The organism is Labrys sp. WJW, from assembly GCF_001676615.1.
In the GTDB taxonomy this organism is placed as follows: domain Bacteria; phylum Pseudomonadota; class Alphaproteobacteria; order Rhizobiales; family Labraceae; genus Labrys; species Labrys sedimenti.
In genome coordinates this window covers 113743-169574 of the sequence record NZ_LYXZ01000035.1, presented here as the reverse complement: position 1 = coordinate 169574, position 55832 = coordinate 113743, and the positions used below count along the sequence as shown (strand labels likewise).

Sequence of the window (55832 nt, the reverse complement as noted above, 5' to 3'; positions counted from 1 at the left end):
TTGATGCCGGGCCCCGCGGCAAAGGCCGAAAGATTGGTGAGGCTGACATCCTGGCCGTCGCCGGAACTTGCCTTGGAGAAGGACTTGGCCTTGGAGAATTGGGGAACGGCGTCACTCACGGCGATGTCCTCAGCTTGCGGCTACGGCGCTTCGCAGCGGCGCCTGCATCTGGCTGGTGCGGCCGCCGACGATGTCCAGCTTGATGGCGTTCTGCAGGTCGAAGACGTCCTTGGTGGCCATGATTTCCAGGGAACGCGGGCGCGCGAACGGCACCTCATATTCTTTCGCCACCCGCCCGGGCCTGGCACTCATCACGATCACCCTGTCCGACAGGAAGATGGCTTCCTCGATGCTGTGGGTGATGAAGACGATGGTGGTCGGCCGATCGAGCCAGATCTCCTCGACCAGCCGGTTCATCTCCTCGCGGGTGAAGCTGTCGAGCGCACCGAAAGGCTCGTCCATCAGCAAAACCGAGGGCTTGAGCGATAGAGCGCGCACGATGGAGGCCCGCTGCTGCATGCCGCCGGAAAGCTCGCGCGGAAACTTGCCGCCAAAACCGGCGAGGCCGACGCGCTGCAGGAGGTGGTCGATCCAGGCCCGGTCGGGACGGGTACCCTTGATCTCGAAGGGAAAGGCGATGTTGGCGTCGAGATTGCGCCAGGGCAGCAGGTTGGCCTCCTGGAAGACGAGGCCGATATCGGGATGCGGACCGGTGATCGCCTTGCCGTCCAGCCTGATCTCGCCACTTGAGAGGCGGTGAAGGCCGGACATCGACCACAGCAAAGTGGTCTTGCCACAGCCCGAGGGCCCGACGATGGAGACGATCTGATTGGCTTGGATATCGATGCTGCAACGGTCCAGCGCGACGAGATTGCCCGAAGCGGTGTGATAGGCCTTGCTTGCCTCCCGCACGGCAAGCTTCGGGTGTGATGCCAGCCCCGTTTTCATTCCATCCCTCGGAGAATGCGCCGTGGCCCTCAAGGGCCATCTCATCGCACGGGCACTGTGTAACTATCCTACTTGAGTGTCAAGCATATGGTAGGACCATTACAAGACCAGTCCACCGAAACACCTTCTATCTATCGGAATTTTCTTATGTTATTCCAACATGAAGGTTGTGTTACTTTCCTACATGGGCCGCGCTGCCTCGTGCCTGCGCGGCTTTGAATCCCAGGGAGAAACGCCTGATGAGCCAGGACAGGAAGCGAGCACCCCGGCGCGACAAGGCGAGCGAGCCGGTCAATGCCGCCTCCGAGCGCGTGACCCATATCCCCGACATCATTTCCCTGGTGAAGGACGCCTATGGCGATTTGCGCCCAGCCGAGCGGCGTGTCGCCGACGTGGTCCTCGAGGATGTCGAGGCCGCCGTCGCCGCCTCCAATGGCGAACTCGCCAGGCGCGCCGGAGTGAGCGAACCGACCGTCACCCGCTTCTGCCGTGCCATCGGTTGCGAGGGCGTCAGGGACTTCAAGCTGCGCCTCGCCCAGAGCCTGGTGGTCGGCACGCTCTATCTCGGCAAATCGGGCGCTCATGCCGATAACGGCCTGCCGTTCTGGAACGCCGTGTTCGGCGAGGCCCATCGCGCGATCGAGGCGACCGAGCGCCAGCTCGATCCAGCAGAACTGCAGAAAGCGGCCGACCTGATCGCCGGCGCTCGCCAGATCGCCGTTTTCGGCCTCGGCGGCAGCGCTTCCGCCCTGGCGCAGGAGACGCAATATCGCCTCTTTCGCTATGGCATCGCGGTATCAGCCCATATCGATCCCTATGTGATGCGCATGACGGCCTCGACCCTGAAGCCGAAAGACGTGGTGATCGCGATCTCGGCAACCGGGCGCACGCGCGAGGTGGTGGAGGCGGTCGAGATCGCCCGCCAATACCGGGCCACCATCATCTGCGTCACCGCCCCCGACACCGACCTCGCCCGCGCCTGCGACGTCAGGTTGACCGTGGCCGTGCCCGAATATGCCGACACGCTCAAGCCCACGGCCCTGCGCTTCGCCTTCCTGACCCTGATCGACCTGATGGCGACGGCCACCGGCTACAAGCTCGGCGGTTCGGCCCGCGAGACGCTGCGCCGCGTCAAATACAATGTGCAGATCCGGCGGGCGGGTAGGGAGATGGAGCCGTTAGGGGATTAGCAAATATTTGCAGAGAGACACGTTGTATCTCGTTTCCTCACTATTGCTTTGCGCTGTGCCATTTCGGTTTTTGACCGTAAACAGGCTCCTAGCTCAGGATATTTCTTAGCGAAATTCTACAGCGCAATGATAATATTTATCCGTGCTCAAATGGATACAGAGGAGTCGATGACAAATGTGACGGAGATCAATCATTCTCCGTTCGGCCATCTTCGTTATGGGAAGGAATACGGCGTCGAGTATTGGCGAGGCAGCATCACACTCTCATGCTTTGAGCAACCTTTCGCCCTCATCGTCCGAGCCGGGCGAGGAGGCCCGTCACAACAGCAAGCAGCGGCGCTGACTGCCGTGGTTAAGAGCGCGTCGATGATCCAACAGCAAGCGACCACGCCGATGGTGAAAGGTCATCGAGAGGCTGGAATATCCTTCGAAACCAGGAACACCGAGAACGGTGATGTGTGGTCAATTCTACAGCCGGAGGAGATCGAGGTGTCGGATGAGAGCTACTATCGGGACGGCCGCATTTTCGTAGCACTTATTTTTGGCTCGACGCAGGAACCGAGCTTTGCACCTGCCATCGAAACAGCTGATGGCATTTTTGTACGGGTACTTTCCGGAACCTAGTTGTTTCGAAACTCCAGCTCTTCCCTGCAAACGCCACTTCCGCTGCCGAGCGTCAAGAAACGCCCCCTACACCAGTGGCTGCATCTCGCCGATCATGGTCGGCACGAGCTCCGAGACGGTCGGATGGATGTGCACGGCGCGCTGGATGGTAGCGTAGGGTGCCTTGGCATACATGCCGTCGAGCAGGCCGTGCACGACCTCGTCGCCGCCGACACCGAGGATGGCGGCGCCGAGAATGGCGTGGCTGTCGGCATCGACGATCACCTTCATGAAGCCCTGAGTCTCGCCCTTCTCGACCGCCCGGCCGACCCGCGTCATCGGCCGCTTGCCGATCAGGGCCTTGCGCCCGGAGCGGCGCACCTCCTCCTCGGTCTGTCCGATGCGCCCGAGGGGCGGATCGATGTAAAGGGCATAGGCGGTGATGCGGTCGCTGACCCGGCGGGGATCGGCGTCGAACAGATTGGCGGCGACGATCTCGTAGTCATTGTAGGAAGTGTGGGTGAAGGCGCCCTTGCCGTTGCAATCGCCGAGCGCCCAGATGCCCTCGACATTGCTGCGCAGTTGATCGTCAACCGTGACATATCCGCGGGCATCGGTGTGCACGCCTGCTCTGTCCAGGCCGAGGTCGTCGGTATTGGGCACCCGGCCGACGGCGATCAGCACATGCGAGCCCGATATCCGCGCGGGGCTTTGCCCCTCCCCCGCCACGGTGACGGCAACGCCGCGGTCCTCGCGGGCAAAGGAGAGGTTCGTCGCTCCGAGGTGGATATCGATGCCCTCCTTGATCAGGATGTCGCGAATGGCGTCGGAAATATCGGGGTCTTCCCGCGAGGTCAGGCGCGGACCACGCTCGATCACCGTGACCTCAGAGCCGAAGCGGCGATACATCTGCGCGAATTCGAGCGCGATATAGCTGCCACCGACCACGATGAGATGCTCCGGCAGCGTATCGAGTTCGACGATCGAGGTGTTGGTGAGGTAGTCGATGTCGGCAAGCCCCGGCATGTCGGGCACCAGGGCACGCCCACCGACATTGAGGAAGATCTTCGGCGCGCTCAGGCGCTCACCATCGACCTCGATCTCATGGGGGCCGGTGAAGCGGGCATGGCCCCGGACCAGCCGGCAGCCCGCCATGCCGCCGAGCCAGCCCTCCAGCCCGGTGCGGGCGTTCATGGTCACCGCCTGCTTGCGGGTCCAGACCTTCTTCATGTCGACGCCGACGCCGCTTCCCAGCACCACGCCGTACTCGTCGGCCCGGCGCGCGAGATGGGCGGCGTAGGCGCTGGCCACCAGGGTCTTGGTCGGCATGCAGCCGGTGTTGACGCAGGTCCCGCCGACATGCTTGCGCTCGATCACGGCAACACGCTGCCCCGCCGCACTGAAGCGGCCCGCCAGGGAAGGGCCGGCCTGGCCGGCGCCGATGATGATGGCGTCGAATTCGCTGCTCATAGCAGCGCCCTGACGATCAGGAGTGCCCCGAGGACCGCCACGGCGTCCTCGACAAGGGCGGCCGGCAGGTCCCGTCGGAAGGCAAGCGCCAGCCGCCGGCGGAACTCATGGCCGCCCAGCGTGCCGACAATGGCACCCACCACGCCCGCGACGAGCCCGACCAGCCAGGATCCGCTGGCAAATCCGATCGCAGCCCCGCTAAACGCGCCGCTCACGAGGCGGGCACCGAATTGCATCGGCACCTTGCGGCTGGGTGTCGAGGGCAGTTGATCGCCTACGAACTCCAAAAGGGCCAGCGCTGTGAAGACATAGGGCGTGACGGGATGGCCGAGGAAGGCCAGCGGCGTGCCATCGAGCGGCAGCCAGCCCAGATAGGCCGCCCAACTCACAGCGGCAGGAGCGGTGAAGGTGCGCAGCCCCGCGACCACGCCGATCAGAAAAGCGCCGAGCAACGACATGCAGCTCCCCTATGCCGGTGAGACCCCATGCTGGAGGTAGGATGGTATAAAGGCAAGAGTCATTCGCCGGAGGGCGCGGCGTTCCCACTACAGCTCCTCAAGCGCATCACCGAAGGTTTCGATGTCGCGCAGGCGCCTGCGCCCGGCGGCACCGGCCTTCTCGATGGCACGGGTGGTGATGAGATGGCAGAGCGCCATCACCGACGTGTGGTTGAACAAGGGGCCGGGCGCCAGGGTCTGGCAATGAAAATGCCATTGTGCCGAGGATCGCAGAGGCGCACCCTCATCGGTGATGTAGAGCAGCTTGGCGCCCCGCCTCTCGATGGCCGCCAGGATATCGTCCAGCTTGGCGATGCGGCGACGCAGGGCGAAAACCACCACCATGTCTTCAGCGGCGATGCTCGCCAGATATTCGCCGAGCGTCTGGCCCGGGCCGGGAATGGCGACGATATTGTCGATGACCTGCAGCATCTGCCATTGCAGATAGGCGGCGAAGGGCTGGCTGGAGCGAAAGCCCACGACCCAGGTCCTGCCCGTGCCGAGCATGGCATCCACCACCGCATCGATCTGGGCTTCGCGGATCGACAGAAAGGTCTGCTCCAGATTGGCGATGGCCTGGCCGACATGGCTGGAAAGCGACTGGCCGGCAGCAGGGTCCGCCGCACTGGAAAGAAACAGCCGCGACCCGGTCTGCCTTTCCTGGCGGACATGGCGGCGCGATTCCTCGTAGGTCTCATAGCCCAAACGCCGCACGAAGCGCGTCACCGTGGCATTGGAGACATGGGCCAGGGCCGCCAGTTCCGATGCCGAGTAGCTCGCCAGTTCACCGGGAAAATCACAGACGAATTCCCCGAGCCGCCGTTCGGCTGGCGGAAGCTCGTCGAGGATGTCCCGCACGCGGGTCAGGAATGATCTCTCGGTGGACTGCATGGCCAAGAAAGTTGAAATCTCATTTTCAGGATATTCCGAGCAGTAAGAGATTTTGACCATATGTACAATCATATCATCCAAAATCCTCGTCAATCGGCCCCACAAGCAAGAAACGAAAATACCAATTGCAAAAATATTTTCTTTGAGTTTAACTATGAAAAAATAATTTCATAAACATCATCCAGAGGATTTAATCGCCATGGCAGGGGAACAGATGATCCCGTCCGGCGCATCGTCGCCGGTACAAAAGCAGATGGAACAGGCGCTGGGGACGATCGGCGTCACCACCGCCCACAAGCAGATTCTCGCACTCATCCTGATCGGGTGTCTCTTCGACGCGTTCGAGCAGAACACCATCGGGCTGATTGCGCCGATGCTGAAGGCGCAATGGGGCCTGACCGGCGCCGACATCGGTTTCCTGAACACCATCACCTTCGCGAGCGCGGCTGCGGGCCGCCTCCTCTCCGGCATCCTCGGCGATCGCTACGGCCGCCGCGTCATGCTGACCATCAATCTGCTGCTGTTCACGCTGGGGTCGGCGCTCTGTGCGCTTGCGCCGAGCTTCGGCGTGCTTTGCATGGCGCGCGCCATCGTCGGATTCGGCGTCGGCGGCGAAATCTCCACGGCCGTCACCATGCTTGCCGAGTTCTGCTCGCCGAAATTCCGAGGCACCGCAGCTGGCCTGGTCAATGTCGGCGCCGGCGGCTTTGGTAACTTCCTCGCCCCCGCCTTCGGGCTTGTGGTCTTCACCCTGTTCGCGGGGGACGATGCCTGGCGCTGGCTCTTCGGCGTGCTGGCGATCCCGGCCTTCCTCGTCGTGTTCTTCCGCCGCTACGTGCCGGAAACACCGCGCTTCCTGGCCTCGCAGGGCAAGATCGACGAAGCCAACAAGGTGCTATCCATCCTGGCCTCGGGCTCGCTGCGCCCGAAGGATCTGCGGGTCAGGGCCTATCTGTCGACCCCCGAGGACGACACGGTCCAGCCCACGAAAAGCAGCTGGAGAGAGCTCTTCCAGGCCCCCTATCTCGGCCGCACCATTCCCGTGGCGATCGCGATCCTGATGAGCTATGGGGCACAGCTTTCCGTACTCACCCTCATGCCGATGATCTTCATGTCGATGGGCCATACGCTCTCCGGCAGCCTGCTCTACTCGATGATCATCCAGAGCGGCAGCGTGCTGGGGGCGATCGCCGCCTCGATGTTCGGCTATTATTTCCCGCGAAAGAGGGTCCTGAGCATCGGCTCCGTCTGTGCCTGCGTGGCAGCCCTGGCCATCGTCTGCCTGGGGAACAGCCTCTACCTGGTGCTGTTCTTCGGAGCGCTCTTCCAGTTCTTCGTGCTGCTGCTCAACACCTCGATCTGGATCTATGCGCCCGAGCTCTATCCGACCCGCATTCGCGGCTTCGGCGTGGCCCTGATCCTGGCGAGCGGCTCGGCCGCGGGCTCCATCGTGCCGACCTTGGCCGGCTTCCTGTTCGACAATCTCGGCATGCTCGGCGTTTTCGGCCTCGCCGCCTCGATGTATGCGGTCTTCGCCTTCTGCATCCAGCTCGGGCCCGAGACCTATGGCCGATCCATGGAAGACCTCACCCAGCCGGCCGAATCCGATCCCCCGACCATCCATTTTACCAAAACTGCCAGAGAACAGGCCTGACAATGCAAGCATCGTCCCCCCAAGCATCGCCTCCTCATGTCCTATTGATCAATCCCAACAGCTCGGAAGCAACCACGGGGATGATGCTGGCCATTGCCCGCCGCAAGGCCGATGGGCGGCTTCGGCTGGAAGCCGCCACGGCAACCCGCAGCCCCTCGATGATCGTCAACGAGACCCAGCTTACCGCCTCGGCAAGCCAGGTCATCGAGATCGGCCGGGCGCAGGATGCGGGCTGTATCGGCATCATCGTCAGCGCCTATGGCGATCCCGGCGTCGTCCACCTGCAGGAAAGCCTGCGGGTGCCGGTCATGGGCATCTGCGAAGCGTCCATGATCGACGCCTCGCAGGGCGGGCGGAAATTCGGCGTCGCCACCGTCACGCCGGATCTCGCCGACGCCATCGCGGCGCGTGCCGCAAGCCTCGGGCTACAGCACCTCTATACGGGCATACGCTGCACGCCGGGCGATCCGGTCAAGCTTGCCGATGATGCAGAACGCCTGCGCAACGAACTGGCAGCCATGGTGAGGTTGTGCATCGAGGACGGGGCGGAAGCGGTGATCATCGGCGGCGGGCCGCTGGGCGAGGCGGCGGAATATCTGCGCACGCAATTCGACATCCCCATCATCGCGCCCATCGGCTCGGCGGTGGACCTGATGATCGCTGCGCTCGCAAACGGCAACGGGCATCGGAACTGAGCGGCGCCCACGGCAAGGAAGACGCGCGAACGGCCGCCCGCTCGCGCCTCTCTTAATTTCCCCGCGCCAGCGCCGCGATCTTGCGCATCACGGTGGGCAGGGCCTCGCCGTCGAGGTCATCAAGGCGAACCCAGCGGCAATCCGGTGGAGCCTTGGTGCTCAGCAAGGCATCGGCGGCATAGACGCTGACGACAAGCTCGAAATGGGTGAAGCCATGGCTTACCTCGCCCGGCAGCTTGCGCCATTTCGCCTTGAGCGGCGCGTGGTTGACGGCCGCGCTTGAATCGAAATCTTCGCTCCAGACGCTGGACGGAATCTCGGTCATGCCACCGAGCAACCCCTTGTCGGGGCGCTTGCGCACCAGCACCCAGCCGTCCGGCCTGACGATCCAGAACGCCGCGCCCCTGCGCAATGGGCGCTTGGCCTTGGGGGCCTTGCGCGGAAATGTCTCCTGCGTACCTTCCCGGCGGGCCCTGCAGAAGGGCAGATAGGGGCACAGGCCGCAAGCCGGGCGTTTCGGGGTGCAGATCGTTGCCCCGAGATCCATCATGCCTTGCGCAAAATCGCCGGGCCTGTCGGCCGGGGTCATGCCATCGACGATCTCGGCGATCCGGGGCTTGGCCTGCGGGAGCGGGGTTTCCAGCGCTTCGAGCCGCGTCACCACCCGCTCGACATTGCCGTCGACCACGGCCGCACGCCGGTCGAAGGCGATCGCGGCCACGGCCGCCGCCGTATAGGCGCCGATCCCCGGCAACTGCCTGAGGCCCTCGACCGTGTCGGGAAAACGACCGCCCAGCCTGGCGCTGACAAAGCGGGCGCAGGCGTACAGGTTGCGGGCGCGCGAATAATAGCCAAGCCCGGCCCAGGCCTTGAGGATGTCCTCCTCATCGCTCTTGGCCATGGCGTCGACCGTGGGCCAGCGCGCCAGAAAAGCCTGGAAATAGGGGCCGACGGTCTTCACCGTGGTCTGCTGCAGCATGATCTCGGAGAGCCAGACACGGTAGGGATTCGGCGTCTCGCCAGGCAGCGCCCGCCAGGGCAGCCGCCTTCGGTGCCTGTCATACCAGACGAGCAGGGCTTCTGCATGCAGGCCTTCTGGAGACTTGACCTCGGGAGCGACACTATTAAGCATGGCCTCTCATTCCACAGATCGGTCATGATCAACAAGCCCAAGTCTCAGCCTAAGGCTCCTCAGCCCCAGGCGTCTCCACAGCAGGCTCCCTTCAAGCGAAGGTCGGCCCGCCCCTTCGCGGATCTCGTCGGTCCGGCGCTGGCCGACGCCCTCAAGGCGCGCGGCTTCGCCACGGCCGACATCATCGGGCACTGGCCGGATATCGTCGGCGCCCGGCTCTCGGCCCATTCCCTGCCGGTGAAGATGCAATGGCCGCCTCGCCCCAAGGGCGAAGCCTCCGATGCGGCTCCTGCCGCAGCGACCCTGATCCTGCGGGTCGAGAGCGCCTTCGCGCTCGAGGTCGAGATGTCGGCCAGCCAGATCATCGAGCGCATCAACGCGGTCTTCGGCTGGCGCTGCGTCGGCAAGCTGCGCCTCAAGCAGGGGCCGGTGGATCATCCGGCGCCGAGGCAGAGGCCCGGGATTCCCGACCTGCCCCCCGAGGCCTCCCGCCGATTGGCCGACGATCTCAGCGGCATCGAGAACCCCGGCCTGCGCGAAGCGCTCGAACGGCTGGGGCGGCAGGTTCGCGGCTCCACCCGCACCACCAAGCCGGTCCCGAACAAACCGGTCACACCTACGTGAAGGCGGCTGGTCAGCCTGTTGCCATAATTGCAAGGCTCAAGTACCGCACACATAGAGTGCGCCGATACGCGCAATGACAAAGGACATGAGTCGCCGATGAGCCCGATGCTTTCCCGCCGTACCCTGATCGCAGCCCTTGCGGCGAGTCCGGCGCTTGCGGCCCTGCCCGCCCTCGCGGCCGACGACAAGGTCAGCCTGCTCGAACTGGCCGTGCCCGGCCCCATCCCCGATATCGCGCTCGGCAAGCCGGATGCGCCGGTCAAGGTCTATGAATATGCCTCGATGACCTGCCCCCATTGCGCGCGCTTTGCCAAGGACGTGTTCCCGGCGATCAAGCAAAAATACATCGATACCGGCAAGGTGCTGTGGACCATGCGCGAGTTCCCGCTCGATCCGCGTGCCACGGCCGCCTTCATGCTGGCGCGCTGCATTGCCAAGGACGCGCCGCCCGAGAAATATTACACCATGCTCGACGTGCTGTTCTCGCAGCAGGAGAGCTGGGCGTTCGTCAGCGACGCCAAGCAGGTGCTTCCGGCCCTGTTCGGCATCGCCAAGCAGTCCGGTTTTACACAGGAACAGTTCCAGGCCTGCTTGAAAGACCAGACGCTCTATGCTGGCGTGAATGCCGTGAAGGAGCGTGGTTCTTCGGCTTTCGGTATCGACGGCACGCCGACCTTCTTCATCAACGGTATCAGGAAGGGCGGCGAGATCACGATCGACGAGTTCTCCCAAGTCGTCGATCCGTTCCTCAAATCCTGAAAGCAGTCCCGGCCCCGCCGGACTGCGGGGTGATGGATGAAACTAACCAAGCTCAGGCTTCTCGGCTTCAAGTCCTTCGTCGAACCGACGGATTTCCTGATCGAACCCGGTTTGACCGGCGTCGTCGGGCCGAACGGGTGCGGCAAGTCGAACTTGGTCGAAGCCCTGCGCTGGGTGATGGGCGAGAGCAGCCACAAAAACCTGCGCGCCGCCGAGATGGACGACGTCATCTTCGGCGGCTCGGGGAACCGGCCGCCACGCAACATGGCCGAGGTGATGCTGACGGTCGAGAACAAGGACCGCACCGCCCCGGCTGCCTTCAACGACGCCGACATCCTGGAAATCTCCCGCCGCATCGAGCGTGACCGCGGCTCCAATTACCGCATCAACGGCCGCGAAGTGCGCGCCCGCGACGTGCAGCTCATCTTCGCCGACGCCTCCACCGGCGCGCGCTCGCCCGCCATGGTGCGCCAGGGCCAGATCGCCGAACTCATCGCCGCAAAGCCGCAATCGCGCCGCCGCATCCTCGAGGAAGCAGCCGGCATCTCCGGCCTGCATACGCGCCGCCATGAGGCGGAGCTGAGGCTGAAGGCGGCCGAGAGCAATCTGGAGCGGCTCGAGGACGTGCTGACCCAGATCGAGTCCCAGCTCGACAGCCTCAAGCGCCAGTCACGCCAGGCCTTCCGCTATCGCGGCCTTTCCAACGAGATCCGGCAGGCCGAGGCTCTGCTCTTCCACATCGCCTTCGAGGAGGCGGGGCGGCTGGTGATCGAGGCGGAAAAGCGGCTCGACCTCGACACCCGCACCGTGGCCGAGCGCACGCGGGCGCAGGCCGAGACGGCCCGCCTGGCCGCCATCGCCGCCCATGAGATGCCGCCCTTGCGCGAGGCCGAGCATGCCGCCGGTACCGCCCTGCATCGCCTGGTGCTGGCACGCGAGCAACTGGACCAGGAGGAGCGGCGCGCCGGCGAGCGGCGCATTGAGCTCGACCACCGTATTCGCCAAGCCGGCGCCGACATCACGCGCGAGAAGTCGATGATATCGGATGCAGGCACCATGCTGCAGCGTCTGACGGCCGAGGAATCCTCCCTCAAGGCCGAGCAGGACGGCAGCAAGGAGCGTGCCGCCGAGGCGGGCGGCTTGCTGCGGGAGGCCGAGATCGCCTTGGCCGGACAGGAGAGGGCGATGGGCGAGGCCCAGGGCGCCCTGGCCGAACTCCAGGCGTCGCGCGCCCAGGCCGAACGCAGCGAGCGCGAGGCCGCCGAGCGAGTGGTTCGGCTGGAACGCCAGCTCGCCGAGATCCGGCGTGAGGGCGAGGCCCTCCGCGCCGGCTCCAATGCCGCGGCTCTCGCCGAGCAGCTCCAGGAACAGCTGGCCGAGTTGCAGGAACGGCGCAGTCAGGCCGAGCAGGCCGCCATGGAAGCTGAAGCCGTCCACGCCGAGGCGCGCGATGCCGAAGCCGCCACGCGAAGCCCCCTTCAGGAGGCCGAGCGCACGGCCAATCGCCTGGAAACCGAGGCGCGTACCCTCGCCAAGCTGGTATTGACGCCGGCCGGCGCCAAATACCCCCCGATCGCCGACGCCCTTCAGGTCGCCAAGGGCTATGAGGTCGCGCTCGGCGCCGCACTTGGCGAGGATATCGACGCCCCCACCGACCGCGACGCGCCGGCCCATTGGTCGGGCGCCACCGTCGCAGACGGCGACCCGCCTTTGCCCGCAGGCGTGGAGGCCCTGGCGAATTTCGTCCGGGCTCCTGAAGGCCTGGCGCGTCGACTGGCCCAGATCGGCATCGTGGACAGGGCCGACGGCCCCCGCCTCAAGGCCCTGCTCGTCCCCGGCCAGAGGCTGGTGAGCCGCGAGGGCGATCTCTGGCGCTGGGACGGTTTCGTCGCCGCCGCGGAAGCCCCCTCTCCTGCCGCCCGGCGCCTGGCCGAACGCAACCGCCTGGCGGAGTTGGAGGAACAGGCCCGGGAGGCCCGGGACGCCGTCGCTCCCCGTCGCCGTGAGGCGGATATGGCGCAGGCCGCCCTGCGCCAGGCCGCTGAGCGCGAGCGCACCACACGCGACGCCTGGCGCAATCTCAGCCGCGAGGCCGACCAGCTGCGCGAGCGGGCGGTCGCGGCCGAGCGCCAGGCGGCACAGCTCGCCAGCCGCCTCTCAGCCCTGGACGAGACCGGCAACCGCCTTGGCAGCGATCTTGCCGAGGCGCGCGAGGCCTGCGAACGAACAAGACACACTCTGTCGGCGCTGCCCGACGGCAGCGCCCTCAATGCCCGCTTGCAGGAATTGCGCCAGGCCGTGGCGGAAGGCCGCGCCGAGGTCGCCGAAACACGCGCTCAGGCCCAGACGCTGGCGCGCGAGGACGAATTGCGCCTGAGGCGCCTTGCCGCCATTGGTGAGGAGAGCCAGTCCTGGAGAGACCGCCAGGAGAATGGCGCGGCCCAGATCGAGACATTGACCAGCCGCTTGACGGAACTGGAGATCGAACGGGCGGAGTTTGACGATGCGCCGGTCGTCTTCGCGGCACGGCGGCGGGGCCTGATCGCCGAAACCGAAACGGCGGAAGAGGCGCGCAAGATCGCCGCCGACCGCTTGGCCGAGGCCGAGACCCGCCTGGCCCAGACCGATCGCCAGGGCCGCGAGGCGCTGGTCGCCTTGAGCCAGGCCCGCGAGGAGCAGGTGCGCTCGGAGGAAAAGCTCGACGCCCTGCGCGCGCGCCGGTCCCAGATCGTCGCCGAGATCGAGGAGGCCCTCAACGTCGCCCCGACGGGTCTCCTGAAGCTCGCCAATCTCGCCGCCGATGCGCCGATCCCCGATCGGCGTGCGGTCGAGCGCACGCTCGAGGACGCCAAGCGCGAGCGCGAGCGTCTCGGTGCGGTCAATCTCAGGGCCGAGGACGAGCAGAAGGACGTGCAGACCCAGCTCGATGGCCTCGTCAGCGAGCGGGACGATCTGGTCGAGGCGATCAAGCGCCTGCGCCAGGCGATCGCCGGCCTCAACCGCGAGGGGCGCGAGAGGCTGCTCGCTGCCTTCGACGTGGTCAACGGCCACTTCCAGCGCCTGTTCCAGACCCTGTTCGGCGGCGGCACGGCGGAACTGCAGCTCACCGAGTCGGACGACCCGCTCGAAGCCGGCCTCGAAATGCTGGCCCGCCCGCCGGGCAAGAAGCCGCAGACCCTGTCCCTGCTCTCGGGTGGCGAACAGGCCCTGACCGCGATGGCGCTGATCTTTGCGGTGTTCCTCACCAATCCGGCGCCGATCTGCGTGCTCGACGAAGTCGACGCGCCGCTTGATGACGCGAATGTCGAGCGCTTCTGCGATCTCCTCGATGCGATGATTCGCGAGACCGAGACGCGTTTCGTCACCATCACCCACAACCCGATCACCATGTCGCGCCAGAACCGCCTGTTCGGCGTCACCATGGCCGAACGCGGCGTCAGCCAGCTGGTCTCGGTCAATCTGAGCGAAGCCGAGAAGTTCCTGGAAGCGGTGTAATCCTGTTGTGACGGTCTTGAGACCGGCATGGAAATGCGCCCCGTGTCCCCCTCCTCAGCTCTATCGAGAGATGGAGCGGGACCGGCACAACTTTCTACCCAAATATCGTACTGCCCTGCCGGTCGGAAGACCGGCCCACCGAACCCACAATCTTCCCTTGCCGAATCCATAAGTAAATGCTTATGTGTTTTGCATGATGCAGACGAACCTCTTCCGCGCCCTCGCCGATCCCACCCGCCGCGCCGTGTTCGAACGGCTGGCGGGCGGCGAGATGAGCGTTTCACAGATCAAGGCCGGCTTCGACGTTTCCCAGCCGGCGATCTCGCAGCATCTGGCCGTGCTGCGCGAGGCAGGCCTGGTGGCCGAACGGCGCGAGGGGCGCCTGGTGCATTACCGTGCCGCTCCCCAGGCCCTCGCCCCTCTGGCCGAATGGGTCGACCGCTATGCCAGCTTCTGGCCGGCGCGTATCGACAGACTCAAGGCCGTGCTGAAGGAGATGGACCAATGACGATCCTGAGCGACGCGACGACCAGGGGCGCGGAGGACAAGGCGGCGCCGGACGATCTCCATTTCGAGAGCGTGCTGGAAGCCCCGCCTGCCAAGGTCTGGCGCGCCCTCACCGTTCCCGACTATGTCGCCGCTTGGCTGGTGCCGGCCGAGAACGGCACCGATGCCGCCCATTCGCCGCGGCGGGATTCCTGCGAGCCGGAGCTGGTCGATTGCCGCCTGCTCGCCGCTGAGGCTCCGCAAATGCTGCGCTATGCCTGGAGTGAGAAGCTGGAAGGCCGCGTCCTCGACAGCGTCGTCACCTTCGAACTCGCGCCGCATGGCGAGGGCTCCACGCTGCTTCGCATTACCCAGGGCAGCTTCGTCCTGCGGCCCGTCGCCGCCAATCTCAACCAGCCGACCCTATTGCTGGCGGCCTGAGGATCCTGCAATGAACGCCCTCATCCCCATGGTGGTCGAGCAGTCCACCCGCGGCGAACGCTCCTTCGACATCTTCTCGCGCCTCCTGCGCGAGCGCATCATCTTCATCAACGGCCCGGTCGACGACAACACCTCCGCCCTGGTCTGCGCGCAGCTCCTGTTCCTGGAGGCAGAGAACTCGAAGAAGGAGATCTCGCTCTACATCAATTCCCCCGGCGGATCGGTGACCAGCGGCTTTGCCATCTACGACACCATGCAGTTCATCAAGAGCCCTATCTCGACGCTATGCATGGGATCGGCCTTCTCCCTCGGCTCTTTCATCCTGATGGCCGGCACGGCCGGCCGCCGCTTCGCCTTGCCCAATGCCTCGATCATGGTGCATCAGCCCTCGGGGGGCTATCAGGGGCAGGCCAGCGACATGCTCATCCACGCCAACAACATCATCAAGTCGCGGGCCCGGCTCAACGGCCTGTACGCCCATCATTGCGGCCGGACCGTTGCGGAAGTCGAGGCCGCCATGGACCGCGACAACTTCATGTCGGCGGACGAGGCCCAGGCCTGGGGCCTGGTGGACCATGTCGCCCCGGAGCGTCTGGAGGCGGCCTAGGTCCGATGCGCCTCGCTTCAGGGGGAGAGGCGCTTGCCTTCGCCATGGCCGGACCTGACCCGGCCATCCGGAAGCCCTCGGTGCAAAACCGGGCCAGGGGGCTGGATGCCGGGCGAGGCCCGGCAATGACAAAGCGCACACACGCCCGAATGACGTTTTGAGCGCACCGCATCGCGCTCGTTCATGCCTGATTCTCGCATCGTTTTTGCCACCGCATCCCATCTGTGGCGGCTTTGGGACGGCTTCAAGGCGGGCCCGGACAGGCCTGCACGAGCAAATGTGACGTCGCAACCATGCCTTGTCCCGTGCAGAAAAGCCGCGGGCCTATGCCCATTCTTCCCTTTTTTTATTTGTTCTCAAAGACTTGGCATAATTTCGCCTCGCCTTGACACCGCAAGGGGGCGTGGGTATGGTCCCGCCGTTTTCAAGGGGGCGTCCGGCACTGTTTTGGCCGGCCAGGGAGCGTGTTGCCGCAATGGCGAGCGACGAAGCGGACCAGGCCGGCAAATCCGGCAAAGACGAATCCCGCGATCGTGAATTAAACGAACGCTTGCGCCGTCTCGACGAGCGCCTCGGCTCCATCAAGGCCGGGGAAGTAGCCGAAGCGGCCAAGGCGCGCAAGCAGGAGGGCGATCCTTCTGCGATCGGCAAGGCCATGCGCCTCTCGTCCGAGTTCGTCGGTGGCATCGTCGCCGGCGGATTGCTGGGATGGGTCGTGGATCGGTTTGTCGGTACTTCGCCGTGGGGGCTCATCATCTTTTTGATGCTTGGCTTTGCGGCAGGTGTCCGGAACTTGTTGCGTGCCTCGAATATGTTGGGCAAAACGCCCGACAAACAGGAATGAACCGGCGCCTCGCGCCACAATAGAAGACAGGGCCTCGCTGGCGATGCATAGTCCGATTACGCAGTTCGAGATCAAGCCGCTCTTCCATATCGGCAGCATCGCGTTCACCAATTCGGCTCTCTTCATGTTCCTGGCGGTGATCCTCATCGCGCTGGTGATGATCGCGACGACTTCTTCCCGCGCCACCGTGCCGGGCCGCTGGCAGTCCCTCGCCGAGACCTTTTACGAATTCGTGGCCGGCACCGTGCGTTCTTCGGCCGGGAACGAGGGCATGCGCTTCATGCCGCTGGTGTTCTCGCTCTTCATGTTCGTGCTGTTCTGCAACGTGCTCGGCCTGATTCCCGGCTTCTTCACCGTCACCAGCCACATCATCGTCACCTTCGCGCTGGCGGCCCTGGTGATCACGACGGTGATCCTCTACGGTTTCTACAAGAACGGCGCCCACTTCCTGAAGCTGTTCGTGCCCTCCGGCGTGCCGGCCGTGCTGCTGCCGCTGTTGGTGGCGATCGAGATCATCTCCTTCGTCTCCCGTCCGATCAGCCTCTCCGTCCGTCTCTTCGCCAACATGCTCGCCGGCCACATCGCCCTGAAGATCTTCGCCGGCTTCATCGTCATGCTCGCCAGTGCCGGCGTGGCGACGGCGATCCTCTCGCCCCTGCCCCTGCTTCTCGTGATCGCCCTGGTGGCGCTCGAAGTGCTGGTTGCCGTGCTGCAAGCCTATGTCTTCGCCACGCTGACCTGCATCTACCTCAATGACGCCCTTCACCCCGGCCATTGATCCCGTCTAAATCCAACAAAACCTACACCAACAGGAGTTCTCCATGGATCCCGTCGCAGCTAAGTATATCGGCGCTGGTCTCGCTTGCATCGGCATGGCCGGCGCTGGTATCGGCCTCGGCAACCTGTTCGGCCAGTTCCTCTCGGGCGCCCTGCGCAACCCGTCGGCTGCCGACGGCCAGCGCGGCACGCTGCTCCTCGGCTTCGCTCTGACCGAAGCTCTCGGCATCTTCTCGCTGCTCGTCGCTCTGCTGCTCCTCTTCGCAGTCTGATCCGCGCCAGCCATGCCAACGAGGACGGCTTTCGCGATCAAAATTCGCGAGGCCGTTCATCGTTTGATTGGCTGGAATGCAGCAATTCCATCTGTTTGTGGCTCCTATTTGTAGCTTGGCCTGCAAAGACGTGAGTGCACATCCGTTGAAGGTGTTTCATGGCTGAAAGTCACGCAGGAACCGAGGTTCCCGGCGATGCACATGGGGCCAAGGGCGCATTTCCGCCCTTCGACAGCTCGTCCTTTGCCTCACAGCTCGTGTGGCTGGTCATCGCTTTCGGGCTTCTCTACATCCTGATGTCGAAGATCGCGCTGCCGCGCATCGCCGGCATCCTCTCCGAGCGGTCGGCTAAGATCGCGGCGGACCTTGCGGCTGCCCAGAAGGCCAAGGCGGACAGTGACGAGGCCGTGGCCTCCTATCAGACCGCGCTGATCAAGGCCCGCGCCAAGGCGCAAAGCATCGCAGCCGAGACCCGTGCTGCCGTGACCGCCGAAACGGATACCACCCGCAAGTCGCTCGAAGCCGATCTCTCGGCCAAGCTGGCGGCGGCGGAAGCCAAGATCCTGGCGACCAAGCAGGCTGCTCTCGGCAACGTCAACGGCATCGCTGTCGACGCCACCAACGCGATCGTCGAGCAGCTGCTCGGCAAGGCACCCGAGCCGCAGACGGTTCAGTCCGCCGTCGACGCCGCCATGGCCAAGTAAGGAGGCGGGCGTGATCGAATATTTCGCCGAGATGATCCATGAACTCTTCAACCCTGCCGGGCCGGAGTTCTACATCCTCATCGCCACGCTGATCTTCCTGGCCATTGCCTGGAAGCTCGGCGCCTTCGGGCAGATCGGCAAGGGCCTCGATGCCCGCGGCAACGCTGTGCGTGCCGAACTCGAGCAGGCCCGCGCCTTGCGCGAGGAAGCCCAGAAGCTGCTGGCCGACTATCAGAAGAAGCAGAAGGAAGCGGAAGCCGAGGCTGCTGCGATGATCGAGGCTGCCAAGGCCGAGGCCGAGCGCTTCAAAGCCGAGCAGATCGCCAAGATCGAAGACTTCGTCGCCCGCCGCACCAAGCTGGCCGATCAGAAGATCGCCCAGGCCGAAACCTCTGCCGTCGCCGAGGTCAAGGCTGCTGCTGCCGATGCCGCCGTCCAGGCCGCTACGACAATCCTTGCCGACCAGCCCGCGGCCAGTGCCGGCAATCTGATGTCGGCCGCCCTCAACGAAGTGCGCGCTAAGCTCAACTGAGCAAGATCGACACGACATCCTGAAAAGCCGCCCGCCGAAAGGTTGGGCGGCTTTTTCTTTTGCAGAAAGCGCGCAGAATCGGATCCCTTCTCCCCTTGCGGGAGAAGGTGGCGGCAGCCGGATGAGGGGTGTTCGCGCCTCCCCTTTGACAGGCTGAGTTTCTTCCCTCATCCCCCTGCCAGGACCTTCTCCCGCAAGGGGAGAAGGGACTTTATCTTGATAGGCAACGACCACGTCACGGCTGCTGCGGAAGGCCCTTCGCCGTCTTGGCCGCGCGTACCAGATTGACGAACTCGGCACGGTAGCCATAGGGGTCTTCACCCCTGGCACCGCTCGCCAGCGCAATGATGTCGTCCGGCTTGAGCGCACCGACATATTTGCCGCCGCGCAGCCATTCGCCGAAACCGGCCACGGCCACGGCAAAGCGCGCATCGGCAGGCGCCTGCGCCAGCGTGGCGGCTTCCCCGGCATGGTTCACCGGGGTGGTGATCAGCCGGCTCGTCTCGGATTTCGGCAGCTTGTAGCGGATCTTCACGAAGGCATATTCGTCAGGCTTGTCTGCCGGCGCCACCGACTGGGCTGCCTGATAACGGCTCTCGTCGACCGGGCGCGTCGCGCCGGCCGGCACGATGTCGTAGATCGCCGTCACGCTCGCCCCCGAGCCGACATCGCCGGCATCGACCTTGTCGTTGTTGAAGTCCTCGGTCCTGAGCATGCGGGTCTCGTAGCCGATCAGGCGATAGTCACTCACCGCCGCCGGATTGAACTCGACCTGGATCTTCACGTCCTTGGCGATGGGAAACAGGCTGGAGGTCGCCTCCTCGACCAGCACCTTGCGGGCCTCGTTCAGCGTGTCGATATAGGCGGCAACGCCGTTCCCGTTCTGCGCCAGCTCCTGCATCATGGCATCGTTCAGATTGCCCATGCCGAAGCCGAGCACGGACAGGAAGATGCCCTTGCCGCGCTCGCGCTCGACGAAGCCGCGCAATTCACCGGCATCGGTGATGCCGACATTGAAGTCGCCATCGGTGGCCAGCAGCACGCGATTGACCGCCTTGGCGTCGAAATTGGCCTCGGCCTGCTGATAGGCGAGACGGATCCCCTCCCCGCCGGCCGTCGAGCCGCCGGCCTGCAGCCTGTCGAGGGCCGCAAGAATCGAGGCCTTGTCGGACGCCTTGGTCGGCGGCAGCACCACGCCGGCCGAACCGGCATAGGTGACGATCGAGACCTTGTCCTCCGGCCGCAGCGTGTCGACCAGCATGCCAAGCGACTTGACCAGCAAAGGCAGCTTGTTGGCTTCGTTCATCGAACCCGACGTGTCGACGAGAAAGACGAGATTGGCGGCCGGCCGTTCCTGGGACTGCAGGCTGTAGCCCTTGACGCCGATGCGCAGGAGCTTGTGCCCCGGCTGCCAGGGATTGGGCATCACCGTGGCGGCCGTCGAGAAGGGCTCCTCGGCTCTGACGGGGGCGGCATAATCATAGGGGAAATAATTGATCATCTCCTCGACGCGCACCGCCTCGGGCCTGGGCAGCAGGTTCTGGTTGAGCGCGGCGCGCACATAGGAATAGGAGGCGGTATCGACATCGAGCGAGAAGGTCGAGACGGGCTCCTGCGCCACGGCCTTGAAGGCGTTCTGCGGCGCGTTGGAAAATTTGTCGCGGCCGATGACTTGGCCTCTCTGTGCCCCCACCTCTTCCGATTTTTCTGCAACCCTACCTTGGAGATAGAAGCCACTCCCCTGTTGCCCAAAGTCCGTGCCGGTTCTTGCGTCAAACCAGATTCGAGATTGAGCAACAGGTTTGGCGCTTGGCGAAACGGTTGCGGGAGGGGTGCCACCGATGAAGCCCTGCTCCATTGCATCCTTCGGCAAAGCTGGAGCCGGCGGCGGGTTCGGCAATGCTCGATAATCCGCACGGACTTCGCCACCGATCTTCACGCAAGTATCTTCGACATAGAAGAAGCCCGGCCCCATGCCCGAACAGGCCTTCACATATTCTACCGCCTCGTCCCTTGTCATTGGGAGTTTTGAGCCATGCTGCTGCGGTGATGTCGAAGCGCCGCTCTGAGCGGCCTCTTTGCCGGCCGCAATTGGAGCAGGCGGCATTTTGCCGACGGGTGCATCGCCGCTCGTGTTGGCATTCGGCGGAGACTGCGGCGGGGCTTTTGCGATCGTCCGTTGTTTCGGGTCCGCTATCGCGGGGGTCTTGGGCTCAATCCCTTGATTGCCTGCCTTCGCAGCCTCGTTCACGTGCGGAGCATCGACCGGTTGGACCCTCTTCACGATATTCGCGCCCATCGGTATGGCAACCAGCAATGCCGCGCTCGTCATCAGTGCCAGCCGCAGGCCTGGGCGCCGGAACAGCATCCGAAAGTAAGAGCCTCCGGAAGCAGTCGGTGCTTTGCTCTGCCGGCGCTGTCCGCCCTCGAAATGTGCCATGGCCCGCGCTATCGCCTTCTCGCGCGCCGCCTCGGAGGCGATGGCATCCGGCAGTTCGATCTTGTGGTCTTCGTGATCAACGCTCATCGCGGATCTCCTTGCGGCCGGTGGCCGCCGGTTCGCGTCCAGCTCTCTCGGCGAGTTGCTTGCGCACTTGGTGCATGCGCCAGGACACGGTGTTTTCGGATAGGCCCAGTTCGGCGGCGGCCTCGCGATGGCTGAGGCCTTCGCCCGCCACCAGCACGACCGTGGCGCGCAGTTCCGGCGACAGACCGGACAGCGCGCTCTTCAGCCAGCTCTGCCGGACGAGATCGCCGTCATCGCTCGCCGCTCCGCCGAGGAGGGCAAAGTTCGAGAAGGCCTGCCGCATGCGTCCGAAGCTGGACTTGCGCCGGCGATGATCGTGGCAGGCATTGATGGTGATGCCGATCAGCCAGGTGGTGAAGCGCGCCTGGCCGCGATAGCTCGCCAGCTTCTCCACCAATTGCATCAGCACGGTCTGCACGATGTCCTCGGCTTCCTGCGCCAGGCCGGTCTGGCGCCAGGCTACCCGATGGATCATGGCGTGATGGCGCCGGATCAGTTTCTCGAAGGCGCGGCCGTCACCCTTGCAGGCACGGGCGACGAGGTCGGCATCACCATCATCGGCCTGTTCCCCGATGGCGGCCAGGGGCACCACGCCGGCGCCCTCGTCCGAAGCCCATGTCAGGGATGGCAGCCAGAGCCAGGCCAGGCGCAGCGGTGAAAACCCAAGGTCGAAGCCTCCTGTATCAAAGCTTGCTGCCACGGCCATTGCGGCGCTCCCTCCTGCCACGGGCATAAGACGAACCGGCCCCATCAGGCTGATATGATCGCATTCCAATCTCCTGGTCTGTTTGTTGACCGTTCCATCAGACGCAGGGCGAGGAGATTTCCTTGGCGGGTGTTGGAGAAAAATATCATAGCCATCCGCGCCGCCAGCCCGCGATGCGGCATTGCATCAGGATAGCTGCGCGGAGGCCGTGCGTGAACGCACGGTTAGCTCCGGGATGAACTTACGATTTGATCACAGAATGAGGCACGACCAGCCTTCCCCACTGCGTGGCTACCGCATTCACACATCTACGCGATTTCAGTATAGAGCGCGGATATCCTTCCCCGGCTTCGGGGAAGGTGTCGCCGCGTAGCGGCGACGGAAGGGGGAGAGTGGCGCCAGGAGGCCAGAAAATGGCGAGACTGCGCCACCCTACCCCACCCGAGCCGGCTTTGCCGGCCCACCCTCCCCGAAGTCGGGGAGGGATTCCCGCGCTTTACTTGTCTCCGTCGAGATGTCCGAATGCGATAGCCACTGCGTGGAGAAGGTAGTCGCGCCTTATGTTGCCCGCATAACCTACAGGCTCACCAAAGTCGCCTTCAATCTCTCGATCAGCAGGGCCGCATTCTCATGCGAGAACACCATGGGCGGGCGGATCTTCAGGCTGTGGCCATGCAAGCCGGTCGCGCTGATCAGCACCTGGCGCTCGCGCAGGCCGTTGACGATGGCGGCGGCCGCCACGGCATCGGGAGCGCCCTTGGCATCGACGATATCGGCGCCGATGAACAGGCCGGCCCCGCGGACTTCGCCGATGCGGCCATCGCGTGCGGCGAGATCTTCCAGGCCGCTCTTGAGCCCCGCGCCGACATCGCGGGCATTGGCGATCAGGCTTTCGTTCTCGATGACATCGAGCACGGCCATGCCCACCGCGCAGGAGACCGGATTGCCGCCGAAGGTGTTGAAATAGCGCACCTCGCGGCCGAAGGCTTCCAGGTGCTCGGGCCGGGCCGCCATAGCCGCCATCGGATGGCCATCGCCCATCGGCTTGCCCATGGTGACGAGATCGGGAACGAGATCATGCCGGGCAAAGCCCCACATGCCGGCGCCGGTGCGGCCGAAGCCGGGCTGGACCTCGTCGGCGATGAACAGGCCGCCGGCGGCGCGGATGGCCTCAACGGCCGGGCGCAGGAAGCCGGGCGGATCGGTGAAGACGCCGTCGCTGGAGAAGATGGTGTCGACGAGCAGCGCCGAGGGCCGGATGCTATGCGTGGCCATGTCGGCGATCGCGGCCTTCACGCCCTGCGCGAAGGCTTCGCCGCTCGTATCGGCGGATGTGGGCGCAGGCACCACCCGCACCGTTTCGCCGATCGGGGCCCCCGCGCCGAGCGAGGGCGACATGTGGGCGAGCACGTCGGTCACGCCGTGATAGGCATTCTGCGTGACGATGACGCCCGTGCCGCCGGTTGCCGCCTTGGCGACGCGCAGGGCCAGGTCGTTGGCCTCGCTGCCGGTGCAGGTGAACATGATGTTGGCGATCTCGGCCGGCATGGTGGCGACCAGCCGCTCGGCATAATCGAGAATGCCGTCGGTGACGTAGCGCGTGTGGGTGTTGAGCGTCCCGGCCTGGCGCGCCAGCGCCGCCACCACGTGCGGATGGCAATGGCCGACGCTGGCGACATTGTTGTAGGCGTCGAGATAGGCGGTGTCGTCGGGCCCGTAGAGCCAGACGCCCTCGCCCCGGACCACATGCACGGGATGGGCGTAGAACAGGCGATAGGCCGGGCCGAGCACGCGCCGGCGGCGCTCGATCAGGGCCGCTTCCTCGGCGGCGAAACCGGCCGTGTTGCTGGGATCGAAGGCATTGACCATCGTCATGAGGAGCGATCCTTGCTCAGGTAAAGGTGGAATTCGTCCGCCGCCTGGCTTGGCGAAAGCGAGCGTGCCGCTGCCAGCCCCGCCCAGGCCCGGCCGGCATTGCGCAAGATGTAGTCGCGGTTCTCCGGCTCCAGTGTGCAGCGCCAGGCCGTGATAATGGCCGTCAGCGTCATGCGTCCCCGGATGAGATCGAACAGGCAGGCGATCTCCTCATCCGCGAGGGGCAGGACGCTGTCATAGCCGGCCACGAACTGCTTGACCGGCTCCAGGAAGCCCGCTCCCTCGCCGATGTGATAGGAGGCCGATACGCCCACTTCATTGACGAGGGGCGCCCGCACCATGTCGCCGAAATCGATGATGCCGGCGAGCTGGTCCAGCGCTCCAGCGCTTCCCGGCCCGACCAGGATGTTGGAGGGATTGAAGTCGTTGTGGATGACCTGTGTCCGAAGCCCGGCCGTCAGGGGCAGCGTATGGGCCTCGAGCCGGTCCAGCACGGCGGTGACGAGGGCGCGACGCTCCTCGTCCTCGATATGGACGACCAGCGGCCGCAGGCTGGGGGCGTGGGTGAGGTCCCACAACAGATCGGTCGGGCTGCCGGCATGCTCAAAGCCGTTCAAGGCAAGGTCGAGGCGGGCAAGGCCGGCACCGAGATTGCGGCGAAGCGCCGGGCCGCGTTCGAGCTTGGCCAGCGGCGTGCCCGGCAGATAGGTCAGCACGCGCACCAGGCGCGGCTGCTGGTCCGGTTCGCGCAGCCAGAAATAGGCCTCGCCAGCCTGCGTACGCATGACCCGCGGCACCGGTAGATCGGCATCATGCCCGGCGATATGCAGTAGAGCCTCGGTCTGGAAGTCGGTCACCGACACGTCTTCAGCCGGGTTGACGATCTTCAGGAGAAATTCGTGGCCATCGCGCGCCAGGAGCCGGAAATTGCTGTCGCGCTCGCCGATCAGCGGGAAAGCCTCGGCGTCGAGGCCGTAGTGATCGCGGATGAGGGCCTCGGCACGCGCCTTGGAAACAGGCGGAGCCGGCGTGGAGAGAACGGTCGATGTCTGCTGAGGCGCCATGGCACCCTCCCTCTCCCATCCCTCAGGCGGCAACGCAACCCCGGGCAGCGCGGGACGCCACGGAATGGTCGGTAAATCGACCAAGGCGCTTCTTGTCTAATAGGTCGGCGGCGTGATCGCGCTGACGATCTCGCTGCGTCCCTCCGAGAGGTTGCGGAAACGGTGCGGCAGCCGGCTGTCGAAATAATAGCCGTCGCCCGGCCCCAGCACCTCGACCTTGCCGTCGACGGTGATCTCGATGGCACCGCTCAGCACCATGCCGCCCTCCTGCGCCGAATGGGCATAGGCCTCGCCTGAATCGGCACCGGGTGCGTAGGTCTCGTGCAGCAGCAGCATGGACTTGTTGGGATAATCCAGGCCGATGACGCGGTGGGAAATCGCATCCGGCTGCCCGATCTCGGTCAGGTCGGCAGCCCGATAGAAGGGGCTCTGCGGCAAGGCACTCTTCAGATCGATGAAGAAGCCCGGCAGCGTCGTGCCGAGCGCATCGAGAACCGCCCTCAGTGTGTCCAGCGAAGGGCTGATCAGGTCCCGCTCGATCAGCGATACCGAGGAATGCGACACGCCCGAGCGCAGGGCGACCTCCCTGACACTGAGCTTGCGCCGATGGCGCAATTCGCGCAGCTTGTCTCCGATCTTCATCGTCCCTCCCCCGGCCTCGCAGCGTTCGTGTGGTGAATATATTGAACAAGCCCGTCGGGGGCAATTGCGCCAGGAGCGTATGACGGCAAGTCTTTCGGCATCTCGCTTTCCAAAGCATTTTCCAGAGAAGTCGATCGACTTCTCGATTCAGGAAATGCGTCAAAACAAAGAATTAGAGAAAAGGCCTGCAATGCTTGACCCCGCCATCCAAGCCCGCATCACCCGCATCAAGGCACCGGGACGCAGCGCCCTGACCGACAATGCCCCCGTCGAAGCCACCGTGAAGCAGGTCATCGACGATGTGCGCAAACGCGGCGACGCGGCGCTGCACGACTATTCGCGCGAGTTCGACAAGGTCGATGTCGAACACTTCGAGGTAAGTGCCGCCGAGCGCCAGGCGGCCGTGGATGCCCTCGACCCGCAAACCCGCGCCGATACCGAATTCGCCATCGAGCGGGTGCGTGCTTTTGCGCAGGCGCAGCGCGCCACGCTGCTGCCTTTGGAGATCGAGGCCCTGCCCGGCCTGCATCTTGGCCATCGCATCATCCCGATCGCCCGTGTCGGTGCCTATGTGCCCGGCGGGCGCTATCCACTGCTGTCGGCGCCGGTGATGACCATCGTGCCCGCCAAGGTCGCCGGCTGCGACGAGGTGATCGCCTGCCTGCCGCCAAGCGCCCACCAAGCCATGATCGCCGGCTGCCACCTCTCCGGCGCCGATCGCATCTTCCGGGTCGGCGGGGCCCAGGCCATCGCCGCCATGGCCTATGGGACGCAGAGCATCCCGGCCGTCGACAAGATCTTCGGCCCCGGCAATGCCTTCGTCAACGAGGCCAAGCGCCAGGTCTTCGGCCAGGTCGGCATCGACCAGCTCGCCGGCCCCAGCGAGATCTTCGTGGTGGCCGACGAGACGGGGGACGCGGTCACCATCGCCGTCGACCTGCTGGCCCAGGCGGAACACGACGTGCGCACCCGCGTCGGCCTGATCACCACGCACAGGGCCTTGGCCGAAGCAACCCTGGCCGAGGTCGAGCGCCAGCTCGCCAACCTGCCCACCGCGGGTGTCGCCGGCCCAGCCTGGCGCGACTATGGCGAGATCGTCGTGTGCGAGGACGAAGCGGCCATGCTGGCTTATTCCGACTTCATCGCCGCCGAGCACCTGCAGGTGCATACGCGCGATGCCCACGCCACCGCGGCCAGGCTGCGCAACTACGGTTCGCTGTTCATCGGCGTCTCGGCCAGCGTGGTCTATTCGGACAAGTGCTGCGGCACCAACCACACCTTGCCGACCATGGGCGCGGGGCGCTACACAGGAGGCCTGTGGGTCGGATCCTACCTCAAGACCTGCACCCATCAGTGGCTGGACGATCGCGGTGTCGCCGCAGTCGGCCCGCCGGCCATCCGGCAGAGTGCCAGCGAGGGGCTGGAGGGCCATCGTCGGGCGGCAGCATTGCGCCTCGCTCCCAAGCAATTGCTTGCGGAGATCGGCGTCTAATTTTTTCACCGGACGCGGGCGCCGCCATTGCCATCGGCGGCCTCGCGGGTTCCGATGTGACAATTCCATGCGGTGGTGAGCCGCGTGCAACAGACGAAGCGGGTCCTTTCCCTAAGAAAGAGACACCGCGACGCAAACCAGACCAGAGACCGAACCAGTGGGGAAGACCGCAATGCGCTTCAGACATCTCCTTCTTGCCTCAGGCATCGCCTTGGGTACCGTCCTTGCCGGCGTCGCCAGCGCCTCGGCGCGCGACCTCACCGTCGTATCCTGGGGCGGAAACTACCAGGACGCCCAGCGCAAGATCTATTTCAAGCCCTTCTCCGAGAAGACCGGCAAGCCGGTGCTCGACGAGGCCTGGGACGGCGGCATCGGCGTGCTGCAGGCCAAGGTCAAGGCCGGCACGCCCAATTGGGACGCCGTGCAGGTCGAAGCCGAGGAACTGGCGATCGGCTGCGCCGACGGCATCTACGAGCCGCTCGACTGGAACAAGCTCGGCGGCAAGGACAAGTTCATCGACAGCGCCGTCAGCGATTGCGGCGTGGGCGCCATCGTCTGGTCGACGCAGCTCGCCTATGACAGCGACAAATTGAAGGAAGCCCCGAAATCCTGGGCCGATTTCTGGGACACCAAGAAGTTCCCGGGCAAGCGCGCTCTGCGCCGCGGCCCGAAATATGCCCTCGAATTCGCGCTGATGGCCGATGGCGTCGCCCCCAAGGACGTCTACACGGTGCTGCGCACACCCGAGGGCGTCGACCGCGCCTTCAAGAAGCTCAGCGAGATCAAGGGTGACATGGTCTGGTGGGAATCAGGCGCCCAGCCGCTCCAGCTCCTGAAGTCGGGCCAGGTGGTGATGACCTCGGCCTATAATGGCCGCATCACCGGCATCAACAAGACCGAGGGCACGCATTTCAAGGGCGTGTGGCCGGGCTCGATCTTCGCCGTCGACAGCTGGGTCATCCTCAAGGGCAGCCCGAACAAGGATGCCGCGATGGATTTCATCGCCTTCGCCAGCCAGCCGGAGAACCAGTCCAAACTGCCGCAGGACATCGCCTACGGCCTGCCGAGCAAGGCAGCCGCCGCTGCGGTGCCGGCCGACCTTGCCGTCGACCTGCCGACCTCGCCGGCCAACATGACGGATTCGGTCTCCATCGACACCGAGTTCTGGAACGACAACATCGAGGATCTGACCAAGCGCTTCAACGCCTGGCTGGGGCAGTAAAGCCGTCCTTTCCCCGGCATGCACCTGCTCCCGGGCACCAATCTTTGTCATTGCCGGGCTTGACCCGGCAATCCAGGACCGCTTTCAAGGCTGAGACACTGGATGCCCGGGTCAAGCCCGGGCATGACAAGACTGCGCTCATGTCGGCAGGGCCGTTCTCGATGTCCCTGCGGACATCGCTCATTCAACTTCCCAAAGGCCGCCGCGCCTGGAAGGAGCTTTTCGGATCCGATGGACTCGTTCATTCACTTTGACGGTGTCAGCAAATCCTTCGGCACGATGAAGGTCGTCGACAATCTCGACTTCCATGTCGGGCAAGGCGAGTTCGTCAGCCTGCTCGGCCCCTCCGGGTCGGGCAAAACAACGCTCCTGATGATGCTGGCCGGCTTCGAGGCGCCCAGCAGCGGCGCCCTGCTCGTCGACGGCACGCGCGTGGAGACCCTGCCCTCCTACAAGCGCAACATGGGGGTGGTCTTCCAGAACTACGCCCTGTTCCCGCATATGACCATCGCCGAAAACGTCGCCTTCCCGCTCAAGATGCGCGGCATCAGCCGGGCGGAACGCGATGCAAGGGTGACAAAGGCGCTCGACCTCGTTCGCCTCGGCCACCTCAAGGACCGCAAGCCCTCCCAGCTCTCGGGCGGCCAGCAGCAGCGCATCGCCCTGTCGCGCGCGCTCGTCTACGAGCCCAAGGTGGTGCTGATGGACGAGCCGCTCAGCGCGCTCGACAAGCAGCTGCGCGAGCACATGCAGCTCGAGATCCGCGAGCTCCATCGCAAGCTCGGCCTCACCGTGATCTTCGTCACCCATGATCAGGGCGAGGCCCTGACCATGTCGGACCGGGTTGCCGTGCTCAATCTCGGCAAGATCGAGCAGCTCGACACGCCGTCCGGGCTCTATGACCGTCCGCGCACGCGCTTCGTCGCCGAGTTCATCGGCGAGACCAATCTGCTCGACGGCACCCTGAAATCCTGCTCGGACGGCATGGCGACCGTCGAGCTCGCCTTGGGACCGACCGTTTCCTGCCGCACCGAGCTGTCGCCCCAGCCGAGCGCGCCGGTGCTGGTTTCCGTGCGGCCCGAAAGGCTGCATCTGAGCGATGCACCGGCCCAGGCCAACACGCTGCCTGTTCGCGTCGAGGACGACGTCTATCACGGCGATCACGTCCGCCTGCACCTCAAGAGCGGCGAACGCCGCCTGGTGGCCAAGGCCGACAGGCGCGAGGCAAGCCGCCCCATCGGCTCCGACGCCCATGTCGGCTTCGCACCCGACGACTGTACGCTGGTCCTGCCATGACGGCGGCGCCGCGGCTCAAGGCCGCTCTCCTGGTGCTGCCCCTGATCGCCTTTCTCGGCATCTTCTTCCTGTGGCCGCTCGGCATGATGATCGTCACCTCCGTACAGGGCGGCACCGTGCGCCACGCCTTCCCGCTCACGGCCGAGGCGATCTCCGGCTGGAAGGGCGAAGGCCTGCCGCCCGACGAGGTCCAGACGGCGCTCGCCAAGGACCTTCGGACGGTGATCCCGCAGGAGCAGTTCGGCGATGCCGTGCGCGCCCTCAACAGCCAGCAGGCGGGCTTCCGCACCCTGCTGCCCAAGACGGCGACGGCCGTGCGCAACGCGCCGGAGAACAGCCCGCCGCCCCTCGCCGGCATCGATCCGCGCTGGCAGCAGCCCGCCTTCTGGCTGGCGCTGAAACGCTCGATGCCGGCCTATACTGACGCGAACCTCCTGGCGGCGGTCGATCTCAAGCGCGCCGATGACGGCAGCATCGCCAATGTGCCGGCTGATATGGCGGTGAACCGCATGATCATGCTGCGTACCTTCATGATCGCCCTGCAGGTCACGCTGCTCTGCGTCGCCATCGGCCTGCCCTTCGCCATGCTGGCGGCCAGCGTCACCGGCTGGAAGCGCAATCTCCTGCTGCTCGCCGTGCTGCTGCCGCTGTGGACCTCGCTGCTGGTGCGCACCGCCGCCTGGATGATCCTCCTGCAGGAGAACGGCCTGATCAACCAGACGCTGAAGGCACTCGGCCTGATCGATGCCTCGCTGCCGCTGATCTACAACCGCACCGGCATTCTCATCGCCATGACGCATGTGCTGCTGCCCTTCATGGTGCTGCCTATTTATGCCAGCCTCGTCGCCATTCCGCGCAACCTGATGCCGGCCGCTGCCTCTCTCGGCGCCCCGCCGCTGCGAGCCTTCAGCCACGTCCTCCTGCCGCTGGCCATGCCGGGCGTGCTCTCGGGCTCGCTCCTCGTCTTCATGGTGGCGCTCGGCTACTACATTACGCCAGCCCTGGTCGGCGGCCCGAACGAGCAGATGATCTCCTCGGTGATCGCCTTCTATGCCACCGGCACCGCCAATTGGGGCATGGCCGGCGCGCTCGGCATCTTCCTCCTGGTACCGACCACGGTGCTCTACCTCATCTATGGGCGGCTCTCGCGCACGCCGATGGTGCAGCCATGATGGGTTTGAGCAAGAACTCCTTCAACGCCCTGCGCCTTGCCTTCGGCGCACTGGTCGTGGCGTTCCTGGTCATCCCGCTGGCGGCGATCCTGCCGCTGGCCTTCACCGATAGCGTGTTCCTGACCTATCCGATGACGGGCCCCTCGACGCGCTGGTTCGACACCCTCGCCACCAGCGACGCCTGGCAGCGCTCGATCGTCAATTCGATGATCGTAGGCACCGGCGCGACCGTGCTGTCCACCGTGGTCGGCACGCTCGCCGCCCTGGGCCTGCGGCGCAATTTGGTGCCGTTCTCCGGCGTGCTGCGCTCGATCTTCCTGCTTCCCATGGTGGTGCCGGCCGTGGTGCTCGGCGTCGGCATGCAGATCCTCTATGCAAGGCTCGGCCTCGCCTCCTCCTATGCCGGCGTGATCATCGCCCATGCCGTCTTGTGCGTGCCCTTCGTGCTGGTCAACGTCTCCGGTTCGCTCGCCAGCATCGATCCGGCGCTGGAGCGGGCCGCGGCGAGCCTCGGGGCTTCGCCCGGCACCGTCTTCAAGGCCGTGACCTTCCCGCTCGCTCTGCCTGGCATCCTCACCGGTGCGGCCTTCGCCTTCGCCACCTCGCTCGACGAGGTGGTGATCACCCTCTTCGTCGCCGGCCCCAACCAGACCACGCTGGCACGGCAGATGTTTTCTTCCTTGCGAGAGAACATCAGCCCGGCCATCGCCGCGGCCGCCTTCCTGATCATCGTGATCACGCTGGTGCTGGCGCTCGCCGTGAAGGGAGCCGCGATCCTCGCTCTGCTCGGCAAGCGCAAGCAGGTGCTGCCGGCGGAGGAGTGATACCGGGGGGCGGATCTGAGGCCCCCCATTCAAGGTCTTTCGAACAAACCGGGAAAAGGCTGGGATAGAGCGGTGCCACCCCTCATCCGCCTACCGGCACCTTCTCCCGCAAGGGGAGAAGGGAATCATTTTGGAAGGCGCCGCGCCCGTCAATCGCCTTCTCCCCCTGCGGGTGTCGTCAACTCTCTTGAGTTGACTAGAGGTGCCCCGAAGGGGCGGATGAGGGGTCGCACCACGCTATCCGGACTTCAGACCTCAACACCTTGAAAAGGGCGAGTCTGAAGACCCGCTCCCCAATACCGCCACCGGCCTCTGCCCGGCGCGTGCGCCATGTCACGGCGGCATAGCGGCATTTGGGCAAAGATATCGGCAAGTCAGTCGCGTAGGAGCCTTTGCTCCACTGAAAAGCGTGAGAGTACCATGCCGAGTACCGCCATCGACATCTTGCCCAATCCGACGCGCCGTCAGGTGGCTGCCTTGCCGCTTCGCGAAAAGGACGGCCGCATCGAGGTCTGCCTGGTGACCACCCGCACCACCCACCGCTGGACCGTGCCGAAGGGCTGGCCCATCAAGGGGCGTAAGGATCATGTCGCCGCGCGCATCGAGGCCGAGCAGGAAGCCGGGGTAACAGGCAAGCCGCGCAAGAAGGCGCTCGGCTCCTTCGTCTACTGGAAACGCCTGACCGATCGCTTCGAGCTGATCAAGGTCAATGTCTATCCCCTGCGTGTCACCGGCATGCTGCCGGCCTGGAAGGAACAGGCCGAGCGCCGCGTGCAATGGATGGGCCTCGGCGATGCTTCCATCATCGTCGACGATCCCGGCCTGGCCAAGCTGCTGTCCGGGCTGAAACCGGCCATGGCGCCCTAGGATATACCCCCTCCTGGGACCGCGGACCGACCTAAGCGGCCAGTTGCTCGATGCAGACCTTGCGGACGCAGTCCCTCAGCCAGCGATGGGCCGGGTCGGCGTCGAGCCGCGGGTGCCAGAGCAGCGAGATTGTGATCTCCGCCAGGGGAAACGGCAACGGGAAGCTGAACATGCCGGCGCGCAGGCGGCCGGTGGAACGCTCCGGCACGGTGGCGACCAAATCGGTCGCACGGGCCAGGGCCAGGGCTTCGGCAAAACCGCCGACGATCGTCGCGATGTCTGGCTCGAGCCCGAGCGCTTCGAGCCTGCCGTCGGCTGGGACCCGATAGAGGGCCCGGCGAGAAATCAGAATATGGCTTGCCTGCGCATAGCGGGCCGGCGTGATCGACCCCTCGCTCAGGGGATGGCCCATCCTGACCACGCCGACGAAACGATCGCGGAACAGGGCCTGCGCGCGCACTTCCGGCCCCATCGAATCGCCGACGACACCCGTCTCCAGATCCACGCTGCCGTCCCGCAGGGGCGTACTCTCCTTGTCGATTTTCGGCACGAAGCGCAGCGTGACCCCCGGCGCCTGTTCGCGGACATGGGCAATGAGATCAGGTCCGAAATTCTCGACGAAACCGTCCCTGTTGCGAAGAGTGAAAGTTCTCGTGAGCTTTTTCAGGTCGAGCGCTTCCACGGGACGAAGAACGCTTTCGACGGCCTGGACGAGCGGGCCGACGCGTTCGCGCAGTTCCAGGGCTCGCGGCGTCGCCACGAGGCCGCGGCCGGCCCGCACGAGCAGAGGATCGCCGGTCGTCTCGCGCAAGCGGGCCAGGGCGCGGCTCATCGCCGAGGGGCTGAGCCGCAGCCGACGGGCGGCCCGGGCGACGCTGCCTTCGGCCAGCAGGGCGTCGAGGGTGATGAGGAGATTGAAATCGGGCAGCGACATGGGCCGATCATAGCATCCGCCGGCGGTCTTGGTATGGCGTATCATGCACGAATGAAGTGCAAATGGTGCGTGTTCCGCCATCTTGGGCGCGGGCCTATCTTCCCTGGGTTCCCCCTTTGAATTGACGGAAAAACGCACCCCATGCCGAAATCAGCCACACGGGACGATGGTCGGATGCACGAACGGGCCATACCCGCGGTCCACGGCGCCCTCGCCTGCCTTGCCCTCAGCATCCTGCTGTCGTCCCTGGGTACAAGCATCGCCAATGTCGCCCTGCCGACCTTGGCCTCGGCCTTCTCGGCTTCATTCGAACAGGTGCAGTGGATCGTTCTGGCCTATCTGCTGGCCATGACCACTTTGGTCGTCAGCGCCGGGCGCCTGGGAGACATCATCGGCCGGCGCAGGCTGCTGCTGGCAGGGCTCGTCCTGTTCACATTGGCTTCCGCCTGCTGCGCGATCGCACCGACATTCGTGCTGCTGGTGGCGGCTCGCGCCGCCCAGGGCCTCGGCGCCGCCATCATGGCGGCACTCGGCATGGCCATCGTCGGCGAGGCGATTCCGAGGGAAAGGACCGGCAGCGCCATGGGGCTGCTCGGCACGATGTCTGCTGTCGGCACCGCCCTGGGGCCATCGCTCGGCGGCTTCATGATTTCCGCCTTCGGCTGGCGAAGCATCTTCCTCCTCAACATCCCCTTAGGCCTGCTGGCCTTCTATCTCGCCAGCCGTTTTCTTCCGGTCGACGGCGCGAAGTCCCGGAATGGGCGCGCGGGCTTCGACAGCGTCGGCACGCTGCTGCTGGCCGCAACGCTCGCCGCCTATGCCCTGGCCATGACCATGGGGCGCGGCGCTCCCGGCTGGATCGGCACGGGCCTCATCCTGGCCACCTTCATCGGAGGCAGCCTCTTCCTGCTGGTGAAGGCACGCATCCGCTCGCCCCTGATCCAGCTGGCAGCCTTTCGTGGTGAGGGGCTGAGCGTCAACCTGGCCACGAGCGCCCTCGTCGCGACGGTGATGATGACGACCTTCGTCGTCGGGCCGTTTTATCTCGCCCGCGTCTTCGCACTCGACGAGGCTGTGATCGGCATGGTGATGGCGGTCGGGCCTGCAATTTCCATCGTGAGCGGGGTCTTTGCCGGCCGTATCGTCGACCGCCTGGGCGCACCGCGCCTGATCCTGATCGGTCTCACCGAGATGGCGATCGGAGCCGTCCTCCTGTCCACGGCAGGCCCGGCATTCGGCGTCGCCGGCTACATTGCCGGCATCGTCGTGCTGACCCCAGGCTACCAGCTCTTCCAGGCCGCCAACAATACCGCGGTGATGGCCAGCATCCCGGCAGACCGGCGGGGCGTGACATCGGGCCTCGTCAACCTGTCGCGCAATCTGGGCCTGATAACGGGAGCCTCGGCCATGGGCGCCATCTTCCGCTTCGCCTCGGGAACGGGCGATATCGCCAAAGCTGCCCCGGAGGCCGTCACCTTCGGCATGCAGGCGACCTTCGGCACCGCGGCGTTCCTGATCGTGGTCGCGATCATCCTCGCAACCGGAACGCGCCTTCTGGCAGGCCGAGCCGGGCAGGCCCAGGACGCGCCCTGAATTATCGGCGCGCCTTGGGTCCAGCTGTTCTCCGAACGGAGAACAGCTCTGTCTTGTCGGAGCCGGGCTTGACCCGGCTATCCAGAAACCGCCTGCGTAACCCGTCCCGGGCTGGATTGCCGGGTCGAAGCCGGCAACGACAAGGTTCCTCCAGGCTCGGCGATGCCGGAATGCACCGCGTGGGCCTCAGCCCTGCTGCGCCATCGCCGCGGGGTCCATCCACACGATCTCCCAGACATTGCCGTCGGGATCCTCGACGCTGCGGCTGACCATGAAGCCGTGATCCTGCGCCGGGTTGGGATCGGCCTTTCCGCCCGCCTGCGTGGTGCGGGCCAGCGTGGCGTCCACCGCATCGCGGGTATCGACATTGAGCGCAATCAGCGCCTGGCTCCATTGGCGCGCATCGCCGATCGGGCGCTTGGTGAACTGGCCATAGCGCTCATGGGTAAGCAGCATCACCACGATCGCATCGGAGAGCATCACCGACTTGGTCTGCTCGTCGGAAAATTGCGGGTTCACCTCGCCGCCCAGGGCGACATAGAACGCAGTCGCGGCGGCAAGATCGCGCACCGGCAGATTCAAGAAAATCATCTTGGCCATCACTTCCTCCTTCACCGAATGGGCGAGTTGCCTTATTGTCTCGCTATAATGTTAGTAGACATAAAGTATCTTAATGTCAAGATACTTTATGTCGAGAGAGTCTGCCGATGGACCGTGCCGATACCGCCGTCGAACAATGGGCCCGCGAGCGACCCGACCTCCCCTCTTTGCCGATGGCGGTGTTCGGCCGCCTGTCCGACGCGTCCGAGCGTGTGCTGCGCGACCATATGAACCCGCTCTTCGCCGCCGCAGGCCTGCAGCCGGGTGAGTTCGACGTGCTGGCCACGCTGAGGCGTTCGGGCGAGCCTTACATGCTTTCGCCGACGCGGCTCTACGAAGCGGCGATGATATCCTCGGGCGGCATGACCAATCGCCTCGACAGGTTGGAGCACGCCGGCCTGGTCGAACGGCGTCCCGATCCCAACGACCGCCGCGGCAAGCTGATCGCCCTCACCGAGGCAGGCAAGGCCGTGATCGACGAGACCATCGCCCGCCATGTCGCCAATGAGGAACGGCTGCTGTCGGTGCTGACGCAGGCGGAGCAGGAGAGCCTCAATGGCTTGCTCCGGAAGTTGATCACGGCACTTTGACGAAGAGTTTTGGCGGCTCCGGAGCCTGCCGCCTCTGCTTCAACCAGGCAGCCGCAGCATCGGCGGCTGTGGTTGTGGCTGCGCCTCCGCCATCAGATTGACGCCGGCTTCATATTGATGAAAGCCGTCGAAATCGCCCTTGCCGATCGGGCAGCCGGCGAGGCGCAGCAGCGAATAGGCCATGCCGAGATGAAAGAAGAAGTTCGGCAGGGCATATTGGGTGACGAAGTCCATGGCTTTGGCTTCGAACACGGCCTGGCCGGCCTTTTCGCGCACCAGCCTGGCTTCCCCGCCGGCAAAATCACGCCGCGAGACGCTCTTGAGCCGGGTAATGGTGTTTCCCAGCAGGAGCCGAATGTCGTCGATCGATTCGATCGGGCCGTCATCGAGCATGATCGGCTGCTGCAGAACCGGATTGATGGCCCGGATGGAGAAGCCGAGCGCGATGCGAACCTGCCACTTCAAGGGAAACATGTTCGGCTGCAGAGCGAGGTTGAGGACCTCCGCCTGCTCCATGCCCTGGAGCTGGAGATGCTCGGCCGTCTTGTCGAGGATCGCGTCGAGATTGGTGAGATAGCGCAGGAAAACTGGTACGGAAACGTCGAAGAGGTCAGCCATCGGCTTGCTTCCCTGGACGGCCTCGGACCGTCCGCCTAGATACGCCTGTGGGGCTCCGCATTTGGTCGGAAAGGGGCCGGCCAGCGCTCAGTGAGCACGGCCGATACAGAACTCCACCACCTCCACGAGGGCTGATTTCATCGGGCTGTCGGCAAACAGCGCCAGGGCATCCTTGGCCATGGCGCCATAGTGACGGGCGCGCTCGATGGTATCCTCCAGCGTCTTGTGGCGGCGCATCAGGCCGATGGCGTGCTCGAGATCGGCCTCCGCGATCTCGCCGCGTTCCAGCGTCCGGCGCCAGAAATCGCGCTCGGCCTCATTGCCACGCCGGAAGGCCAGCACCACCGGCAGGGTGATCTTGCCCTCGCGGAAGTCGTCGCCGACATTCTTGCCGAGCTTGGCGTCCGAGCCACCATAATCCAGCGCATCGTCGACGAGCTGGAAGGCGATGCCGAGATTCATGCCGAAGGACCGGCAGGCGGCCTGCTCATCCTTGGGCCGCTCGGCCAGGACCGGGCCGACTTCGCAGGCGGCCGCAAAGAGCTCCGCGGTCTTGCCGCGAATCACCGCCAGATACTCGTCCTCGGTGGTCGCGGTGTTCTTGGCGGCGGCGAGCTGGGCCACTTCGCCTTCGGCGATGACGGTCGCAGCGGTCGAGAGGATATCGAGCGCCTTGAGCGAGCCGACTTCCACCATCATCTTGAAAGCCTGGCCGAGCAGGAAATCGCCGACCAGCACGCTCGCCTCATTGCCCCACAGCATGCGGGCGGCCGGCTTGCCACGCCGCATGTCGCTCTCGTCGACGACGTCGTCGTGCAAAAGCGTGGCCGTGTGCATGAACTCCACCGAGGCCGCAAGCTTGACATGGCCATCGCCCTGGTAGCGCGCGAGCTGAGCAGTCGCCAGGGTCAGGATTGGGCGCAGGCGCTTGCCTCCGGAGGAGATCAGATGGTTGGCGACTTCCGGAATCATCGTCACCTCCGATCCCGTCCGCGACAGGATGGTGGTGTTGACCCGGGCCATATCCGCCTTGGTCAGGTCGACGATCGGCTGAAGCGAGCCTTGCGACCCGGATTTGTCCTCGAATGCGACAACGACGCCCAATACATGCACTCCGTTTTGCCGGCACCATAGAAATGCGCAGCCCCGCATACAAGCTTGCTGTTGTCGCGCCAACAAGCTCGTTGCAATTGTTGCGATAATCGCAACGATTGCGGCATGGAAGAAATCGTTCGTACCAATGATCCCGTGCTGATCTCCTATATCGAGGCCTTGCTGACCGAGGCGGGCGTCGTCCATCTCGTGCTCGACACCCATATGAGCGTGCTGGAAGGCTCGCTCGGCATGATCCAGCGCCGCATCCTGGTCGACACCGACCAGAGCGTGCTGGCACGCCGACGGCTGATCGAGGCCGGCCTCGGCAAGGAGCTGCGCACGCCGTGACCGGGATCGAGAACGGCACCACGCTCTCGGCTTTTCTCGACGGCCGGCTGCAGCTCTCCCAGCCCGCCAAAGGGCACCGGGTCGGAACCGATGCCGCCTTACTGTCGGCCTGCCTCGCGCCGGCTGCCGGCGAGGTGGTCTACGACCTCGGTGCGGGTATCGGTGCCGCCGGGCTCGGCCTGGCCGTCCGCTGCCCGCAATGCCGCGTCGCCCTGGTGGAGATCGACCCCGCCATCGCCGGCCTCGCAGCCACCAATGCGGCGCGCAACGGCCTTGGCGAACGGGTGAATACGATCGAAGCCGACGTCACCCAGCGGCCTGCCAAGGGCCAGCTCTTGGTCCCCGGCACGGCAGACCATGTGATGATGAACCCGCCCTTTCATCTCCCCGGTACGGTGCGCCCAGCGCCCGATGCCTACCGCGCCGGCGCCCATGTCCATGGCGAGGACACGGAAGAGGCCTGGATCCTCTGCGCTCTCGGCCTGCTGCGTGCCAGGGGAACGCTCGCCCTCATCCACCGCGTGGATGCCCTGCCCAGGCTGCTGGCAAGCCTCGACCGGCGTTTCGGCGACATCCGGGTCAAGCCCGTGCAGCCCCGGGCCGGAACGCCGGCGACCCGCCTGCTCATCCGCGCCGTCAAGGGATCGCGCGCGCCCTTCCTCCTGCTGCCCCCCTTGATCCTGCATGGCGACGATGCAGGTTTCACCCCCGAGGCGGACGCCCTGCATCGCGGCGAAACACCGATCGATTGGCAGGACCACCCTCCTCCACGCTGACTCACTCGGGGAGCGCCTCCCCCTTCGGATGGCGGCGCTTTAGCCCGTCTCGTTCAGGAGCGCGAGGAAACGGGCGAACAGGCCGGCCTGGGAATGGATGCCGAGCTTGTGGCGGATGTTGCGGCGATGCACCTTCACCGTGCCCGTCGAGATATGCAGCAGGCGGCTGATCGAATCCGACGAATGTCCCTGCAGCACCAGATTGACGATTTCCCCCTCCCGCGCCGTCAGCGACTGGCTGGCCCAGAGCCGGGCCCGGTCGAGGTCGCTGCCCGGCAGCGGCAATGTCGTCACCCGGCTGCCGGCCTCGCCGAACTCCGGCAGGTCGCGCCAATGCTGGGCGCAGAGCGCGAGGACGATCGGGGCCAGGTCGCGCAAGCCGCGCACCTCCGCAGTGCCGAACGGTCCGGAGGCGGCCAGGCGCATCAGGGACCAGACCACCGAGGTCTGCTCGGGGAGCTGCACGAAGAAACCGACCTCCTCGGCCAACCCTGTCTGGCTGTAATAAGAGCGGAAATACTCGCTGGTATAGAAGCGGTCGGGCGCCAGCTCGCGCATGCGGCGGAAGCCCTCGCATCCCCCGATCGCGGCCCGGTGGAAGGGATCGAGCAGATAGGCGCCGTCCTGGTAGAGGGCGACGAAGACGTGGCTCTCGGCAGGCGAGAAGGTCTCGTACAGCATCGGCGGCCGCGCCGACCCGCGATAGGCGAACACCACGCTGTGATCGAAGCGCGCATGCAGACCGAGCCAGGCCAGCAGGGCGCGCTCAAAGTCCCCCGAACCGCTGCGGCCAGCCGCTTTCATCACCTCTGCCAGCGCCATGGATGCCGTCAAATTATGCCTGGAGCTGTCGATTTCTACCTCCTGTGCTGAACAAACATGCAGCATATACCCCCTGGTAGGTATATACGAGATGAAATAGGCTCTGCTAGCTTTCCTTTCGCACAAGAGCCGAAAAGCAAGAACGAAACGGCCAGAACGAAACGGCTTGCATCGACCGAGGGGACCAGCGCGGATGAACGATACGACCTCGCCCGATATCGAGTTTCGCGCCGTTGCCAAGCGCTATGGCGACGTCACGGCGGTGCATGGCATCGATCTTTCCATTCCCAGCGGCGCCTTCGTCGCGTTGCTCGGCCCCTCTGGCTGCGGCAAGACCACCTGCCTGCGCATGATCGGCGGCTTCGAACAGCCGAGCGGCGGCCAGGTGATGATCCGCGGCCAGGACATGGCCGGCACGCCGCCTTATCGCCGCCCGGTCAACATGGTCTTCCAGCAATATGCGCTGTTTCCGCATCTGAGCGTCGGCGACAACATCGCCTACGGCCTGCGACAGGCCCGCCCGCGCCTGGCTGGCTCGGAGATCGCCCGGCGTGTCGACGAGGCGCTCGCCATGGTGCGCCTCTCCGGCTATGGCCGCCGGCGCATCCACGAGCTTTCCGGCGGCCAGCAGCAGCGCGTCGCCCTGGCGCGGGCCCTGGTCAACAAGCCCGCCGTGCTGCTGCTCGACGAACCGCTGGCCGCGCTCGACAAGAAGCTGCGCACCGAGATGCAGCTCGAACTGCAGAACCTGCAGAGGTCCCTCGGCATCACCTTCGTGCTGGTCACCCACGACCAGGAAGAGGCGCTCTCGATGAGCGATCTCGTCTGCGTGATGAACAAGGGCCATATCGTCCAGACCGGCGCGCCCAGCCAGATCTATGACGATCCGGCCGATCTCTTCGTCGCCGATTTCGTCGGAAAATCCAATTTCCTCGACGGCAAGGTCACTGCGGCCGATGGCAAGGCCGCCAGCATCGTGCTGGCAGACGGCACCACGCTCCAGGCCCGCAGCCATGTCCCGCTCCGGCCCGGCCAGGCCGCACGCGTCAGCATCCGCCCCGAAGCCATGCGCCTGGAAGTCGGTGAGGGGCCGAGCCTGCGGGGCACCGTACACAACCGCATCTTTCTCGGTTCGACCGCCGAATATGCCATCGACATCAAGGACGTCGGCACGGTCCTGGTCGCCGCCGACCACCTGGCGCACGGTCCGGGCCTCAAAGGGCCCGGCGACAGCGTCTCGATCGGTTTCGCACCGGGAGCACCACTCGCCTTCGCCGCCTGAACCATCCGAAAAACCGCGCAAAGCGGCACCATCAGAGGGAAATGAGTCATGTCGAAATCCTATCGCGACGGCCTGCCGATCTCGGCCCAAGGCTTCGTTGACCACCTCCTGCGCTACCGCAAGGGCTCGATCAGCCGCCGCCACTTCCTCGGCGCGACGGGCCTGGGCTTGGCGATGGCCGTCCTCGGCCGCGAGAACGGCCTACTGCCTGCCCCCGCTTATGCCGCCGGCGAGCTCGGCGACAAGATGTCGATCGCCACCTGGCCCAATTATCACGACCCGCAGACCTTCGTGAACTTCACCAAGGCGACGGGCGTCGCCGTCGAGGTCAACGTCTTCGGCTCCAACGAGGAGATGCTGGCCAAGCTGCAGGCCGGCGCCACCGGCTGGAGCCTGTTCGTGCCGACCAACTACACCATTTCGACCTACAGGAAGCTCGGGCTGATCGACGCCATCGATCTTGCCAAGCTGCCGGCCTATAGCGCCCCGACCGAGGATGCCCGCTTCACCGCCGAAGGCACCATCGACGGCACGGTCTTTGCCGTGCCGAAGAATTGGGGCACCACCGGCTTTGCCGTGAACACCCAGAAACTCACCAAGCCGCTGGCGAGCTGGAAGGATTTCTGGGACACCGCCATGGCCGAGGGCTCCAACCGCACCATGGTGCATGACTACCAGCTCACCACCATCGGCAACGCCCTGAAATATTTCGGCTATTCCTTCAATTCGCTGAAGCAGGACGAACTCGCCAAAGCCGAGGAGCTGCTGATCAAGGCCAAGCCGCATCTCTATGCAGTGTCCTCGGACTATCAGCCGCCCATGCGCGCCAACGATGCCTGGATGACGATGTGCTGGACCAATGACGGCGCGCAGCTCAACCGCGACCTGCCCCACATCAAATACATCCTCGGCAAGGAAGGCGGCGAAATCTGGACCGATTTCTACGCCATCCCCAAGGATGCGCCCAACAAGCCAGCCGGCTATGCCCTGCTCAACTATCTGATGACGCCGGAAAATGCCGTAAAGGAGCACATCGCCAATGGCGCGCCCTGCACGGATTCGCGCGTCAACGCCCTGCTGCCCAAGGAGTTTCTCTCCAATCCCATCCTCTATCCGGCGGCCGACCTGCTGAAACCCCTGGAATTCGGGGCCGCGGCGACGCTGACCGACCCAGGGCGCGCGGAGCTGATGGCCCGCTTCAAATCGGCCTGACCGGCCTTCCCGGGCGGCCGCGTCGCGCTGCCGCCCGCCTTTCCACCGGAACCTCATCAGTGGTGTCTTCCCGCGCCCGCCGCACGCTTGTGACCACCCTGCTGCTGGCTCCGGCCAGCGCCTGGCTCGTGGTCTTCCTGGTGCTGCCCTTCGTCGCCGTCCTCGTCTTCAGCGTCGGGGAGCGGGCGCCGGAAGGCGGTTACCAGGCCGCGCTCTCCTTGGCGCAATATGCCAATCTCGGCGCGCGCTCCACTGCCTTCTGGAACACCGCGATCCTGGCGCCGGCCGGCGCCTTCGCCTGCCTGCTGGTCGCCTATCCGGTCGCCTATCACCTCGCCATCAAGGCTCCGCCGCGCTGGCGGCTGATCCTCCTGGCGCTGGTGGTCATCCCGTTCTGGACCAGCCTTTTGATGCGCTCCTATGCCTGGATGTACATCCTCGGCTCGCGCGGCATCCCGGCCCTGCTCGACCTCGTTGGCATTGCCGATGTCAGGCTGCTCAATACGCCAGGCTCGGTGCTGGTCGGCATCGTCTATGGCTATCTGCCGCTGATGATCCTGCCGATCTATGTCAGCCTCGAACGGCTCGACCGTCGCCTGCTGGAAGCCTCGGCCGACCTCGGTGCCACCCCCGTCTCGACCTTCTTCGGCGTCACGCTGCCACTGTCCCTGCCCGGCGTGATGACGGGCTTCAGCCTGGTGATGATCCTGCTGCTCGGCGAATATCTGATCCCGACCCTGCTCGGCGGCGGCAAGGTGTTCTTCATCGGCAACGCTCTGGTCGACCTCTTCCTGCAGTCACGCAACTGGCCGTTCGGCTCGGCCATCGCCGTGACGCTGGTCGTCGCTTCCGTCGTGGTGCTGCTGATCGCCAACCGCATCACCGCACGCGTCTCGGGCGCCCGGCAGGTGGACCTGATCTGATGAGAGCCTTCGTCGCCGCCGTCTTCGCCTTCCTCTATCTGCCCATCGGGCTTTTGGTGCTGTTCTCCTTCAACGCCGGCCGCAACGCCAGCGAGATCGTCGGCTTCTCGACGAAGTGGTATGGCACGGCGCTCGCCAATCCCTTCCTCACCGAGGCGCTGCGCAACAGCCTGATCGTCGCCTCCAGCAGCGCCCTGCTGGCTGCGGTCTTCGGCACGGCCGCCGCTCTCGGCCTGTCACGCGTTGGAGCCCGGACCCGCCTCGTCTTCGATGCTCTTTTCGGCGCCGCGATCGTGGTGCCCGGCGTGGTCATCGGCATCGCGACGCTGGTGGCGCTGGTGCAGGTCTTCGCCTTCGCCAACCCGTTGCTCGCGGCGATCTGGCCCGGCGATACGCCGCCCAGACTGGGCCTCGGCTATGGCTCGATCATCGCCGCGCACGGCCTGTTCTCGATGGCCCTGGTCACCATGATCGTGCGGGCCCGGCTCGGCAGCCTGAGCCGGGACCTGGTGGAGGCTTCGAGCGATCTCTATGCCACGCCCTTCACCACCTTCCGCTCCATCGTGCTGCCGCAGATCTTCCCGGCCATTCTCGCCGGATTGCTGCTGGCCTTCACCTTTTCCTTCGACGATTTCATCGTCGCCTTCTTCGTGGCAGGCCCCCAGACGACCCTGCCGATCTATGTGTTCGCCTCGATCCGCCGCGGCGTGACTCCCGAGATCAACGCCATCGCCACGCTGGTGCTGGTCGCCTCGGTGCTGATGGTGCTCCTCGCCCAGTTCCTGCTGCGCAAGCGCCGATAGCGAGCCTCGCGCCACCATTTGTTGAGTGAATCCCCATGATCCTGGAAAACCGCATCGCGATCGTCACCGGCTCCGGCTCCGGCATCGGCCAGGCCGGCGCCCTTGCCATGGCGCGCGAGGGCGCCATCGTGATCGTCGCCGACCGGGATGCCGCTGCCGGGCAAACGACGGCCGCCATGATCCAGGTGCAAGGCGGGCGCGCCGAGACTGTAACCACGGACGTGGCGGATGACGCCGCTGTGGAGCACCTGATCCACGCCACGCTCGACCGCCATGGCCGCATCGACATCCTGCACAATCACGCCGGCATCCAAGTCGGCGGGCCGCTGACGGATGTCAGCCCGGATGGCTTCGATGCGTCCTGGCGCATCAATGTCCGCGCCCATTTCCTGGCGGCGCGGCTCGCCATGCCGGCGATGATCGCGGCCGGCGGCGGCGTCATCCTCAACACCGCCTCCAATTCCGGCGTGTTCTACGACAGGGAAATGATCGCCTATGCCACCTCCAAGCACGCGGTGGTGGCGATGACGCGCCAGATGGCGCTCGACTATGCCCGGCATAAGGTGCGGGTGAACGCCCTCTGCCCCGGCTGGGTCGACACCCCCTTCAACGAGCCCTTCATTGCCCAGATGGGCGGCCGCACCGCCATCGAAGCCTATGTGCGCGACAAGATCCCGATGGGCCGCTGGGCCACGGCCGAAGAGATCGCCGAGGCCATTCTCTTCCTGGTCTCGGATCGTTCCGCCTTCATGACCGGTCAGGCCCTGGTCGTCGACGGGGGCGAGAGTATCGGCTGATACCAAGTTTCGGAGATGCCGACGTGTCAAAGCATGGCCTTCCTGCGATCGTAGGAAGGGTCAAATCAAAGACTTGGCATGAGCCGTCGCCGCCAGCTTGGGCCAACTCGTATGAAGTCTGTTTTACCCGCTCCGTCATTGCGGGCGAAGCGAAGCAATCCAGAAGCTTGGAGGCACAGAGTTTGCGGCCTCTGGATTGTTTCGCTTCGCTCGCAATGACGGGCGGCCTTTTGGGTTCCTGATATTACAAATCAGCTCTACTCGTCTCCCGCGCGCCTTCCGCGCGGGCGGTATGGTCCTGCCTCGCGTTGACCAAAATGAACGCTCCTGTTTTTCAAGCAAAACAGCCTGTCAATATTCGGCAGGAAATGTGTCGATCGACATCTGCAAAAGCGCTTTGAAAAGGCTTGACTTGGGCCGCTGGCTGGAGTGCAACTATGTCAATAACATGACAAATCTGTTGCAAACTTTTGGCATACGCGTCCCTCCAGCGCCGTTTGTCTGATGATTTGCCCAGGGGAATCTCGCTTGTCTGCATCCCGCCAGATGCAACCGTTAGGTCAAATGAGGGGGGTCAACTTGAATAGGAATTTCATCTACGTGATGATCGGTCTCGTGCTGGGCATCGCGATCGGTATCGCCTGTTTCTACTCCTTCCCCGACAAGAAGACGGCGGCCACGCTCGCCGATTACATGTCCCTCGTCAGCACGATCTTCCTGAAGCTGATCAAGATGATCATCGGCCCGCTGGTGCTTTCGACCCTGATCGTCGGCATCGGCCACATGGGCGATGCGGCCACCTTGGGGCGGGTTGGCGCCAAGACCATGGGCTGGTTCATCTCGGCCTCGATCGTGTCGCTACTGCTCGGCCTGGTGATGGCCAATCTCATCCAGCCGGGCCACGGCATCGTCATCGCCGACCAGAGCGGCAACACCGCCAACATCGCGACAGCCTCCTTCAGCTTCAAGAATTTCATCGAACATCTGGTGCCCACCTCGATCTTCAAGGCGATGGCTGAGGGCGAGATCCTGCAGATCGTGGTGTTCTCGCTGTTCGCGGGCGTCGCCATCATGGCCCTGGGCGAGCGCGGCAAGCCCCTCGTCCACCTTGCCGATGATGTCGCCCACATGATGCTGACCATCACCGGCTATGTGATGACGCTGGCACCGCTGGCCGTCTGCGCGGCCGTGGCCTCCGTCATCACCACGTCAGGCCCGGGTGTGCTCTTGAACTTCGTCAAGTTCCTCGGCGGCTTCTACCTGACGCTGTTCATCCTGTGGGGATTCCTGATCGCCATCGGTTATTTCCTGCTCGGTGCCCGCATGGGCAATCTGATCAGACGCATGCGCGAACCCTTCCTGCTCGCCTTCTCGACGGCGAGTTCGGAAGCCGCCTATCCCAAGATCCTCGACCAGCTCGAGCGGTTCGGCGTCCCCAAGCGCATCGCCAGCTTCGTGCTGCCGCTCGGCTATTCGTTCAACCTCGACGGCACCATGGCCTATACGACCTTCGCGACCCTGTTCGTCGCTCAGGCCTATGGCATGGAACTCTCGCTCGGCACCCAGCTCGCCATCGCCGGCACGCTGATGCTGACGTCCAAGGGCGTGGCTGGCGTGCCAAAGGCATCGCTGGTGGTGATCCTGGCGACGCTGCACCAGTTCAACATCCCCGATGCAGGGCTCTATTTGATCATCGGCATCGACCAGTTCCTCGACATGGGCCGCAGCGCCACCAATGTGATCGGCAACTCGCTGGCGGCCTCGGCCGTCGCCAAGTTCGAGGGCGGCCTCGGTCCGGAAAAGGACGATATCAACGCGCCGGAAGTGGCGCCTGCGGCGGCACCCGCCTGAGCCAATGGCGGCGGCACGGCCCGTGCCGCCGCCGGCCTTCGTCGAGCATTCTCGCGTGGCGGCGCCCTCCCCTCCGCTGTCCGGATTTTTCAGGAGAGAGTCTTGCATAAGCTCTTCGCGCTAGCGGCCATCGTCATTCTGGCGGCAACCGCCCCCGCCAAGGCCGAGGACATGATCGGGCAGGACCTGACAGCCGCGCCGAAGCAGGAATACTTTCCCCTGGAGCTGTCCGGCACGCTGCTGAAGGCGAACCAGACCGGCGCCATCACCATCGGTTATCGCGACGCTTCCTTCCCCTTCTCCTTCAAGCGGCCGGAACAGGCCGAACCGCAAGGCTACGCCATCGAGTTTTGCAGGGGCGTGGTGGATGAGATCTCGCGCGAGCTGCATGACAAGCCGGTTCGCATCGACTACAAGCTCGTCACCTCGGACACCCGCATCGCGGCGGTGACTTCGGGCGAAGTCGACCTCGAATGCGGTTCGACCACGGCCAATCGCGAGCGCGAGAAGCAAGTTTCCTTCTCGCCCGTCACCTATGTCGCGGGCACCAAGCTGCTGGTCAAGCGCGGCTCGAGCATCCGCTCCTACAAGGACCTGCAGGGCAAGACCTTGGTGGTGACGGCCGGCACCACAAACGAAGCGGCGCTGAAGCAACTCAATGACAAATACCATCTCGGCATGATCATCGCCTCGGCGCCCGATCATCAGCAGTCCTACGACATGCTGGCAGCCGGAAAGGCCGATGCCTTCGCCACCGACGACGTGCTGCTCTATGGTTTCATCGCCCGCAACCATGCCCAGAAGACCTTGGCCGTCGTCGGCGATTTCATCACCTATGACGCCTACGGCATCATGTTCCGCAAGGACGATCCCCTGATGGCCGAGGCCGTCAAGCGCGCCTTTGCAACCATGGCCGAACAGGGCAGGCTGGTGAGGACATACCGCAGATGGTTTCTCCAGCCCACGTCGACGGGGGAAAATCTCAATCTGCCCATCTCCCTGCAATTGACCGAAGCCTGGCGGGCGCTCGGCATCGACGCGTTCTGACAGCCGGCCCCGAATGAAGAAACACCCCCGAACTTGGTTCGGGGGTGTCCATCGTCAAGCAGCGGAGACGATTTTCATCGGCGCCAGCAGACGCGACGGTTCACCCAGCGCCAGCCGTAATAGGTATGGACGCGCACGCGCTGCCAGCGGCAATAACGCGCCGGACGCGGACGCCAATGCGGGCGGTAATAGTGCGGGCGATAATAATGCGGGCGACCACGGTGATAGACCTTCTGTGCGGCATCCGGTGACGGAGCCGACTGTTCGATGGCCTGGATCACGCCAGCATTGGCAGCGGGATGGATCACTGCAGCCTGGGCCGACTGCGCGGTCATTGCAGCGCCCCCCATGCCGAAAGCCAGAGCGGCTGCCAGAGCGAGTTTGCGAAACATTCGTTCCTCCTGCGATTCAAATCGGCGAAAGCTCGACCCTACCCCGACGGGCCGGCTTACTATGATACGAACTGCCGAAACCGTGAAGGTTCCGGGGGAGCGGCGATTATCGTTCGTCCCTTCCCGCTTCCACTATCCCTTCATCGGCTGAATGCGACTTGATCGACCTGTTCATCCTGCATTCAGCCGACGGCACAACCTATCGTGCCGCCGGGATTTCATGCCTATATGCGGCAAAGGCGTTCATCACCTTCTCGTGAGGACTGCCTTCCCTGCTGCACAGGAAGAGGCGAAGCTGCGTTGACGACACCTGATATCCCGCAATCGGACAATCCCTTGAAGCGAAGTATCGGCCGGATCCGGCAGTTGTTGCCCAAGAAATGGCGTCACCCGGCACCCGTGGTCGCCGTCCTTCCGCTTTCCGGCACCATCGGCACCGGCTCGCGCTTCAGCGCCAGCCTGAACATGGCAAAGCTCGACAAGCTCATCGACAGTGCCTTCGCCATGAAAGGCGCCAGGGCGGTCGCGCTGGTGATCAATTCGCCCGGTGGCTCACCGGCGCAATCGCATCTGATCATGCGCCGCATCCGCGCCCTCGCCGCCGAGAAGAAGCTGCCGGTCTTTGCCTTCGTCGAGGATGTCGCTGCGTCCGGGGGCTACATGATCGCCTGCGCCGCCGACGAGATCATTGCCGACCCCGCTTCGATCCTGGGCTCCATCGGCGTGGTCTCCGCCTCCTTCGGCTTCGACAAGCTGATCGAGAAAATCGGGGTCGAGCGCCGCGTTCACACGGCCGGGCGTTCCAAGACGATGCTGGATCCCTTCCGCCCCGAAAAGCCCGAGGATGTCGAAAGGCTGGCGGCGCTGCAGCGAGAGATCCACGACATGTTCATCGCCCTTGTCCGGGAACGCCGTGCCGGCAAGCTCAAGGGCGAGGAGGACCTGCTGTTCTCCGGCGAGTTCTGGCTCGCGCCGCGGGCCATCGAACTCGGCCTTGCCGATGCCATGGGCGATGTGAGGTCCACCATGCGCGCGCGTTATGGCGAGAAGGTGCGCTTCAAGACCGTCTCCGAACCGCGCGGCCTGCTCGCCCGGCGTCTCGGCCTCGGCGCGCGTTTCTCGGCAGCCGAAAGCGAGCAATTAACCGAAGGCATTCTTGCCGCACTCGAAGGGCGTGCAATTCGTGCCCGTTTCGGTTTATAGTTACGAAATGATGAATGAAGAGGACCTGCCATGCATCCTGTCGTTCTAGCCGTCGCCAGCCTTGTCGGGACCGTGGTTCTCGCGCGCCTGGTCAAGCGCGAATGGGAGCGAGTGAACAACGAACTCTACAAGCCCCAACCCGTGCGGCAGGAAGCCATCAACCTGCGTCGCGACCCGCGCAGCGGCGTCTATCGCCCCGAATAAAGCGGCACGGCCAATCAGGTCGCGGGTCCTCAGACAGATCCGCCAAACGCAAAGAAGCAGGTTCTCACGAACCTGCTTCTGCTTTTTTTGGCAGGGCTTCGATCAATCGAAGTTGCGAATGATCCGGCAATGCTTGCGCATCGGCGCGCTGCGGTCCTCCATGATGGAGCCGTCGTCCAGCACCACCCGGCGCCAGACATTGGTGCAGCGCGTCTGGTCGACGAACTTGACCGGGATACGAGCGACGGCCGGGCGAGGCGGATTGCAGGCATGGGTGCGACAGGGCGGCGGGTTCGTGATGATCACACGGGCCTCTGGCGAGGTCCCGCCACCATCACCGCCACCACCGCCGCCGCCGGACGAACCCGAACTGGACCCGCGGCCACCGCCGTTGCCGCCGGCACCCGGGCCGGTCGTAGCGGCGAAGGACGTGGAGATCGAGCCGGCCACCGAGCCGAAGATCAAGGCCGCGATAAGCCCTGTACGAAGAAGGGATTGCCTGGACATAGTACTTACTCTCCTGAGCTTTGGTTTGTACGGGATCGGTTGTGGTGTCCCGTTGCGTCCCTTGTCTCATGAGAGCTTCCCGGCATCTGTGCGGACAGGCACAAGGCCGTGCGCCGCACAAACAGGTTTCCCCAGTGTCGATCTTGCTCTAAGGGTCGGGCCCAGGTCTGTACCGGCGGAAACAGTTTCTCCGGCACGGCTCAGCCGAAGAAAAGTGCGATTTCCCCGAACCGCAATTTTCTCGGTCTCTTTTGTTTTAACGCATCTTCTCGATCGAAAAGCCGGCCGGCTTTCTGAAGAAAATGCTCTAGTTCGAGAACCGTCATGGCCGACGCCACCCCCGCCCATATGCGCCCTGAACGCTCCTTCCAGGGCCTGATCCTGACCCTTCAGCGCTATTGGGCCGATCGCGGCTGTGTCGTGCTGCAGCCCTACGACATGGAAGTGGGCGCCGGTACTTTCCACCCCGCCACCACCTTGCGCTCGCTTGGCCCCAAGGCCTGGAAAGCGGCGTATGTGCAGCCTTCGCGCCGCCCCAAGGACGGGCGTTATGGCGAGAACCCCAACCGCCTGCAGCATTATTACCAGTTCCAGGTCATCCTGAAGCCTTCGCCGCCGGAACTGCAGGACCTTTATCTCGGCTCGCTTGCCGCCATCGGGCTCGATCCCCTGGTCCATGACGTTCGCTTCGTCGAGGACGACTGGGAGAGCCCCACGCTCGGTGCCTGGGGCCTGGGCTGGGAGTGCTGGTGCGACGGCATGGAAGTCTCGCAGTTCACCTATTTCCAGCAGGTTGCCGGCCAGGAATGCAATCCCGTCTCCGGGGAGCTGACCTATGGCCTCGAACGCCTGGCCATGTATGTCCAGGGCGTCGAGAACGTCTACGACCTCAACTATAACGGCCGCGAGGGCGCCGAGAAGGTGACCTATGGCGATGTCTTCCTGCAGGCCGAGCAGGAATATTCGCGCCATAATTTCGAGCATGCCAACATCGAGGTGCTCAAGCAGCACTTCATCGATGCCGAAAAGGAGTGCAAGGCCCTGCTCGCCGCCGGCGACAAGGGCAACCGGCATCTGCTCGCTCTGCCCGCCTATGACCAGTGCATCAAGGCGAGCCACCGCTTCAATCTGCTCGACGCGCGCGGCGCCATCTCGGTGACGGAGCGCCAGAGCTACATCTTGCGCGTGCGCGAACTCGCCAAGGCCTGCGGCGAGGCTTGGGTCAAGACCGAAGCCGGCGGGGCGTAGGGTTATTGTAAAGCGCCACGCCCTACCCTCCCCTCGATGGGGAGGGTCGGCCCGAAGGGCCGGGGTGGGGTGGGTTACACCATGCTATCAATAACAGATTTGGTGGAAAAGGCAGGCAGAGCAAACCGAATGGCGAGTTCCATCACCCCACCCCGACGCTGCGCGTCGACCCTCCCCATCGAGGGGAGGGTAGGGTCACGGTGCCATCCGGACTGGTGCTTCTCATGAAAGGACGTTCGCTCGACCGCTTCCGCCTTGCCAATGCCAAGCACCTGCGCGAGCAGGCTACTGATCCAGAACGGACCCTCTGGCATCATCTGGAACGGATACCGATCTACGGCACCCATTTCCGACGGCAGGCCCCAATCGATCGCTACATCGTCGACTTCGCCAGCCACAAGGCTGGCCTGATCATCGAACTCGATGGAGAACAGCACGGCTTCGACCAAAACCGAGCACACGACACTCGCCGCACTGCCTTTTTGGAAAGCCAAGGCTATCGTGTCATTCGCTTCTGGAACCATGAGCTGCGTTCAAATCTGGAGGGTGTGCTCGACACCATCTACGCGACGCTTTACGGAGACCTGAACACAGCTCCGACCCGCTTCGAGCGCAGGCGCCTGCACGGAATGGAGCAAGGTCCGTCGGCTTCCACGCAACCCGCAATTCTACCTTTTGACGAACACGAAGAACGTTAATCCCATGCCCGACCTCCTGCTTGAACTCTTCTCCGAGGAAATCCCCGCCCGCATGCAGGCCAAGGCGGCCGACGACCTCAAGAAAATGGTGACGGATGCGCTCGTCGAGCGCGGCGTCGTCTATGAAGGCGCCTCGGCCTATGCCACGCCGCGCCGCCTGGCCCTGACGGTGCACGGTCTGCCGATCCGCCAGCCCGATACAAGCGAGGAGCGCAAGGGCCCGCGCGTCGGTGCCCCCGACGGCGCGATCCAGGGCTTCCTGAAGGCGGCCGGCCTCGCCTCGATCGACCAGGCCCGCATCGAGAGCGATCCGAAGAAGGGTGAGTTCTACGTGGCGGTGGTGGAAAAGGCCGGACGGGCGGTGCCCGACCTCATCGCTGAGATCGTGCCGGAGGTCGTGCGCACCTTCCCCTGGCCCAAATCGATGCGCTGGGGCTCGGGCAGCCTGCGCTGGGTCCGTCCGCTGCATTCGATCCTCTGCACCTTCGGTCCCGAGACCGAGGACCCGGAGGTGGTGCGTTTCGAGATCGAGGGCGTCGCCGTCGGCGATACCACCAAGGGCCATCGCTTCATGGCGCCCGGCACCATCCAGATCAGGCGCTTCGAGGACTATGTCGCCAAGCTGGAGGCGGCCAAGGTGGTGCTCGATCCGGCCCGCCGGCGCGACATCATCCTCACCGATGCCCGCAACCTCGCTTTCGCGCAAGGCCTGGAGCTGGTCGAGGACGATGCGGTGCTGCATGAGGCCGCCGGCCTGGTGGAATGGCCGGTGGTGCTGATGGGCTCCTTCGAGGAGAGCTTCCTCTCGGTACCCGACGAGGCGATCCAAGCCACCATCCGCGCCAACCAGAAGTGCTTCGTGGTGCGCGATCCCAAGACCGGGCGCCTTGCCAATCGTTTCATCCTGATCGCCAATATCGAGGCTGTCGACGGCGGAGCGGCCATCGTCGCCGGCAATGAGCGCGTCATCCGCGCGCGCCTGTCCGACGCCAAATTCTTCTGGGAAACCGATCAGAAGCCCCTGCCGGGTTATGAGAGCGAGGGCAAACCTCTCGACCAGCGCCTCGCCAAGATCATCGCCTCGAACGTGGTGTTCCACGAGAAGCTCGGCACGCAGGGCCAGCGCATCGAACGCATCGCCGCTTTGGCCAAGGCGCTGGCGCCCGTCGTCGGTGCCGACCCCGCCAAGGCCGAACGGGCGGCCAGGCTCGCCAAGGCGGATCTTGCCACCGAAATGGTCGGCGAATTCCCCGAATTGCAGGGGCTGATGGGCCGTTATTACGCCACCGCCCAGGGCGAGGATGCCGCCATCGCCACCGCGCTCGAGGATCATTACCGGCCCAAGGGCGCCGGCGACAGCGCGCCGAGCGATCCGGTCGCGGTCGCCGTGGCGCTCGCCGACAAGCTCGACACGCTGATCGGCTTCTGGACCATCGACGAGAAGCCGACCGGCAGCAAGGACCCCTATGCCCTGCGCCGGGCCGCTCTCGGCGTCATCCGCCTGGTGCTCGACAACAGGCTGCGCCTGCCGCTGCTGGCGACCGTCGCCAAGGCTCCCTTCGCCAAGAGCAACGACATCGCCAACGACCTCCTCGCCTTCTTCGCCGATCGCCTGAAGGTGCAGTTGCGCGAACAGGGCGCCCGCCACGATCTCGTCGACGCGGTCTTCGGCCTCGGCGGACAGGACGATCTCCTGCTCATCGTCCGGCGGGTCGAGGCCCTCGGCCGCTTCCTCGGCAGCGAGGACGGCAAGGCCCTGCTGGCCGGCGCCAAGCGCGCTGCCAATATCCTGCGCATCGAGGAGAAGAAGGACGGCGCGGGTGCCTATGCGGGCGGCGCGGATGCCTCCCTCCTTACCGAGCCGGAGGAAAAGGCGCTGCAGACAGCCTTGCAGACCGCCAGGCAGGCAGCATCGGCCGCCATTGCCGCCGAGGACTATGAAGGCGCCATGACCGCCCTTTCGCAACTGCGCCGGCCGGTCGACGCCTTCTTCGACAAGATCCTGGTCAATGCCGACGATGCCGCCCTGCGCCTGAACCGCCTGAAACTGCTCGAGGAGATCCGCGAAGCAACCCGCAGCGTCGCCGATTTCTCGCGCATCGAGGGATAAGTGGCATTTCTGGGAGAGGCGGGTCTCGTGCCCATTTCTCCCAGGGCCATACCATGTGTGATGAAAGCTCGCCCTTTTCTTGCGCAGTTCGACACCGGATGGCTACTCGCAAGACGACCTTGCGCCACTGTTCGTCGGTGCTAGGAATAGAAGGGCTTTGCCGGATCTGCGTTTCTTGTCGTCGGGGACGCCTGCATGACCGTTTCTGACTCTGCCCTCCAGCGTCCATCCCCCAATTGGGATGATTACCGCTATGTCCGCGCCGTAGCGGAGACCAAATCCCTGGTGGGTGCAGCGACGGCTCTTGGTGTCAACCATTCCACCGTGTTCCGCCGCATCAACGCCGTCGAGGAATTGCTCGGCGCCCGCCTGTTCGAGCGAGGGCGCAGCGGCTACGCCCTCACCGCGGCGGGGGAGGAAATGGTGGCCCTCGCCGGGCGCATGGCCGACGACATCAGCGGCTTCGAGCGCCGTGTGGCGGGCCGGGACGTCAAACCATCAGGGGAACTGCGCGTCACCACCAATGACAGCATCATGGCCCACCTGACGATGCCGGTCTTCACCAGTTTCCTGACCAGCTTTCCGGACATTCGCCTCGACGTCGTCGTCTCCAACCTGCCGCTGAACCTGTCCAAGCGGGACGCCGACGTGGCGATCCGTGCCACCTCGGCGCCGCCGGACACGCTGGTCGGGCGGCGGGTCTGCACCATTGCCTGGGCCATTTACGGCCCGGAGCGGCTGAAGGGAGCCGAACTCGCCGACCTCTTCGCCGAGCGCTGGATCGCCACAGGCGAAGGGCTCTCCAACATTCCGCCGGCGCGCTGGGTGGAGCGCGAAGTGCCGAACGAGCGCATCGTGATGCGCCTCAACACCATTCTCGGCGTCGCCGAGGCCCTGCGGTCGGGTTTCGGGGTCGGCCTGCTGCCCTGCTATATCGGCGATGCCCTGCCATTGCCGCGCCTGTCGGAGCCGCTGCCGGGCGTCGGCGCCGGCCTGTGGCTCCTGACCCATCCCGACCTCAAGCATTCGGCCAAGGTCCGCGCCTTCATGGACCATGGCTGGGAAGCGTTGACGAAGCTGCGGCCTGTGCTGGAGGGCGGGGAATAGGGTCCTACACCACCATCGGCCCGTGTTTGGCCGCGCCCTGATAGGCCAGCAGCGCGGCGATCAGGGCCATGGCGGCCAGGATGGCACCGATCGCCGGCAGATAGGCGATCGGCACCAGTTCCACCGCACCGCCGCCGAGCGCCGTGCCGAGGCCGACCCCGATATGCATCGCCGAGAGATTGAGGCTCACGCCGGCTTCGGCCGTGTCCGGGCCGGTGGCGATCAGGAAGCTCTGCACCGCCGGCGAGATCATCCAGCTCAGGCAGGCCCAGGCCATCATCATCGGGAAGAAGGAGAAGCCGGAGCCGGCCGCCAGCGGGATCAGCATCAGGGCCGTGAGGTAGCCCAGCGGCACCAGCACAATGGCCCGGCGCGGCGTCAGCTTGTCGGCGGCAAGGCCGCCGAGATAGCCGCCCGACACGCCGGCGACGCCGAAGGCGATGAAAGCGAGCACGGTTCCACTGCCGGCAATGCCGAGGACGCCGGCGATATAGGGCGCAAGATAGGCAAACAGCACGAAATGGCCTGCGATCATCAGGATCGAGACGAGCTGCGCGCACAGCAACGGCGGCGCGCGCAGATGGGCCCGATAGTCGGGCGTACCCTGCCGGCGGGTGCCAACATCGGGCAGCTTGCCGCGGCAGACGATCAGAACGAGCACCGCCAGTGCGGCAAGGGCCAGGAAGACGCTGCGCCAGCCGGCCAGCGAGCACACCAGCATGCCGATCGGCACACCGAGTACCAGCGAGCCGCTCACCCCCATG

At 64.9% G+C, this 55832-nt stretch carries 57 protein-coding genes and 1 pseudogene (2 of these 58 only partly in view); 38 read left to right on the top strand and 20 right to left on the bottom strand.

Going from position 1 to position 55832, the window contains the following annotated elements; genetic code table 11:
• Window positions 1-119: the start of an ABC transporter permease gene (locus tag BA190_RS21530; protein WP_245314884.1), read on the bottom strand. The gene continues 742 nt to the left of window position 1, outside the view; only the first 119 of its 861 coding nucleotides appear in the window; it begins with the start codon at window positions 117-119; its stop codon lies beyond the left edge, outside the window.
• 10 nt (window positions 120-129) lie between these two features.
• Window positions 130-948, bottom strand: a complete 819-nt coding sequence (locus tag BA190_RS21525) for an ABC transporter ATP-binding protein (RefSeq protein WP_068291894.1) — start codon at window positions 946-948, stop codon at window positions 130-132.
• Window positions 949-1187: 239 nt separating this feature from the next.
• On the opposite strand from BA190_RS21525, the gene BA190_RS21520 reads away from it, so the two are divergent.
• Together BA190_RS21520 and BA190_RS21515 are read left to right on the top strand one after the other, a co-directional pair.
• Window positions 1188-2138, top strand: coding sequence for a MurR/RpiR family transcriptional regulator (locus BA190_RS21520; protein ID WP_082979941.1), 951 nt, complete (start codon window positions 1188-1190; stop codon window positions 2136-2138).
• 168 nt (window positions 2139-2306) lie between these two features.
• Window positions 2307-2762 carry a hypothetical protein gene (locus BA190_RS21515; protein WP_156771633.1) on the top strand — a complete coding sequence of 152 codons (456 nt, stop codon included), beginning with the start codon at window positions 2307-2309 and terminating at the stop codon, window positions 2760-2762.
• Window positions 2763-2828: 66 nt separating this feature from the next.
• On the opposite strand, the gene BA190_RS21510 is transcribed toward BA190_RS21515, so the two are convergent.
• The 3 genes from BA190_RS21510 to BA190_RS21500 all read right to left on the bottom strand — a co-directional run bounded on the left by BA190_RS21510 (window position 2829) and on the right by BA190_RS21500 (window position 5599).
• On the bottom strand, window positions 2829-4211 hold the full coding sequence (locus BA190_RS21510) for an FAD-containing oxidoreductase (protein ID WP_068291889.1): 1383 nt from the start codon (window positions 4209-4211) through the stop codon (window positions 2829-2831).
• Window positions 4208-4669, bottom strand: a complete 462-nt coding sequence (locus tag BA190_RS21505) for a DUF4126 family protein (protein ID WP_068291886.1) — start codon at window positions 4667-4669, stop codon at window positions 4208-4210. The genes BA190_RS21510 and BA190_RS21505 overlap by 4 nt, the downstream gene beginning before the upstream one ends.
• A gap of 87 nt (window positions 4670-4756) precedes the next feature.
• On the bottom strand, window positions 4757-5599 hold the full coding sequence (locus tag BA190_RS21500) for a MurR/RpiR family transcriptional regulator (protein ID WP_068291998.1): 843 nt from the start codon (window positions 5597-5599) through the stop codon (window positions 4757-4759).
• A 199-nt stretch (window positions 5600-5798) separates the two neighbouring features.
• On the opposite strand from BA190_RS21500, the gene BA190_RS21495 reads away from it, so the two are divergent.
• Both BA190_RS21495 and BA190_RS21490 read left to right on the top strand, forming a co-directional pair.
• Window positions 5799-7253: an MFS transporter gene (locus BA190_RS21495; RefSeq protein ID WP_068291883.1), complete on the top strand. Its 1455-nt coding sequence runs from the start codon at window positions 5799-5801 to the stop codon at window positions 7251-7253.
• Between the two features lie 2 nt (window positions 7254-7255).
• A complete protein-coding gene (locus BA190_RS21490) occupies window positions 7256-7948 on the top strand; it encodes an aspartate/glutamate racemase family protein (RefSeq protein WP_068291881.1) in 693 nt (230 codons plus the stop codon).
• Between the two features lie 52 nt (window positions 7949-8000).
• On the opposite strand, the gene mutY is transcribed toward BA190_RS21490, so the two are convergent.
• A complete protein-coding gene (mutY, locus tag BA190_RS21485; RefSeq protein WP_068291876.1) occupies window positions 8001-9080 on the bottom strand; it encodes an A/G-specific adenine glycosylase in 1080 nt (359 codons plus the stop codon).
• Between the two features lie 24 nt (window positions 9081-9104).
• Between mutY and BA190_RS21480 the strand changes: the two genes are divergently transcribed.
• From BA190_RS21480 to BA190_RS21430, 11 genes are all read left to right on the top strand, one after another.
• The gene (locus tag BA190_RS21480; RefSeq protein WP_162275171.1) at window positions 9105-9704 is read left to right on the top strand and encodes a DUF721 domain-containing protein; all 600 of its coding nucleotides are present in this window, start codon (window positions 9105-9107) and stop codon (window positions 9702-9704) included.
• A gap of 96 nt (window positions 9705-9800) precedes the next feature.
• Entirely contained in the window at window positions 9801-10463 is a 663-nt protein-coding gene (locus BA190_RS21475) for a DsbA family protein (RefSeq protein ID WP_068291873.1), read from the top strand.
• 36 nt (window positions 10464-10499) lie between these two features.
• On the top strand, window positions 10500-13958 hold the full coding sequence (gene smc / locus BA190_RS21470; protein WP_068291871.1) for a chromosome segregation protein SMC: 3459 nt from the start codon (window positions 10500-10502) through the stop codon (window positions 13956-13958).
• A gap of 193 nt (window positions 13959-14151) precedes the next feature.
• The gene (locus BA190_RS21465) at window positions 14152-14466 is read left to right on the top strand and encodes a helix-turn-helix transcriptional regulator (RefSeq protein WP_068291870.1); all 315 of its coding nucleotides are present in this window, start codon (window positions 14152-14154) and stop codon (window positions 14464-14466) included.
• On the top strand, window positions 14463-14885 hold the full coding sequence (locus tag BA190_RS21460) for an SRPBCC domain-containing protein (RefSeq protein ID WP_068291867.1): 423 nt from the start codon (window positions 14463-14465) through the stop codon (window positions 14883-14885). The genes BA190_RS21465 and BA190_RS21460 overlap by 4 nt, the downstream gene beginning before the upstream one ends.
• 10 nt (window positions 14886-14895) lie before the next feature.
• The gene (locus BA190_RS21455) at window positions 14896-15492 is read left to right on the top strand and encodes an ATP-dependent Clp protease proteolytic subunit (RefSeq protein ID WP_068291863.1); all 597 of its coding nucleotides are present in this window, start codon (window positions 14896-14898) and stop codon (window positions 15490-15492) included.
• Window positions 15493-15967: 475 nt separating this feature from the next.
• Complete coding sequence (locus BA190_RS21450; protein ID WP_068291861.1) at window positions 15968-16336, top strand: AtpZ/AtpI family protein; 369 nt, start codon at window positions 15968-15970, stop codon at window positions 16334-16336.
• A 43-nt stretch (window positions 16337-16379) separates the two neighbouring features.
• The gene (locus BA190_RS21445) at window positions 16380-17114 is read left to right on the top strand and encodes a F0F1 ATP synthase subunit A (RefSeq protein WP_068291858.1); all 735 of its coding nucleotides are present in this window, start codon (window positions 16380-16382) and stop codon (window positions 17112-17114) included.
• Between the two features lie 43 nt (window positions 17115-17157).
• The gene (locus BA190_RS21440; RefSeq protein WP_068291855.1) at window positions 17158-17385 is read left to right on the top strand and encodes a F0F1 ATP synthase subunit C; all 228 of its coding nucleotides are present in this window, start codon (window positions 17158-17160) and stop codon (window positions 17383-17385) included.
• 158 nt (window positions 17386-17543) lie between these two features.
• A complete protein-coding gene (locus tag BA190_RS21435; protein ID WP_068291852.1) occupies window positions 17544-18089 on the top strand; it encodes a F0F1 ATP synthase subunit B in 546 nt (181 codons plus the stop codon).
• Between the two features lie 31 nt (window positions 18090-18120).
• Window positions 18121-18621, top strand: coding sequence for an ATP F0F1 synthase subunit B (locus BA190_RS21430; protein WP_068291993.1), 501 nt, complete (start codon window positions 18121-18123; stop codon window positions 18619-18621).
• Window positions 18622-18856: 235 nt separating this feature from the next.
• Here the strand turns inward: BA190_RS21430 and BA190_RS21425 are convergent, their stop codons facing one another.
• The 6 genes and pseudogenes from BA190_RS21425 to BA190_RS21405 form a co-directional block, all read right to left on the bottom strand.
• Window positions 18857-20314 (bottom strand): von Willebrand factor type A domain-containing protein, encoded by a 1458-nt coding sequence (locus tag BA190_RS21425; RefSeq protein ID WP_371260367.1) that lies wholly within the window; start codon window positions 20312-20314, stop codon window positions 18857-18859.
• 219 nt (window positions 20315-20533) lie between these two features.
• A pseudogene (locus tag BA190_RS37235) lies at window positions 20534-20641 on the bottom strand (porin); the annotation flags it as partial.
• Window positions 20642-21137: 496 nt separating this feature from the next.
• Entirely contained in the window at window positions 21138-21854 is a 717-nt protein-coding gene (locus BA190_RS21420) for an RNA polymerase sigma factor (RefSeq protein ID WP_082979938.1), read from the bottom strand.
• A 576-nt stretch (window positions 21855-22430) separates the two neighbouring features.
• On the bottom strand, window positions 22431-23729 hold the full coding sequence (locus BA190_RS21415; RefSeq protein ID WP_068291845.1) for an aspartate aminotransferase family protein: 1299 nt from the start codon (window positions 23727-23729) through the stop codon (window positions 22431-22433).
• On the bottom strand, window positions 23726-24793 hold the full coding sequence (locus BA190_RS21410) for a phosphotransferase (RefSeq protein ID WP_068291842.1): 1068 nt from the start codon (window positions 24791-24793) through the stop codon (window positions 23726-23728). The genes BA190_RS21415 and BA190_RS21410 overlap by 4 nt, the downstream gene beginning before the upstream one ends.
• A 96-nt stretch (window positions 24794-24889) precedes the next feature.
• Window positions 24890-25435: a cupin domain-containing protein gene (locus BA190_RS21405; RefSeq protein WP_068291839.1), complete on the bottom strand. Its 546-nt coding sequence runs from the start codon at window positions 25433-25435 to the stop codon at window positions 24890-24892.
• A 190-nt stretch (window positions 25436-25625) separates the two neighbouring features.
• Between BA190_RS21405 and hisD the strand changes: the two genes are divergently transcribed.
• The 6 genes from hisD to BA190_RS21375 all read left to right on the top strand — a co-directional run bounded on the left by hisD (window position 25626) and on the right by BA190_RS21375 (window position 32308).
• Window positions 25626-26927, top strand: coding sequence for a histidinol dehydrogenase (gene hisD, locus BA190_RS21400; protein ID WP_156771632.1), 1302 nt, complete (start codon window positions 25626-25628; stop codon window positions 26925-26927).
• Window positions 26928-27099: 172 nt separating this feature from the next.
• Entirely contained in the window at window positions 27100-28149 is a 1050-nt protein-coding gene (locus BA190_RS21395) for an ABC transporter substrate-binding protein (RefSeq protein ID WP_068291832.1), read from the top strand.
• A gap of 231 nt (window positions 28150-28380) precedes the next feature.
• Entirely contained in the window at window positions 28381-29445 is a 1065-nt protein-coding gene (locus BA190_RS21390) for an ABC transporter ATP-binding protein (RefSeq protein ID WP_068291830.1), read from the top strand.
• Window positions 29442-30617, top strand: a complete 1176-nt coding sequence (locus BA190_RS21385) for an ABC transporter permease (RefSeq protein ID WP_068291828.1) — start codon at window positions 29442-29444, stop codon at window positions 30615-30617. Before BA190_RS21390 ends, BA190_RS21385 begins: the two co-directional genes overlap by 4 nt.
• Window positions 30617-31441 carry an ABC transporter permease gene (locus tag BA190_RS21380; RefSeq protein ID WP_068291826.1) on the top strand — a complete coding sequence of 275 codons (825 nt, stop codon included), beginning with the start codon at window positions 30617-30619 and terminating at the stop codon, window positions 31439-31441. Before BA190_RS21385 ends, BA190_RS21380 begins: the two co-directional genes overlap by 1 nt.
• 420 nt (window positions 31442-31861) lie before the next feature.
• The gene (locus BA190_RS21375; protein ID WP_068291823.1) at window positions 31862-32308 is read left to right on the top strand and encodes an NUDIX hydrolase; all 447 of its coding nucleotides are present in this window, start codon (window positions 31862-31864) and stop codon (window positions 32306-32308) included.
• Between the two features lie 31 nt (window positions 32309-32339).
• Here BA190_RS21375 and BA190_RS21370 read toward each other — a convergent pair whose 3' ends face one another.
• Complete coding sequence (locus BA190_RS21370; RefSeq protein ID WP_068291987.1) at window positions 32340-33242, bottom strand: LysR family transcriptional regulator; 903 nt, start codon at window positions 33240-33242, stop codon at window positions 32340-32342.
• Between the two features lie 141 nt (window positions 33243-33383).
• Here BA190_RS21370 and BA190_RS21365 point away from each other — a divergent pair, with 141 nt between their 5' ends.
• The gene (locus BA190_RS21365; RefSeq protein ID WP_068291820.1) at window positions 33384-34835 is read left to right on the top strand and encodes an MFS transporter; all 1452 of its coding nucleotides are present in this window, start codon (window positions 33384-33386) and stop codon (window positions 34833-34835) included.
• Between the two features lie 186 nt (window positions 34836-35021).
• Here BA190_RS21365 and BA190_RS21360 read toward each other — a convergent pair whose 3' ends face one another.
• Window positions 35022-35435, bottom strand: coding sequence for a VOC family protein (locus BA190_RS21360; RefSeq protein ID WP_068291812.1), 414 nt, complete (start codon window positions 35433-35435; stop codon window positions 35022-35024).
• Window positions 35436-35542: 107 nt separating this feature from the next.
• Between BA190_RS21360 and BA190_RS21355 the strand changes: the two genes are divergently transcribed.
• Window positions 35543-36025: a MarR family winged helix-turn-helix transcriptional regulator gene (locus tag BA190_RS21355; RefSeq protein ID WP_068291810.1), complete on the top strand. Its 483-nt coding sequence runs from the start codon at window positions 35543-35545 to the stop codon at window positions 36023-36025.
• Window positions 36026-36064: 39 nt separating this feature from the next.
• Here the strand turns inward: BA190_RS21355 and BA190_RS21350 are convergent, their stop codons facing one another.
• Both BA190_RS21350 and BA190_RS21345 read right to left on the bottom strand, forming a co-directional pair.
• Entirely contained in the window at window positions 36065-36643 is a 579-nt protein-coding gene (locus tag BA190_RS21350; RefSeq protein ID WP_068291807.1) for a DUF1993 domain-containing protein, read from the bottom strand.
• 87 nt (window positions 36644-36730) lie between these two features.
• Window positions 36731-37747: a polyprenyl synthetase family protein gene (locus BA190_RS21345; protein ID WP_068291801.1), complete on the bottom strand. Its 1017-nt coding sequence runs from the start codon at window positions 37745-37747 to the stop codon at window positions 36731-36733.
• A gap of 114 nt (window positions 37748-37861) precedes the next feature.
• Here BA190_RS21345 and BA190_RS21340 point away from each other — a divergent pair, with 114 nt between their 5' ends.
• Window positions 37862-38086 (top strand): DUF2007 domain-containing protein, encoded by a 225-nt coding sequence (locus BA190_RS21340; protein WP_068291793.1) that lies wholly within the window; start codon window positions 37862-37864, stop codon window positions 38084-38086.
• Window positions 38083-38862 (top strand): tRNA1(Val) (adenine(37)-N6)-methyltransferase, encoded by a 780-nt coding sequence (locus BA190_RS21335; protein ID WP_245314880.1) that lies wholly within the window; start codon window positions 38083-38085, stop codon window positions 38860-38862. Before BA190_RS21340 ends, BA190_RS21335 begins: the two co-directional genes overlap by 4 nt.
• 39 nt (window positions 38863-38901) lie before the next feature.
• Here the strand turns inward: BA190_RS21335 and BA190_RS21330 are convergent, their stop codons facing one another.
• A complete protein-coding gene (locus BA190_RS21330; RefSeq protein WP_156771630.1) occupies window positions 38902-39684 on the bottom strand; it encodes a helix-turn-helix transcriptional regulator in 783 nt (260 codons plus the stop codon).
• A gap of 193 nt (window positions 39685-39877) precedes the next feature.
• Here BA190_RS21330 and BA190_RS21325 point away from each other — a divergent pair, with 193 nt between their 5' ends.
• From BA190_RS21325 to BA190_RS21295, 7 genes are all read left to right on the top strand, one after another.
• On the top strand, window positions 39878-40966 hold the full coding sequence (locus BA190_RS21325; RefSeq protein WP_068291790.1) for an ABC transporter ATP-binding protein: 1089 nt from the start codon (window positions 39878-39880) through the stop codon (window positions 40964-40966).
• 48 nt (window positions 40967-41014) lie between these two features.
• The gene (locus BA190_RS21320) at window positions 41015-42178 is read left to right on the top strand and encodes a PotD/PotF family extracellular solute-binding protein (RefSeq protein ID WP_068291787.1); all 1164 of its coding nucleotides are present in this window, start codon (window positions 41015-41017) and stop codon (window positions 42176-42178) included.
• Between the two features lie 62 nt (window positions 42179-42240).
• A complete protein-coding gene (locus tag BA190_RS21315) occupies window positions 42241-43101 on the top strand; it encodes an ABC transporter permease (protein WP_068291978.1) in 861 nt (286 codons plus the stop codon).
• Window positions 43101-43904 (top strand): ABC transporter permease, encoded by an 804-nt coding sequence (locus tag BA190_RS21310; RefSeq protein WP_068291784.1) that lies wholly within the window; start codon window positions 43101-43103, stop codon window positions 43902-43904. The genes BA190_RS21315 and BA190_RS21310 overlap by 1 nt, the downstream gene beginning before the upstream one ends.
• A gap of 35 nt (window positions 43905-43939) precedes the next feature.
• Window positions 43940-44701 carry an SDR family NAD(P)-dependent oxidoreductase gene (locus BA190_RS21305; RefSeq protein ID WP_068291781.1) on the top strand — a complete coding sequence of 254 codons (762 nt, stop codon included), beginning with the start codon at window positions 43940-43942 and terminating at the stop codon, window positions 44699-44701.
• A 564-nt stretch (window positions 44702-45265) separates the two neighbouring features.
• On the top strand, window positions 45266-46552 hold the full coding sequence (locus BA190_RS21300; RefSeq protein WP_068291778.1) for a dicarboxylate/amino acid:cation symporter: 1287 nt from the start codon (window positions 45266-45268) through the stop codon (window positions 46550-46552).
• Window positions 46553-46654: 102 nt separating this feature from the next.
• Window positions 46655-47599 (top strand): amino acid ABC transporter substrate-binding protein, encoded by a 945-nt coding sequence (locus BA190_RS21295; RefSeq protein ID WP_068291774.1) that lies wholly within the window; start codon window positions 46655-46657, stop codon window positions 47597-47599.
• A gap of 74 nt (window positions 47600-47673) precedes the next feature.
• On the opposite strand, the gene BA190_RS21290 is transcribed toward BA190_RS21295, so the two are convergent.
• The gene (locus BA190_RS21290; RefSeq protein WP_068291771.1) at window positions 47674-47991 is read right to left on the bottom strand and encodes a hypothetical protein; all 318 of its coding nucleotides are present in this window, start codon (window positions 47989-47991) and stop codon (window positions 47674-47676) included.
• Window positions 47992-48291: 300 nt separating this feature from the next.
• Between BA190_RS21290 and BA190_RS21285 the strand changes: the two genes are divergently transcribed.
• On the top strand, window positions 48292-49194 hold the full coding sequence (locus tag BA190_RS21285; RefSeq protein WP_245314878.1) for a S49 family peptidase: 903 nt from the start codon (window positions 48292-48294) through the stop codon (window positions 49192-49194).
• A 30-nt stretch (window positions 49195-49224) separates the two neighbouring features.
• Window positions 49225-49398, top strand: coding sequence for a hypothetical protein (locus BA190_RS36070; RefSeq protein WP_156771628.1), 174 nt, complete (start codon window positions 49225-49227; stop codon window positions 49396-49398).
• A gap of 102 nt (window positions 49399-49500) precedes the next feature.
• Here BA190_RS36070 and BA190_RS21280 read toward each other — a convergent pair whose 3' ends face one another.
• Window positions 49501-49905, bottom strand: a complete 405-nt coding sequence (locus BA190_RS21280; protein ID WP_068291768.1) for a hypothetical protein — start codon at window positions 49903-49905, stop codon at window positions 49501-49503.
• Between the two features lie 324 nt (window positions 49906-50229).
• On the opposite strand from BA190_RS21280, the gene BA190_RS21275 reads away from it, so the two are divergent.
• The 4 genes from BA190_RS21275 (at window position 50230) to BA190_RS21260 (ending at window position 55068) form a co-directional block, all read left to right on the top strand.
• A complete protein-coding gene (locus BA190_RS21275; protein WP_068291766.1) occupies window positions 50230-51153 on the top strand; it encodes a glycine--tRNA ligase subunit alpha in 924 nt (307 codons plus the stop codon).
• Between the two features lie 224 nt (window positions 51154-51377).
• On the top strand, window positions 51378-51851 hold the full coding sequence (locus BA190_RS35430; protein ID WP_082979944.1) for an endonuclease domain-containing protein: 474 nt from the start codon (window positions 51378-51380) through the stop codon (window positions 51849-51851).
• A 4-nt stretch (window positions 51852-51855) separates the two neighbouring features.
• A complete protein-coding gene (gene glyS, locus BA190_RS21265) occupies window positions 51856-53961 on the top strand; it encodes a glycine--tRNA ligase subunit beta (RefSeq protein WP_068291760.1) in 2106 nt (701 codons plus the stop codon).
• A 195-nt stretch (window positions 53962-54156) separates the two neighbouring features.
• Window positions 54157-55068, top strand: a complete 912-nt coding sequence (locus BA190_RS21260; protein ID WP_068291757.1) for a LysR family transcriptional regulator — start codon at window positions 54157-54159, stop codon at window positions 55066-55068.
• 4 nt (window positions 55069-55072) lie between these two features.
• Here BA190_RS21260 and BA190_RS21255 read toward each other — a convergent pair whose 3' ends face one another.
• Window positions 55073-55832, bottom strand: partial view of an MFS transporter gene (locus tag BA190_RS21255; protein ID WP_068291753.1) — the 3' portion only. The gene runs 398 nt beyond the window's last position; the window shows 760 of its 1158 coding nt (coding positions 399-1158); its start codon lies beyond the right edge, outside the window; the stop codon is at window positions 55073-55075.

Coding starts and splice junctions, on each gene's coding strand:
- BA190_RS21525 (WP_068291894.1), bottom strand. CDS start 948: ATGAAAACGGGGCTGGCATCACACCCGAAGCTTGCCGTGCGGGAGGCA.
- BA190_RS21520 (WP_082979941.1), top strand. CDS start 1,188: ATGAGCCAGGACAGGAAGCGAGCACCCCGGCGCGACAAGGCGAGCGAG.
- BA190_RS21515 (WP_156771633.1), top strand. CDS start 2,307: ATGACAAATGTGACGGAGATCAATCATTCTCCGTTCGGCCATCTTCGT.
- BA190_RS21510 (WP_068291889.1), bottom strand. CDS start 4,211: ATGAGCAGCGAATTCGACGCCATCATCATCGGCGCCGGCCAGGCCGGC.
- BA190_RS21505 (WP_068291886.1), bottom strand. CDS start 4,669: ATGTCGTTGCTCGGCGCTTTTCTGATCGGCGTGGTCGCGGGGCTGCGC.
- BA190_RS21500 (WP_068291998.1), bottom strand. CDS start 5,599: ATGCAGTCCACCGAGAGATCATTCCTGACCCGCGTGCGGGACATCCTC.
- BA190_RS21495 (WP_068291883.1), top strand. CDS start 5,799: ATGGCAGGGGAACAGATGATCCCGTCCGGCGCATCGTCGCCGGTACAA.
- BA190_RS21490 (WP_068291881.1), top strand. CDS start 7,256: ATGCAAGCATCGTCCCCCCAAGCATCGCCTCCTCATGTCCTATTGATC.
- mutY (WP_068291876.1), bottom strand. CDS start 9,080: ATGCTTAATAGTGTCGCTCCCGAGGTCAAGTCTCCAGAAGGCCTGCAT.
- BA190_RS21480 (WP_162275171.1), top strand. CDS start 9,105: ATGATCAACAAGCCCAAGTCTCAGCCTAAGGCTCCTCAGCCCCAGGCG.
- BA190_RS21475 (WP_068291873.1), top strand. CDS start 9,801: ATGAGCCCGATGCTTTCCCGCCGTACCCTGATCGCAGCCCTTGCGGCG.
- smc (WP_068291871.1), top strand. CDS start 10,500: ATGAAACTAACCAAGCTCAGGCTTCTCGGCTTCAAGTCCTTCGTCGAA.
- BA190_RS21465 (WP_068291870.1), top strand. CDS start 14,152: ATGATGCAGACGAACCTCTTCCGCGCCCTCGCCGATCCCACCCGCCGC.
- BA190_RS21460 (WP_068291867.1), top strand. CDS start 14,463: ATGACGATCCTGAGCGACGCGACGACCAGGGGCGCGGAGGACAAGGCG.
- BA190_RS21455 (WP_068291863.1), top strand. CDS start 14,896: ATGAACGCCCTCATCCCCATGGTGGTCGAGCAGTCCACCCGCGGCGAA.
- BA190_RS21450 (WP_068291861.1), top strand. CDS start 15,968: ATGGCGAGCGACGAAGCGGACCAGGCCGGCAAATCCGGCAAAGACGAA.
- BA190_RS21445 (WP_068291858.1), top strand. CDS start 16,380: ATGCATAGTCCGATTACGCAGTTCGAGATCAAGCCGCTCTTCCATATC.
- BA190_RS21440 (WP_068291855.1), top strand. CDS start 17,158: ATGGATCCCGTCGCAGCTAAGTATATCGGCGCTGGTCTCGCTTGCATC.
- BA190_RS21435 (WP_068291852.1), top strand. CDS start 17,544: ATGGCTGAAAGTCACGCAGGAACCGAGGTTCCCGGCGATGCACATGGG.
- BA190_RS21430 (WP_068291993.1), top strand. CDS start 18,121: ATGATCCATGAACTCTTCAACCCTGCCGGGCCGGAGTTCTACATCCTC.
- BA190_RS21420 (WP_082979938.1), bottom strand. CDS start 21,854: ATGGCCGTGGCAGCAAGCTTTGATACAGGAGGCTTCGACCTTGGGTTT.
- BA190_RS21415 (WP_068291845.1), bottom strand. CDS start 23,729: ATGACGATGGTCAATGCCTTCGATCCCAGCAACACGGCCGGTTTCGCC.
- BA190_RS21410 (WP_068291842.1), bottom strand. CDS start 24,793: ATGGCGCCTCAGCAGACATCGACCGTTCTCTCCACGCCGGCTCCGCCT.
- BA190_RS21405 (WP_068291839.1), bottom strand. CDS start 25,435: ATGAAGATCGGAGACAAGCTGCGCGAATTGCGCCATCGGCGCAAGCTC.
- hisD (WP_156771632.1), top strand. CDS start 25,626: ATGCTTGACCCCGCCATCCAAGCCCGCATCACCCGCATCAAGGCACCG.
- BA190_RS21395 (WP_068291832.1), top strand. CDS start 27,100: ATGCGCTTCAGACATCTCCTTCTTGCCTCAGGCATCGCCTTGGGTACC.
- BA190_RS21390 (WP_068291830.1), top strand. CDS start 28,381: ATGGACTCGTTCATTCACTTTGACGGTGTCAGCAAATCCTTCGGCACG.
- BA190_RS21385 (WP_068291828.1), top strand. CDS start 29,442: ATGACGGCGGCGCCGCGGCTCAAGGCCGCTCTCCTGGTGCTGCCCCTG.
- BA190_RS21380 (WP_068291826.1), top strand. CDS start 30,617: ATGGGTTTGAGCAAGAACTCCTTCAACGCCCTGCGCCTTGCCTTCGGC.
- BA190_RS21375 (WP_068291823.1), top strand. CDS start 31,862: ATGCCGAGTACCGCCATCGACATCTTGCCCAATCCGACGCGCCGTCAG.
- BA190_RS21370 (WP_068291987.1), bottom strand. CDS start 33,242: ATGTCGCTGCCCGATTTCAATCTCCTCATCACCCTCGACGCCCTGCTG.
- BA190_RS21365 (WP_068291820.1), top strand. CDS start 33,384: ATGCCGAAATCAGCCACACGGGACGATGGTCGGATGCACGAACGGGCC.
- BA190_RS21360 (WP_068291812.1), bottom strand. CDS start 35,435: ATGGCCAAGATGATTTTCTTGAATCTGCCGGTGCGCGATCTTGCCGCC.
- BA190_RS21355 (WP_068291810.1), top strand. CDS start 35,543: ATGGACCGTGCCGATACCGCCGTCGAACAATGGGCCCGCGAGCGACCC.
- BA190_RS21350 (WP_068291807.1), bottom strand. CDS start 36,643: ATGGCTGACCTCTTCGACGTTTCCGTACCAGTTTTCCTGCGCTATCTC.
- BA190_RS21340 (WP_068291793.1), top strand. CDS start 37,862: ATGGAAGAAATCGTTCGTACCAATGATCCCGTGCTGATCTCCTATATC.
- BA190_RS21330 (WP_156771630.1), bottom strand. CDS start 39,684: ATGGCGCTGGCAGAGGTGATGAAAGCGGCTGGCCGCAGCGGTTCGGGG.
- BA190_RS21325 (WP_068291790.1), top strand. CDS start 39,878: ATGAACGATACGACCTCGCCCGATATCGAGTTTCGCGCCGTTGCCAAG.
- BA190_RS21320 (WP_068291787.1), top strand. CDS start 41,015: ATGTCGAAATCCTATCGCGACGGCCTGCCGATCTCGGCCCAAGGCTTC.
- BA190_RS21310 (WP_068291784.1), top strand. CDS start 43,101: ATGAGAGCCTTCGTCGCCGCCGTCTTCGCCTTCCTCTATCTGCCCATC.
- BA190_RS21305 (WP_068291781.1), top strand. CDS start 43,940: ATGATCCTGGAAAACCGCATCGCGATCGTCACCGGCTCCGGCTCCGGC.
- BA190_RS21300 (WP_068291778.1), top strand. CDS start 45,266: ATGAGGGGGGTCAACTTGAATAGGAATTTCATCTACGTGATGATCGGT.
- BA190_RS21290 (WP_068291771.1), bottom strand. CDS start 47,991: ATGTTTCGCAAACTCGCTCTGGCAGCCGCTCTGGCTTTCGGCATGGGG.
- BA190_RS36070 (WP_156771628.1), top strand. CDS start 49,225: ATGCATCCTGTCGTTCTAGCCGTCGCCAGCCTTGTCGGGACCGTGGTT.
- BA190_RS21280 (WP_068291768.1), bottom strand. CDS start 49,905: ATGTCCAGGCAATCCCTTCTTCGTACAGGGCTTATCGCGGCCTTGATC.
- BA190_RS21275 (WP_068291766.1), top strand. CDS start 50,230: ATGGCCGACGCCACCCCCGCCCATATGCGCCCTGAACGCTCCTTCCAG.
- BA190_RS35430 (WP_082979944.1), top strand. CDS start 51,378: ATGAAAGGACGTTCGCTCGACCGCTTCCGCCTTGCCAATGCCAAGCAC.
- glyS (WP_068291760.1), top strand. CDS start 51,856: ATGCCCGACCTCCTGCTTGAACTCTTCTCCGAGGAAATCCCCGCCCGC.
- BA190_RS21260 (WP_068291757.1), top strand. CDS start 54,157: ATGACCGTTTCTGACTCTGCCCTCCAGCGTCCATCCCCCAATTGGGAT.